The following is a 56,239-nucleotide window of genomic DNA, read 5'->3' on the forward strand; positions in this document are numbered from 1 at the left end:
TCCGCTGCTGCGCAAGTCGCTGGTCCAGCACGACTCCGACGGCGAGGTCTTCGAGAACCACCCGGGCGCGGCCCGGGGCGGCAAGCCCGTGGTCAAGAGCTTCGGCAGGACGGCCACCTCGCCCGGCGGCTACCTCGACCCCACCGGCCTCGTCGGCCTGCCCGGCGTCACGACGCTCGGCAACAACGCCAACACCGCGATCGCCTGGACCGTGCCGCTCGTCGCGGCCGACCAGTACAACCGGCCCGTCAGCCCGACCGGCTCGTTCCGCTACCGCTTCACCAACAGCTGGGAGCGCTCGAAGGCGTCACCGACCGGCTACCAGGCCGACGCCAACGCCGCGGCGACCAACCTCTTCTACCACCACAACCGGATCCACGACGAGTTCTACGCCTTCGGCTTCACCGAGTCCGGCGGCAACTTCCAGCTCGTCAACAAGCCCGGCTCCGGCGGTGTCGGCGGTGACCCGATCTTCGGCGGTGCGCAGTCCGGTGCGCTCAACGCCACCGAGGCCGTGCTGGCGCTGGGCCGCAACAACGCCAACATGCTGACCCTGCCCGACGGCATCCCCGGCTTCACCAACATGTACCTGTGGGAGTTCGTCGACGACGTCTTCGAGGGCCCCAACCGCGACGGCGACTTCGACACCTCGATCATCGAGCACGAGTACGCCCACGGCCTGAGCAACCGGTACGTCGGCGGCGGCGGCCTCGGGTCGCTGTCCACCGGCCAGTCCGGCGCGATGGGCGAGGGCTGGGGCGACTGGTTCGCCATGAACGACCTCTTCCGGCGCGGCCTGTCGCGCTCGGCCGTCACCGCGGCGTACGTCGGCGACCCGCACCGCGGCATCCGCAACTGGAACTACGCCGAGAGCCCCGCGACGTACGGCGACTACGGCTACGACATGAGCGGGCCCGAGGTGCACTCCGACGGCGAGATCTGGACCGCCACCCTCTGGACGCTGCGGACCAAGCTGCTCGCCGCGCTCGGCGGCGACCAGCGCAAGGCCTCCGACGTCGCCCAGCACATGGTCATGGACGCGATGCCGATCTCGCCGCCGGCGCCCTCGATGCTCGACATGCGCGACGCGATCATCAAGGCCGCGCAGCTGCGCTTCGGCAGCAGGTACACCGACCTGGTCTGGGACGCCTTCGCCGAGCGCGGCTTCGGGGCCTCGGCCAGGACCACCGGCGAGGCCGACACCGACCCGCGCCCGGCGTTCGACGTCAAGCGGTCCGCCCTCAACGGCACCCTCCGCCTCAAGGTCCGCAACGCCTCGGCCGGCGGCCCCGCCAAGGGTGTCCGCGTCCTCGGCGGTCGGTTCGAGGGTCGGGCGACCCCGGTCGTCACGACCGGCCGGAACGGCGTGGGCGTGGCCCGGTTCGCCGCCGGCCGCTACACGCTGACCCTGCAGGCGCCCGGGTACGGCGTGCAGCGGGTCACCGTCTCGGTGCCGCGCGGCAGGACCGTCACCAAGACGGTCCGCCTGCGCCCCAACCTGCTGTCGACGGCGTCCGGCGCCCGGGTCGTGCGGACCACCAGCCAGGCCGCGGCCTTCCCGGCCGCGAACCTGGTCGACGACACCGAGACCACGGCCTGGCGCACCGGCCCGTCGTCGCGGGCCTACAACGCCGGTCGCGACCAGTCGGTGACCGTGAAGCTGAAGAAGCGCTCGACCCTGCGCAGCGTCGCGGTCAGCGTGATGAAGCCGATCGGCGTCGCGCGCTTCGCCGCGGCCAAGAAGGTCGTTGTGCAGACCTCGACCGACGGTCGCCGCTGGCGGACCGTCAAGGTCGCCCGGTTCTCCTTCCGGGCCCCGCGCCCGGCCGCCCCCGACCTCAACCTGCGGACGCTGGAGCTCCGCAAGCCCGTCCAGGCCCGGTTCGTGCGGGCCGTGGCCGCGGACGTCTTCGGCACCGCGGCCACCAACGCCTCGACCGCCGTCGTGGCCGAGGTGCAGGCCTTCGGAGACGCCCGCGGCATCAAGCCCCGGCTGCCCAAGCCCGACAAGCCCGTGAGCTACGCGGGCTCGGTCGCCGTGGGCAACCCGGCCCAGGGCTCGCTGCTCGGCCTCGACCCCTACAAGCCGGGCGCCACCGAGCTCACCTGGACCTGCCCCGGCCTGCCGAGCGCCAACGGCGGCGACGCCCACTTCGCCCGGCTGCCGAAGGGGGCCGGCGACGGCCGCCACGCCGCCGAGGTCAGCGCCGACGTGCCGCTGGGCGAGTTCCAGCTGTACTTCTACGACGAGGCCTGCCAGCCCATCGCCGGCGGCGGCTTCGTCCTCGACGGCGAGACCGTCGCCATCCCGCCGGGCGCCGTCTACAGCGGCTTCCTGCTCATCTACGGCACCGCGGCGTCGTACACGATCCGGGTCACCGAGCCCCGCTGAGCTGGATGGGGCGCTCCGGTGCGGCGCGTGCCGCGGGCCCGCGTCGCACCGGGCCGCTGCCGCGACCTGGCACGGCGGACCCGACCGGCACCCTCGCCTCCCCTGCGCTCCGTGCGCCGTGTGGCCCGGACTCGTCGGGTCGGGGCGCCCGCCTGTGGTGGGCCCACGGTGGTCGAGGAAGGCGCGCCAGCGCCTGTCTCGAGACCAGGGACCTCAGCGGGTGACGTCGAGCACCGCAGACGTCACCGCACCGCGGACGACCTGCTCGAAGACCTCGTCGAGCTGCGGGACGCCGTCGAAGTAGCCGCTCGCCTCGAGCGAGACGAACCCGTGCAGGGCGGAGAAGATGGCCATGCCGAGCGGGAGGATGCGCTCCTCGTCGTGACCGGTGGAGCGGACCATGACGCCCATCGCCTCGATCACCTCGCCGGCCGCGGCGAGGAAGCGGTCGCGGTCGATGGGGGCACGCGTGAGCGCGGCGTAGCGCTGCGGGTAGGCGCGAGCGAAGGTACGCAGGGCGTGGCTGAGCACGCGCAGGCCGTCGGCGCCGGCATGGCCCATCGCTGCCCGCTGCACCTGCCGGCCGAGCAGCTCCATGGCCCGCACCTGGACGTCGCTGCGGAGGTCCTCGAGGTTGGCGACGTGGTTGTAGAGCGAGGAGACCCGGGTCTCGAGCTCGCCGGCGAGCAGCGTCATCGAGAGCGCGTCGTACCCCTCGCGGTCGACGAGGGCCTCGGCCGTCAGCACGACCGTCTCGCGGTCGAGGCGGGCGCGCCGCTCGGTGGCCGGGCTGCTCGCCATGCCGTCATCCCCCCATGGGCGCCGAAGGTCTTTCGTGCCGTCGTGAAGCAGTGTAGGGACCGAGCCCACTAGAGCCCGCGGAAGTCGGGTTCCCGGCCCTCGGCGAAGGCCGCCAGGGCCTCGAGGTTGGCCGGGCCGCCCATCAGCTCGGCGAAGGCGGCGTTCTCGCGGTCCCGGGCCCCGGCGATGCCCGCGCGCAGGGGCGCGGTCATCGCGCGCTTGACCGCGACCAGCGACGACACCGGCCGCGAGGCGAGCACGGCGGCGTGGCGGTGGGCCTCGGCCAGCAGGTCGTCGGGCTCGCAGACCCGCCACACCAGGCCCGTCGCGAGCGCCTCCTCGGCGCCGACCCACTCGGCCGAGAGCAGCATCCAGGCGGCCTGCTGGTGGCCGACCAGCCGCGGGAGCAGGTACGACGACGCGGCCTCCGGTGCGACCCCGAGGCTGGTGAACGGGCACCTCAGCCGGGCGGTCGAGGCCATGAGCGCGAGGTCGGCGAAGCCGAGCACGGTCGCGCCGATGCCGAGCCCGACGCCGTTGACGGCCACCACGAGGGGCTTGGACAACGACTCCAGCGCGTCGACCAAGCCCGGGAAGCCGTGCCGGCCGCGCTCGAACGCCGGGTCGGTGGCGATGCGGTGCATCTCGAGCAGGTCCGTGCCCGCCGAGAACGCGCGCCCGGCACCGGTCAGCAGCACCACCGCGACGTCGGGGTCGGCGTCGGCGGCGAGCAGGGCGTCGGCCGTGGCGTCGTACAGGGCCTCGTTGAAGGCGTTGAGCGCCTCGGGCCGGTCGAGGGTGAGCGTGCGGACGCGGCCGTCGTCGGCGATCTGGAGCACCATGCGCGCACCTTCTCACCGCGCGCCGGCCGGTGTCGGTGGTCCGACCTACCCTGGTCGGCGTGGACGGCACCGGATCGACGGGGGAGCAGCGGGTCTGGCGACCCGACTGGCCCTGCCCGGTCGGCTCGGTGATGCGGCTGCACAAGCGCGGCGGCGGAGACCCGACCTACCGCGTCGACGAGGCCGGCCGCACCTGGCGCGGCATCCGCACGCCCGAGGGCCCGGCCACCCTGCTCGTCGAGGCCCGCCCGGCCCTGGGCGAGGTGCACGCGCGGGCCTGGGGGCCCGGGGCCACGTGGGTGCTCGACGGCCTGCCGGCCCTGCTCGGCGCCGAGGACAGCTGGGAGGGCTTCGAGCCCCGCCACCCGGTCCTCGCAGAAGCCCGCAAGCACCACCCGCACGCCCGCCTGGGTCGCACGGGCCTGCTCATGGAGGCCCTGGTGCCGGCGATCCTGGAGCAGAAGGTCACCGGGCAGGAGGCGTTCGCCGGGTTCCGCATGCTCGTCCACCGGTACGGCGAGCGCGCGCCCGGGCCCGGCGCCGAGCGTCGGCTCTGGGTGCAGCCGGCGCCGACCGTCCTGCGCAGGATCCCGTCGTGGGAGTGGCTGCGCATGCACGTCGACCACGCCCGGTCGCGGGCCGTGGTCACCGTGGCCCGGGTCGCCGACAGCCTGGAGCGTGCGATCGAGGTCGGCCCGGTCGAGGCCGAGAGGCGGCTGCGCACCATCCCCGGCATCGGCCGGTGGACCTGCGCCGAGGTGCGCCAGCGCACCTTCGGTGACCCCGACGCGGTCTCGTTCGGCGACTACCACGTCGCCAAGGACGTCGGCTGGGCGCTGACCGGCACCCCGTTCGACGACGCCGAGCTCGAGGCCTACCTCGAGCCGTGGCGACCCCAGCGCGGGCGGGTGCCGGCCCTGGTGGCGATGGCCGGGTTGCACCGGCCGCGGCACGGGGCGCGCATGGCGCCGCGCACTCACCTGCCGGCCTCGGTGACCCGACGGGTCTGACCGCGGCCCCGGTCGACGTCCTCGCCGGCCCGCGAGCGGCCGCGCGCGGGTCACTCCAGGTCACTCCAGGTCGCGCTCCGCGGCGACAGGGACGAGGCCGACGGCGAGGAGCGGCAGCGCCGCGACGATCGCGAACGACGCGGCGTACCCCGCGTGGGTGACGAGCAGCCCGCCGAGCGGCGGGACGAGGGCGGCGGTGAGGAACTGGGCGGTGTTCTGGACGCCGAGGGCCCGGCCGGACCAGAACGGCCCGGCCCGCTCGGCCACGGCGGTGAAGGCCAGGCCGTTGTCGGCGACGGTGAGCACGGTCGCGACCACCAGCAGCGGGACGGCGAGCGCCGAGCCGAGCCCGGCGGCCAGCCCGAGGAGGGCCATGGTGGCCGAGGCGGCCACCGCGACCCAGCGCAGCGGGCGCATCCGGGAGCGCACCAGGTCGGAGAGCTGCCCGGCCCCGATCCGCCCGAGGGCGGCGGCCACCTGCGCACCTGCGACGAGCGCGCCGGCGGCCGCGGGTGACCAGCCGCGCTCCTCGACCAGCCAGACCAGGCTGAACGTCCACACGACGAACTGCGGCACGACCAGGAGCACCGAGACCCCGTGCACCCGCGCCAGGAAGCCGTCGGCGCGGTAGGGGTTGCGCGCCTCCCTCGCCTCGGCCGCCGGCGGGCGCGGCGGGTCGAGGACGACGAGGGCGACCACCACGAGCGCGACCAGGGCGGCCAGCGTCGGCACCAGCAGGGCGGCGCGCACGCCGTGGGCGTCGGCGACGGCGGCGATGGTCACGGCCGCGACGCCCACGCCGACCGGCTGGGCCATCTGCCGGATGCCCATGGCCAGGCCCCGGCGCTGCGGTGGGAACCAGCCGACGACCACGCGGCCCGACGCGGCGTTGGTGCTCGCCGCAGCCGCCCCGCCGAGGAGCAGCGCGGCGGCGAGCAGCAGGTCGCCGTCCGCCAGCAGCGACAGCCCACCGGCCGCGGCGGTCAGGGCGAGCCCGGCCACGAGCGCGAGCCGCTCGCCGCGGCGGTCGGACAGCAGGCCCCAGGCGACCAGGGTCAGCATCACGCCGACCATCGGCGCCGCCGCCACGGCGCCCGCCTCGGCCAGGCTGAGCCCGCGCTGCTCGCACAGCGCCGGGATGAGGAACGCCGGCCCGTGCATCATCACCGCGGCCGAGGCCTGGGCCAGCGTGCTCGCCCCGAGCATCGACCAGCGTCGCCCGGCGCCCACGGTCGCGGGACCCGTCGGCTCGGTCCGGGCGTCGGTCGTCACCTCTCGAGCACACCACGCGGCCGACGTCCGCGGACGCCGCGTCTCACCGACGCGTGGCCCGCCCGCTAGGTTGAGCGCGTGCGGGGCATCGACGTCGACCGGGCGCTGGGAGCGCTGCGGCGCACGCTGCTGACCGTGCTCGGCCTCCAGGTCGCCCTCGCGGTCGCGATGTCGCTCGTCGACTCCTACCGCCGCCGCGGCAAGAAGCCCAAGCCCTTCCCGGTCACCGCACCGAGCACGGTCGCGATCGGCGAGAGCACCGTGACGACGTACACCTACGGCGCCGACCTGTACGACGACATGATCGCCGCCATCGACGCGGCCCAGAAGCAGGTGCTGTTCGAGACCTACATCTGGAAGGGCGACGAGACCGGCGAGCGGTTCAAGCAGGCCCTGGCCCGCGCCGGCGAGCGCGGGGTGGAGGTCTACTGCATCTACGACGGGTTCGCCAACCTCGTCGTCTCGCCGGTCTTCAAGCACTTCCCGCCGACCATGAAGGTCCTGCGCTTCCCCGTGTACGCCGCCGGGTGGCGCTTCTTCGACCTGCGCCGCTACGGCCGCGACCACCGCAAGATCCTGGTCGTCGACGACGAGACCGGGTTCGTCGGCGGGTTCAACGTCGGCGACGCCTACGCCACCGAGTGGCGCGACACCCACGTGCGGGTCACCGGCCCCGGCGTGTGGGACCTCAAGCGCGCCTTCGCCGACTTCTGGAACCTGCACCGGCGCCGCCGCCTGCGCCACAGCGAGCGCCCGCTGCTGCTCGAGACGGCCTCGACGTGGGAGCCGCGGATCCGGGTGCAGCGCAACGTGCCGCGGCTGTGGATGTTCCCGATCCGGGCGATGTACCTCGAGGCCATCAACCGGGCCAGCAACAACGTCTGGCTCACCACCGCCTACTTCATCCCCGACCAGGACTTCGTCGACGCGCTCAAGGCGGCCGCGCGCCGCGGCGTCGACGTACGCCTGCTCATCCCGCTGAAGTCCAACCACATCGTGGCCGACTGGATCTCGCGCGGGTACTTCTCCCAGCTGCTCGAGGCGGGGGTGCACGTCCTGCGGTTCAAGGGGGCGATGGTGCACGCCAAGACCGCGACCGTCGACGGCACGTGGAGCACGGTCGGCACTGCCAACATCGACCGTCTCAGCCTGCGCGGCAACTACGAGATCAACGTCGAGGTCATCGACGCCGACCTCGCCGCCGAGCTCGAGCGGGTCTTCCGCACCGACGAGTCCAACGCGGTGCCGCTGACGCTGGGGGAGTGGGAGACCCGCGACCTCCACCGGCGCTTCACCGAGTCGTTCCTCAGCCCGCTGCGACCGTTGCTCTAGACGCCGCCCCGTGACACGCGTGCGCCGCTTCCGCGACCTGGCGGGCGCGCGCGTCTTCGTCACCGGGGCGGCCAGCGGCATCGGCCGCGCCGTGGCCGAGCAGGCGGCCGCGCAGGGGGCGGTGCTGCACCTGACCGACGTGCAGGCCGAGCCGCTGGCCGAGGTCGCCGAGCGACTGCACGCCCGGTGGGCCGAGCCGGTCGACCTGGCCGACCACGACGCGGTGGTCGCGACCACCGACCCGCTCACGGCCGAGCACGGGTCGATGGACATCGTCCTCAACGTCGCCGGCATCTCGCGCTGGGGCACGGTGACCGGTCTCGAGCACGACGACTGGCGGCGGCTGGTCGACGTCAACCTCATGGGTCCCATCCGCGTGATCGAGCGCCTGGTGCCGCCGATGGTCGACGCCGGTCGCGGCGGGCACCTGGTCAACGTGTCCTCCGCCGCCGGGATCATCGGCATGCCGTGGCACGCCGCCTACAGCGCGTCGAAGTTCGGCCTGCGCGGCGTGTCGGAGGTGCTGCGCTTCGACCTGCGCCGCCACGGCATCGGGGTCAGCCTGGTCGTCCCCGGCGGCGTCGCCACGCCGCTGACCGAGACCGTGCAGATCGCCGGCGTCGACCGCCAGGGCGAGGCGTTCCGCCGGGCGCACGCGGGCTTCCGCCGCCGCGCCGTGACGCCCGAGCAGGCCGCGACGGCCATCTGGGACGGCGTACGGCACGGTCGGTACTGGGTCTACACCTCGCCCGACGTCCGGGCGATCCACGCCCTCCAGTGCTGGGCCCCGCCCGTCTACGTGCTGGCCATGCGTGCGATGAGCGCGGGTGCCCACCGGGTGCTGCCCGAGGTCGAGCGGGCCCGCCGGAGCGACCTGTGAGCCGGGCGCAGCGGGTGGCGCCCGGGCGCGGACTGCTGGTCCGGGGGTTCGCGGCGGTCGCCGGGCGCCGGCTCGGCACCGAGCCGCCGGGCGTCTTCCGCACCCTGGGCCGCCACCAGCGCGTGTTCTGGCCGTGGCTGGCCTTCGCCGGGGCGCTGCTCGGCGGCGGCCGGCTGACCCGCCGCGAGACCGAGCTCGTCATCCTCCGCGTCGGCACCCTCGCCGGGTCAGACTACGAGCTCGCCCAGCACCGCCACATCGCCCGCGCGGCCGGCCTCTCCGCGGCCGAGGTCGACCGGGTCGCCGACGGACCCGACGCCGCCGGCTGGTCGGCCACCGAGGCGCTGCTGCTGCGCGTCACCGACGAGCTGCACGCCACCGAGGACCTCGGCGACGACAGCTGGGCCGCGCTCGTCGACGCCTACGACGAGCCCCGCGCCCTCGAGGTCGTGCTGCTCGCCGGCCACTACCGGATGCTCGCCACCGCCCTCCGCGTCGCCCGCGTGCCCCCCGACCGTCCCCGCTGACGCTGGTCGAGGCCCGTGGCCTGGCCCGGGCGGGCCCGCGTGTGGCCGACGCCACGGCGGGTCGTCGTGGACCGCGCCCAGGGGGATGCCACCGTGGACCCGTGCCCCCGACCACCTTCGACGTCGTCGACCGCACCGACGGGTCCGTGCTCGGGTCGTTCCCGGTCGTGGGCGAGGCCGGGGTGCGCGCGGCCGTCGCGCGGGCCCGGGAGGCGGCCGCCCCGTGGGCCGCGGCGTCGCCAGGCGCCAGGGCACGGGCGCTGCGCACCTGGCGAGGCGAGCTGTGGCGCTCGGCCGTCGACCTCGCCGGCCTGCTCCAGCGCGAGGCCGGCCTCGACCTCGACGAGGCCATGGTCGAGGTGCTGCGGTCGGTCGAGCACCTGCGGTGGGCCGAGCGCGCCGCCCCGTCGGTCCTGGCCAGCCGCGGCGTCGGTGCCGGACGGCTCAGCCCCGAGCTCGGGCGCACCGAGTCCTGGGTGCCCGAGGGCGTGGTCGCCGTCGTGACCGCCGGCCGCCCGTCCCTGTACGCCGCCGCGTCGGCCACCACCTGCGCCCTGCTCGCCGGCAACCCCGTCGTGCTCCAGCCCGGCGGACGCCTCACCGCCGTGCTCTCGGCCTGGGTCGACGCCCTGGGCCGGGCACAGCCCGACGCACCGGGCGGCCTGCTGCAGGCCGTCACCGGCGACGACACGACCGCCGTGGCGCTCGCCGGCAGCGCGGTCGACCGCCTCTGCTACCTCGGCTCCCCGGTCGCGGGCGTCCGCGTCAGCACCGCCGCTGCCCGGGCCATGGTGCCCGCCACGGTCGTGCCCGTCGTCGCCCCCGTGACCCTGGTCGCCCCCGACGCCGACCTCGCGGCCGCCGCGGCCGCGGTCGCCGGGCTCGGCCGCGGCGACGACGGTCCCCCGCCCGAGGTGTACGTCGCGCCGTCGGTCCTCGACGCGTTCCGCAGCGAGCTCGACCGGGCCGGGGCACCCGCGCCCCGCCGGGGCCTGCCCCGGGCCCTCGGACGCCGCCGCGGCGGGTCCGACCCGCTCGCCCTGCCCGGGCCGCGCGTCGACGTACGGGTCGAGACGGCGCCGACCTTCGAGGTGCTCGTCGAGCGGCTGCGCGCCCACCCGGGCGCCGAGGTCGCGGTGCACTCGGCCCGGCACGGCGCCCACCTGGCCGGTCTGCTCGGGGCGTCCGAGGTGAGCGTCAACCTCCCCGCCGCCGCACAGGCCGCGGCCGAGGGCGGGCTGCCGCGTGCGGCGCTCGGGGCCCGCGGGTGGGGCCCGTTCGCCGGCGAGCAGGGCCTGCGCACCTTCGCCCGGGCCCGCACGACCACCGCCCGGCGGCGCCTGCCGCTGCCGCTGCTGCCCGTCGAGGTCGCCCTGGCGTCCCCGCCGGGCCGGGTCGCGACCCGCCTCGCGCTGCACGTGCGCCACTCGCTCGACTGAGCGGGCCCGGCCCCTCTCCTCGGGCGACGAGGACTGTCCGTGGTCCCGTCTACGCTCGCAGCATGCGTCCCGTCACCGACCTCGAGCGCCGCGTCGCCCCCTTCAAGGTCGTCTCCGACTACCAGCCGTCCGGTGACCAGCCGGCCGCCATCAAGGAGATCTCCCGCCGCATCGAGGGCGGCGAGCAGGACGTCGTGCTGCTCGGCGCCACCGGCACCGGCAAGACCGCGACCGTGGCCTGGGTGGCCGAGCAGGTGCAGCGCCCCCTGCTCGTCATGCAGCCCAACAAGACGCTGGCCGCGCAGTTCGCCAACGAGCTGCGCCAGCTGTTCCCCGACAACGCGGTGGAGTACTTCGTCTCCTACTACGACTACTACCAGCCCGAGGCCTACGTCCCCCAGACCGACACCTACATCGAGAAGGACTCCTCGATCAACGAGGAGGTCGAGCGGCTGCGCCACAGCGCCACCAACAGCCTGCTCACCCGCCGCGACGTCATCGTGGTCTCGACCGTGTCCTGCATCTACGGCCTCGGCACCCCGCAGGAGTACGTCGACCGGATGATCCGGCTCAAGGTCGGCGAGGAGCACGACCGCGACTCGATCCTGCGCCGCCTGGTCGAGATCCAGTACACGCGCAACGACATGGCCTTCACCCGCGGCACCTTCCGGGTGCGCGGTGACACCCTCGAGGTGTTCCCGGTCTACGAGGAGCACGCCGTGCGCATCGAGTTCTTCGGCGACGAGATCGAGCGGCTGATGAGCCTGCACGCGGTGACGGGCGAGGTCCTCACCGACGACGAGGAGCTCTACATCTTCCCCGCGACCCACTACGTCGCCGGGCACGAGCGCATGGAGCGCGCGATCGCCGGCATCGAGGCCGAGCTGGAGGAGCAGCTGGCGCTGTTCGAGCGCCAGGGCAAGATGCTGGAGGCCCAGCGCCTGCGCATGCGCACGACCTACGACATCGAGATGATGCGACAGGTCGGGTCGTGCGCGGGCATCGAGAACTACTCGATGCACATCGACGGCCGCACCCGCGGGTCTGCGGCCAACACCCTGCTCGACTACTTCCCCGAGGACTTCCTGCTCGTCGTCGACGAGTCCCACGTGGCAGTGCCGCAGATCGGCGGCATGTACGAGGGCGACATGTCCCGCAAGCGCAACCTGGTCGAGCACGGCTTCCGGCTCCCCAGCGCGATGGACAACCGGCCCCTGCGCTGGGAGGAGTTCCTCGACCGCATCGGCCAGACCATCTACCTCTCCGCCACCCCCGGCGACTACGAGCTCGACAAGGTCCAGGGCGACGTCGTCGAGCAGATCATCCGGCCCACCGGGCTCGTCGACCCCGAGGTCGTCGTCAAGCCCACCAAGGGCCAGATCGACGACCTCATCCACGAGATCCGCACCCGCGCCGACAAGAACGAGCGCGTCCTGGTCACCACGCTGACCAAGAAGATGTCCGAGGACCTCACCGACTACCTCCTCGACGCCGGCATCCGCACCCGCTACCTCCACTCCGAGGTCGACACCCTGCGCCGCATCGAGCTGCTGCGCGAGCTGCGGATGGGCGAGTACGACGTCCTGGTCGGCATCAACCTGCTCCGCGAGGGCCTCGACCTGCCCGAGGTCTCGCTGGTCTCGATCCTCGACGCCGACAAGGAGGGCTTCCTGCGCTCCGACAAGTCGCTCATCCAGACCATCGGCCGCGCCGCCCGCAACGTCTCGGGCCAGGTCCACATGTACGCCGACAAGGTCACGCCCTCGATGGAGTCGGCCATCGACGAGACCAACCGCCGCCGCGAGAAGCAGATCGCCTACAACAAGGCCCACGGGGTCGACCCCCAGCCGCTGCGCAAGAAGATCGCCGACATCACCGAGATGCTCGCCCGCGACAGCGAGGACACCCAGGCCCTCCTCGAGACCTGGGCCGGCACCGAGGCCAAGGGCCGTGCTGGCGGCGCCAAGACCCGCCAGCCCGTCCCCGTCCTCGGCGACAAGGCCAGCGGCCACCACGCCAAGGACCTCGCCGGCCTGCCCAGCAGCGAGCTCGCCCAGCTCATCCAGGACCTCACCGACCAGATGAAGCAGGCCGCCACCGAGCTGCAGTTCGAGCTCGCCGCCCGCCTTCGCGACGAGATCAACGACCTCAAGAAGGAGCTGCGGCAGATGATGGAGGCGACGAAGTGAGGAGCGACGCCGACCGAGGAACGAGGTCGAGCGATCGCGACGAGCGAGGAGCCCGGCGAGCGGAGCGAGCACCGGCGACGAAGTAGCTGGATGGGTCGCTCCGCTGCGGTCCGTGGCGCGGCCCTGCGCCGCTCGTGGAGGGCTGCCGCGGTCTGGGCACGCAGGGCCGACCGCCACCCTGGCCTCCGCTGCGCTCCCGTGCGCCTTGTGGCCCGGCGCTGCTGTGGTCGGGGCGCCTGACGGTGGTCGATCCGCGGTGATCGATCCACGGTGGTCGAGGAAGGACGGAGTCCTGTCTCGAGACCACCCGACCGCAGCCGGTCCACCGTCACGACCACCGTGCGGGCCGACCCGGGCACGGTCGTAACCTCGGGGGAGTGACCCGGACTGCCCAGCCCCGCCTGGCGTGGGCGGTGTGGGGGGTCGGACTGGCGACGTACCTGGTGGCGGTCTTCCACCGCAGCTCGCTGGCCGTGGCGGGGCTGCTGGCCACCGAGCGGTTCGACATCTCGGCCTCGCAGCTGGCGACCTTCACCATGCTGCAGCTGCTCGTCTACGCGCTGATGCAGGTGCCGGTGGGACTGATGGTCGACCGCTACGGCCCGCTGGCGGTGATGCTCGCCGGGACCGTGGTGCTGACGCTCGCCCAGGCCGGGTTCGCGCTGGCCGAGTCCTACCCGGCGGCGCTGGCTGCGCGGACGTTCGTGGGCATGGGGGACGCGATGACGTTCATCTGCGTGCTCCGGCTGGTGTCGCGGTGGTTCGCGCCGCGGCGGGTGCCGCTGGTCACCCAGCTCACCGGGACGCTCGGCCAGCTCGGCGCCGTGCTGGCCGCGGTGCCGATGACGATCGCGCTGCGCGAGCTGGGCTGGACCGGCGCCTACCTGCTCACCGCCTCGCTCGGCGTCGTGCTCACGATTTCGCTGGTCGCCGTCGTGCGCGACGCCCCCGACCAGCGGCGGGTGCTCGGCCCGCGGCTCTCGCTGGCGGTCGTCCGCCGCAGCCTGGCCGCGTCGTGGGCGCACCCGGGCACCCGGCTCGGGTTCTGGATGCACTTCACGACCCAGTTCAGCGCCACGACGCTGTCGCTGCTGTGGGGCTACCCGTTCCTGGTCCAGGGCGAGGGCCTCTCGGAGGCCACGGCAGGCCTGCTCCTGACGCTCGTCGTCGTCGCGATCATGTACGCCGGCCCGCTGCTCGGCTACCTCGTCTCCCGGCACCCGTGGCACCGCTCGACCATGGTGCTGGTCGTCGTCGCGGCGATCGTGGTCGTATGGACGGCCGTGCTCGCCTGGCCGGGGCAGGCGCCGCTGTGGCTGCTGGTCCTGCTGACCCAGGTCATCGGCCTCGGCGGCCCGGCGTCGGTGATCGGGTTCGACCTGGCCCGCACCTCCAACCCGGCCGACCGCCTGGCCAGCGCCACCGGGATCATCAACCAGGCCGGGTTCGCCGCCAGCCTGGTCCTGGTCGTGGCGGTCGGGCTGGTGCTCGACTGGCGCACGCCGGGGGCGTCGACCGACTACACGCCCGAGGCGTTCCGGTGGGCGATGAGCGTCCAGTACGTCCTGTGGGCCCTCGGCACCGTGCAGATCGTCCGCTACCGCCGCCGCGCCCGGAGGGTCATCGACCGGGCCGCGCTCGAGGCCGGGATCAACGCCTGATGGTCGAGCACACCGACGACGGGCGCTACATCGTGGTCGACGGCCGCCGCTGGCGGGCGACCGACCCGGCCATCCCCGACGAGCGCCGGCACGAGCTGCAGCGGGTGCTGATGGCCTGGCGCCGCGACGTGCGCCGGACCAAGGGCACCGAGGAGGAGCGGCGCTCGCGCGACGGGGTGCAGGCGGCCAAGGTCGCGCTGGGCGAGCGGGGCACGCCGTGGTGGGAGCAGAGCGACGCCGAGCGGCGGGCGCGGTGGGAGACCGAGGTCCCCGAGCCCGGGTGACCCAGGCGGGCGTTCAGGCGGCGTCGGCCGCCACCCGGAACCCGATGTTGCCGGTGTGGTCGTCGAGCCGGTTGTGGTCGCGCGCGGAGACCCGGTAGCGGTTGCAGTAGGAGTCGTGGCACAAGTAGGACCCCCCACGACGCACCCGCAGGTCGTCGTCGACCACCCGGCCGTCGAGCGACCACGGGTCGGCCGTCCACTCCCACACGTTGCCGGAGGCCTGGTGCAGGCCGAGGCCGTTGGGCCGGTGGGACTTCACCGGCACCGTGCCGATCGCACCCCGCCCGTCGTCGTGGCGCACCGGGAACTCACCGCGCCAGATCGTCGCGGGCGGCGTGCGCAGCGACTCGGGGTGCTCGTCGCCCCACGGGTAGAGCGCTCCCTCGAGGCCGCCGCGGGCCGCCCGCTCCCACTCCGCCTCGGTGGGCAGCCGGACGCCCGCCCATGCGCAGTAGGCCTCGGCGTCCTGGGCCGAGACGTGCACGACCGGGTGCTGGGCCATCCGGCCCGCGTCGCTGCCCGGGCCGTGCGGGTGGCGCCAGTCGGCGCCGTCGACGCCGAGCCACCACTCCGAGCCCGCTGCCCGCCCACGCACCGCCGCGGGGTCGGCGACGAGCAGGTGGAAGACGAACGACCACCCCGTCCGCTCCGCCTCGGTGACGTGCCCGGTCGCCTTGACGAAGGTCGCAAACTGCTGGTTGGTCACCGTCGTCGACCCGATCCGGTACGCCGGCAGGGTGACATCGCGCACCGGGCCCTCGCCCTCGCCCGGGTTGGCCAGCGGGCCGTCGTACCCCATGGCGAACGTGCCGGCGGGCACGTCGACGAGGCCCGCGGTGCGTGGCCGGCCCGCCGGCGCCCCCGGCGCCGGCGCAGCCGCGGGCGTCGCCCGCGGCCGCGGAGCAGCAGCCGCGCTCCCGGTGCTCGGGGCGCAGCAGGACACGGGGGAGTCGGCCACCCGCAAAGACTACCGATCCAGTCGACTCAGCCCCGGCCGTGGGCGCCGTACGCTCCCGGCGTGGACGTCGGGACGCTGCAGGAGCACTGCCTGGCCAAGCCCGGCGCCTGGCTCGACGACCCGTGGGGCCACCTGTGGCCCGTGGTCAAGGTGGGCGAGGGGGAGCGGGGCCGCATCTTCGCGTTCCTGGGGGCGACCAGCGTCGGGGTCAAGGCCGCCCGGTCCCGCGAGGTGGCCGACGCGTGGCTGGCGCGGTACCCCGGCGCGGCCCGCGTGATGGCCTACATCGGCCGCAGCGGGTGGAACGACCTCGCCCTCGACGGCATCCCCGACGACGACCTGCTCGAGGCCGTCGACACCTCCTACGACCTGGTGGTGGTCGGGCTGCCCCTCAGGCACCGTCCCCCGGGCTGGGACGACGGGCGCTGAGCCCGACCAGGCGGGCGACCACGAGCGCGACGTAGAAGACGCCGGCGACCTGCTCGATCATGACCAGCGAGCGCGCGTGGTCGCGCACCGGCACGACGTCGGAGAGCCCGACGGAGGTGAGCGTGGTGAAGGACAGGTAGAGCAGCTCGAACCACTCGCGCTGGCCCTCGCCGGCGTTGGAGATGAAGGAGCCCGGCCAGACGACCTGGGCGGCGGCGTAGACGTAGGTGAAGGCCCAGGCGACCACCGTGAAGGCGGCGCCGGTGGCGAACAGCTCGTCGCGGGTGACCCGGTCGTCGTGGAAGAGGTAGCGGATCATCGCGTAGGAGACGAACAGGTAGAACGGCACGTGGAAGGCCGCGGAGCCGAGCACGGCCCAGTCGGCCTCGTCGGTCACGGCCTCCAGCACGCTGAAGACCGCACCCGGCGCCCCGAACACCAGCGCGACCCACGACAGGGTCGGGGTGTTGCGCACGGCCGCCACGGCGGCGACGACGACCCCGACCTGCAGCAGCCCGAGCACGGACTGGCCGGCGACGTTGTCGTCGAGGAACGGGTAGGCCAGGACCGCGAAGAGCTGCAGGGCCAGCACCGCCGCGGAGGGGTGGCCGCGCACGGCGACGAGGGCCCGGCGGGGGCTCACGGGCTCCAGGGTCCGGGCGGCAGGCCCTTCGGCCAGGGCCACTGCGCCTGGCGCTGCTGGCGGGCCTGCTTCTTCTCCAGGCGGCGCACCTGCGTGGCCACGATGTCGCGGTGGCCGACCTGCAGGTGCGACACCCGCAGCACGGCCAGCAGGCTCACCAGGGCCAGCCAGGGGGTCTCCCACTCCACGCCGCGGGCCACGAACAGCGCCGAGCTGACGACGACCGCGCTGACGAGGAACGTCAGTGCGCTCCGGCGCCGGGCCGCCCACTCGTCCTCGGCCCGGCGCCGCAGCTCGTCGTGCGGCACACCGACCAGCGATCCCGCCGGGCGGGGCGCGGGCGTGCGCAGCGGCACCAGGTCGGCCACCAGCGGCGGCAGCTCGCCCAGCGTCCGGGCCCGGGCCGTGGCGGCCATCCGGTCGTCGAGCTCGTCGCGCTCGAGCCGCCCGTCGGCGTACGCCTCGGAGAGCACGGTGTGGATGCGCTCGCGGTCGTCGACCGAGCAGCGCAGGCCGGCGTGGGCGCGCTGGCGCGGGTCGTGGGCGAACTGGGCCCAGAGGTCGGCGGCCACGGCGGTCGTCCTCCTCCTGGTCGCGATTCGACGGGTTCTCATCCTAGAGAGGGGCTCCACACCTACCCTGGCTCGTCAGGGTGACGACGGTCACGTCACTCCCTCCCGTTGTCCAAAACGAGAACACGTTCTATCGTCGGGGCTCCGCGCCGCCCAGCCCGACCCGACCGCAGCCGAGCCGAGAAGAGGTGACCGTCCGATGGCCTTCAGTGCTGCCGGGGTCATCCGAGGACCCGGCGAGATCGCGGTCATGGTCGTCGACGTGCTCAAGCGGCTCTTCACGACGCGGTTCCAGCTGCGTGAGTTCATCGAGCAGGCGTGGTTCATCACCAGCGTCACCCTGGTGCCGACCATCCTGGTCTCGATCCCGTTCGGCGCGGTCATCTCGCTGCAGGTCGGCAACCTGACCGGCCAGCTCGGCGCCCAGTCCTTCGCCGGCGCGACCGCGGTCCTCGCGGTGGTGCGCGAGGCCGCCCCGATCGCGGCCGCGCTCATCATCGCCGGCGCCGCGGGCTCGGCGATCTGCTCCGACATGGGCGCGCGCAAGATCCGCGAGGAGATCGACGCCATGGAGGTCCTCGGCGTCGACCCGCTCGAGCGACTCGTCGCCCCGCGGGTGGCGGCGACCATGTTCGTGGCGCTGATGATCATCGGCATCGTCATCGGCGCGGGCATCGGCGGCGGCTACTTCTTCACCGTCGTGGTCCAAGGCGGCTCCGCCGGTGCGTTCCTGTCCAACTTCACCGCGCTGGCCTCCATCACCGACCTCTGGATCGCCATCATCAAGGCGGTCGTCTTCGGCGCGATGGCCGCGATCGTCGGCGCCTACAAGGGCCTCAACGCCGGCGGCGGCCCCAGCGGCGTCGGCCGGGCGGTCAACGAGTCGGTGATCATCGCCTTCATGCTGCTGTTCTTCCTGAACGCGGTCATCACGGCGATCTACTTCCAGGTCGTCCCGCCGGTGGGGATCTGACCCGTGGCGATCTCCATCGGCTCCGTCGCCAGCGCCGCCGTGCGCGCGCCCCGCCGCTCCCTCGAGGGGTACGGCGACCAGCTGCTCTTCTACGCCCGCGCGCTGTTCTGGGTCCCGCGGGCCATCCGGCGCTACCCGCGCGAGATCACCGCCACCCTGGCCGAGGTCACGTTCGGGTCGGGCGCGCTGGCCCTGATCGCCGGCAGCGTGGGAGTCATCGCCTTCCTGGCCTTCTTCGCCGGGACCGAGGTCGGCATCCAGGGCTACGCCTCGCTGAGCCAGATCGGCGTGGCCAAGTTCAGCGCGTTCATCTCGGCGTACTTCAACACCCGCGAGGTCGCGCCGCTGATCTCCTCGATAGCGCTGGCCGCGACGGTGGGCTGCGGCTACACCGCGCGGCTGGGCGCGATGCGGATCTCGGAGGAGATCGACGCGCTCGAGGTCATGGGAATCCCGTCGCTGCCGTTCCTGGTGACGACCCGGATGATCGCGGCCTTCGTGGCGGTCATCCCGCTCTACATCGTGGCGCTGAGCGCGTCCTACCTCTCGCCGCGCCTGATCGTCGTCTACGTCTACGGCCAGTCCAGCGGCACCTACGACCACTACTTCCTGCAGTTCCTGCCGCCGATCGACATCCTGTGGTCGTTCGCCAAGCTGCTCTTCCTGGCCGCCGCGATCATCCTCATCCACTGCTACTACGGCTACACCGCCTCCGGCGGCCCGGCCGGCGTCGGGCAGGCGGTGGGCCGGGCGATCCGCACCAGCATCGTGTTCACCGTCGTCGCCGACTTCTTCCTCAGCTTCGCCATCTGGGGCTCCACCACCACCGTCCGGATCACCGGGTAGCGGGGCGGGGGAGAGCCATGCCGCTGCTGGTCAACATCCACCACGACACACCGGGCGAGCACCGCCGTCTGCTCGTGGCCGGGGTGGCGTTCCTGACCGCGATGGCCCTGCTCGTGGCGCTGTCCATCGCCATCTACGACAAGCAGCTCGTCTCGGTCACCACCGTCACCGTCCGGGCCGACCGTGCCGGACTGCAGCTGGCCAAGCTCGGCGACGTGCGCCGCAACGGCGTGCTCGTGGGCCAGGTGCGCTCGGTGGGGGAGTCCGACGGCGAGGCCGAGATCGTGCTGGCCCTCGACCCGGCCGAGGCCGCCCGCATCCCCGACAACGTCGAGGTGCAGATCCTCCCGACGACGCTGTTCGGCCAGAAGTTCGTCTCCCTCGTCGAGCCCGACGTGCCCTCGGCCACCCCGCTGCGCGACGGCGAGGTCATCCCGTCCGACCGGGTCGAGACCAACGTCGAGCTCAACCGCATCCTGGCCGAGCTCTTCCCGCTGCTGCGCGCCGTGCGACCGGCCGACCTCAACGCCACGCTGAGCGCCCTGGCCGACGCCCTCGAGGGCCGCGGCGACCAGCTCGGCGCGACGCTGGCGGACCTCGACTCCTACCTCACCGCGATCCAGCCCTCGCTGCCCACGCTGCGCGAGGACCTGGCCGCGCTGGCGGACGTCGCCGACACCTACGACGACGCCGCGCCCGACCTGCTGCGGGTGCTCGACAACCTCACCGTCACCGCCAAGACCGTGCTGCAGAAACGCCGGTCGCTCGACGTCTTCTTCTCCGACCTCACCGGCCTCGCCGACCGTGGGCGGACCCTGCTCGCCGACAACGAGGCCGACCTGATCGAGGTCGGTCGGGTCGGCGCACCGGTGCTGAAGCTGCTGGCGACGTACTCGCCCGAGCTGCCCTGCCTGCTCAAGGGCGCGGCCCGCTACGCCCCGATCCTGGCCCGCACCTTCGAGGGCAACCAGGTCAAGCAGTACATCGAGCTCGGCTCCGCGCAGTACGAGGCTTACGGCCCCGACGACCGCCCGGAATACGGCGAGGTCGGCCACGGGCCCTGGTGCTCGGGCCTGCCCGACCCGCCGGTGCCGATCGGGCCCGTCTCGTTCGACGACGGCACCGACATCGACGAGGACCCGCCGACCAGCCCGCTGCCCACCCTCCCGGGTCTGCGCGAGCGCGCGGCCCCCGGCTGGGCCCGCGAGGCACGCCGGCGCGGCTTCGGCACCGGCATGTCCAGCGGGTACGCCGGCACGCGGGGCGAGCAGGAGGTCCTCAACGCCCTGCTGGCCGGCCGCACGGGCGCCGCGGCGTCGGCGTACGGCGCGCTGGGCTCGTTGCTCTACGGCCCGGTCGTGCGGGGGCCCGGTGGCTCGCGGGCAACGGGGGGCGAGCGATGACCGGCGCCTCCCAGCAGAACCGCACCACCCTGGCCGCGGGCGTCAAGCTGGGGATCTTCACCGTCGTCTCGGTCCTCGTGACGGGCCTGCTCGCGGTCATCATGGGCAACATCGGGTTCGGCGAGGGCCGCACCTACCGCGCCGAGTTCGTCAACGCCTCGTCGCTGGAGAAGGGCGACGACGTGCGCGTCGCCGGCGTCAGCGTCGGCGAGGTCCGGGAGGTCGAGCACTCGGGCCCGGAGAACGCCAACGCCACGGTGACCTTCCGCATCGACGCCGACGTGCCGCTGACCTCGGCCTCGACGGCGCAGATCCGCTTCCTCAACCTGGTCGGCGACCGCTACCTGGCGCTGCAGGAGGGAGCCGGCCGCGGGGCCGATCGGCTCGGCGAGGACGACCTGATCCCGATGGACCGCACCGAGCCCGCGCTCGACCTGACGGTGCTGTTCAACGGCTTCAAGCCGCTGTTCACCGCGCTGCGGCCCGAGGACGTCAACGAGCTGACGATGAACATCGTCCAGGTGCTCCAGGGAGAGGGCGGCACCGTGCGCTCGCTGCTCGACAACGCCGCGTCCCTCACCAATGCCCTGGCCGACCGCGACGCGCTCATCGGCGAGGTCATCGACAACCTCGGCACCACGCTCGAGACCGTCGACGCCCGCAGCGTGCAGCTCGAGCGGCTGGTCGTCGAGCTGCGCGACTGGATGCGCGACCTCGCGGCCGACCGCGAGACCATCGGCGGCTCGCTCGACAGCATCTCCCGGCTCACCCAGGTCGTCGCCGACCTGCTCACCGACGCCCGCCCGCTGGTCAAGCGCGACATCGCCGAGCTGCGCTCGCTCTCGGCCCTGCTCAACGAGCCCGGCAACAAGAAGCTGGTCGTGGAGATCTTCGACCGGCTGCCCGAGTCGATGACCGACCAGACCCGCACCGGCACCTACGGGTCTTGGTACAACTACTACATCTGCGGCTTCTCCGGCCGCATCCAGCTGCCCGTCATCAGCGGCCTCCCGATCATCAAGCAGCTCAACGAGCAGCTGAACAAGATCGAGTTCCGCTCCACCGCGCCGAGGTGCAACCGGTGAGCGGCGGGACCGGCGCGACGGGCCGGCAGCGGTCGGCCGAGGCCCGCGCGATGCGCTACGGCGCGGTGACCCTCGTGCTCGTGCTGCTCGTCACGGCCGCCTCCTTCAACCTCTCCAAGTTCCCCGGCTTCCGCGGCGAGAGCTACCAGGCGTGGTTCTCCGACGCCTCCGGCATCCGTCGCGGCAGCAGCGTCCAGGTCGGAGGCATCCGCAGCGGCCGGGTCTCCGACGTGCAGCTGCGTGGCTCCCGGGTGCTGGTCACCTTCACCGTCGACCAGGGCATCGACATGGGCGAGGACACCACGGCCGCCGTCGAGGTGCTCAACCTGCTCGGCGAGAAGTACCTGCGCATCACCCCCGACGGCACCGGTGAGCTCTCCCGCAGCGAGCGGATCCCGCTCGAGCGGACGCGGGCGGCGTACGACATCGTGGGGGTGTTCGGCGACCTGACCACGACGACCGAGCAGATCGACAAGGACGCGCTGGTCCAGGCGTTCGACGTGCTCAGCGACACCGTCGACTCCGCGGCGCCCGAGATCGCCGAGAGCTTCCGCGGCATCAGCCGGCTCTCCCGGACCGTGGCCAGCCGCGACCAGCAGCTGCGAGACCTCTTCGAGAGCTCCAAGAACGTCTCGGAGGTGCTGGCCGCCCGCAGCGACGACCTGGTCGAGCTCATGGGCAGCTCGCGGCTGGTCTTCGAGGAGCTGCAGAAGCGCAAGGACGCGGTCCACCGGCTGCTGGTCAACGCCCGGCTGCTGGCCACCGAGCTGCGCGGCCTCGTCCGCGACAACCAACGGCAGATCGCACCAGCGCTGCGCGAGGTCGACGACCTGCTCGACACCCTCATCAGCCGCGAGAAGGAGCTCAAGGCGACGCTGGCCGCGCTCGGGCCCTACGTCAACATCCTCGGCAACATCATCGGCACCGGCCCCTGGTTCGACGCCTACGCCGTCAACCTGCTCGGCATCCCCACCGGCGAGTTCGTGCCCGGCACCTCGGAGGTGCTGCAGTGACGCGGTTCGTGACCGTGCGGACGGTCCTGGTCGTCGTGGTGGCGCTGCTCGTCGGCGGCATCGTGCTCGGCGGCCGCGGCGACGCCGCCCCGCCCAAGCGCGTCACGGCCCACTTCGACCGGGCCGTCAGCGTCTACGAGGGCACCGACGTGCGGGTGCTCGGCGTCACCGTCGGCCGGGTCACCGAGGTGACGCCCGAGGGCGGGTCGGTCCGCGTGGAGATGGAGTACGACGGCAAGGTCGACGTGCCCGCCGACGCGACAGCCGCGATCGTCACGCCCACCCTGGTCGCCGACCGGTTCGTGCAGCTGACCCCGGTCTGGGCCGAGGGCGACCCGGTGATGGCCGACGGCGCCCAGATCGACGTGCAGACCACGATGGTGCCGGTCGAGCTCGACCGCATCTACGCCTCGCTGCGCGACCTGACCGCGACCCTCGGGCCCAACGGCGTCAACCGCAACGGCACGTTGGACAACCTGGTGAGCGCGGGCGCGGACGCGCTGGAGGGCCAGGGCAGGGCCGGCAACGCGATGCTGCGCAACCTGGCTGACGCCGCCACGGCGTTCGGCAACAGCAGCGGTGACCTCTTCGCCACCGTCGAGCAGCTGGCGCAGTTCACCACCACGCTCGCGGAGAACGACGAGCTGGTGCGGGCCTTCATGGCCGACCTCGCCGTGGTCTCCGAGCAGCTGGCCGGCGAGCGGGTCGAGCTGCGCCGCACGGTCGCCACCCTCGCCTCGACCGTCGGCACCGTGCGCGGCTTCGTGCAGCGCAACCGCAAGGCCCTCGCCACCGACGTGCGCAAGCTGTCGCGGGTCATGCGGGTCATCGCCTCGGAGAAGCAGAGCCTCGACGACGCCCTGGAGGTCGCCCCCGTGGCCATGGGCAACCTCGTGCTCGCCTTCAACACCGACACCGGCTCGATCGGCTCGCGCATCGGCGTCAGCGGCAACGTCTTCGACGCCGACGGCTTCCTGTGCGCCGTCGTGCAGGCCAACCCCGCCATGCCGACGGTGGCCAAGGACCTCACCTGCGAGATCCTCTCCGCCCTCGTCGAGCCCGTGACCGACCAGCTGCCCACCATCCCGCCCGCCTCCGGCCGCACGGGCGCCGCGCCGCGCACCGGCACGACGGGGACCGCCCCCACCACGTCCGGCCCCGCGGTCCCGGTCGGCCAGCCGTCCGCCCAGGCCCCGGCGCCCAGCCTGGCCGACCTGCTGGCCGGAGGTGCGTCGTGACCGCGCGCTCCGTCGTACGGCGGGGGAGGGCCGGCCTGCTGGCCGCGCTCGCCGGCAGCCTGCTGGCCGGTGGCCTGTCCGGGTGCGACTTCGACGGCGCCTACGACCTGCCGCTGCCCGGCTCGCCCGTCGACGCCGACGAGGCCTACGAGGTGCGGGCCGAGTTCGCCGACATCCTCAACGTCGTGCCGCGCTCGCCCGTGATGGTCGACGACGTCACCGTCGGCGAGGTGACCGAGGTCGAGCGCGTCGGCTGGCACGCCGAGGTCGTGCTGCGGGTGCGCGACGACGTGGTGCTGCCCGACAACGCGGTGGCCGAGATCCGCCAGGTCAGCCTGCTCGGCGAGAAGTACGTCGCCCTCGAGGCGCCCGCCGGCGCCACGGCGACCGGTCGGCTCGGCGACAGCCCCGACGACGTCATCCCGCTCGCCCGCACCGGCCGCAACCCCGAGGTCGAGGAGGTGCTGGGCGCGCTGTCGTTCCTCCTCAGCGGCGGTGGGGTGGCCCAGCTCGGCACGATCACCCGCGAGCTGAACGCGGCCATGGACGGCCGCCAGGACGACCTGCGCAGCCTGCTCGGCAACCTCGACCGCTTCGTCGGCACCCTCGACGGCCAGAAGCGCGACATCATCCGCGCCCTCGACTCCCTCAACGGGCTCACCGCCACCCTCAACCGGTCCCGCCGGACCATCGAGGAGGCCCTCGACGTCACGGGCCCGGCCATCGACGTGCTCGGCCGGCAGACCGACGAGCTCGTCGGCATGCTCAGCGCCCTCGACCGGCTCGGCGTCGTCGGTACCCGGGTCATCAACGCCAGCCGCGACGACCTGCTCGCCCAGCTGCGTGACCTCGCGCCCATCGTCCGCAACCTCGCCGCCGCCGGCGACCAGCTCGCCCCGGGCCTCAACCTGCTCGTGAGCTTCCCGTTCCCGAAGGAGGCCTCGGAGATCGTGCTCGGCGACTACGCCAACACCGCCATCCGGGCCGACATCAGCCTGGAGAACTTCCTGCCGAAGGGCGGGCTGCTGCCCGACCTCCCGGGCCTGCCGGACCTGCCCGACCTGCCCGTCGTCGGCCCCGCCCTCGACAAGGTGCTCTCGTGCCTGCGCAGCGGCACCCTGGGGTCGGCCGCCTGCACGGCCGTGCTCCGTTCAGCCACGCTGCTGCCCGAGCTGGTGCTCCGCTGCGCCGGTGTGAAGTGGGGCCGGTCGGGCGTGTGCCGGGCCCTCGGCCCCGTCGAGGGCCTGCTCGACGGCCTGGGCGTGACCGGTGGAGGGGGCAGTGGCGGGGGCGGTGGGGGCCTGCTCGACCTGCCCGGCCTCGGTCGGCTCACCACCGCCCTGTCCAGCGGCGACCCCGCCCCCCGCGCCGACACGTCCTCCCTGCTGGGGGGTGGGGCCCGGTGAGCGCCGCCGTCCGCATCCGCCTGATCGTCTTCGTCGTCCTCTCGGCCGTCGGCGTCACCTACGTCGCCGCGACCTACCTCGGGCTGGTCGACCGCGTCCTGGGCCGCGGCTACACCGTGCACGTCACGCTGCCGACGTCCGGCGGCCTGTTCGAGGGCAGCGAGGTCACCTACCGCGGGGTCAAGATCGGCAAGGTCTCCCAGATGGCGGCCACCCGCCAGGGCGTCGAGGTCGACCTGGCCATCGAGGACGGCGTCCGCATCCCGACCGACTCGCCGGTCTTCGTGCACAACCTATCCGCGGTGGGGGAGCAGTACCTCGACTTCGTCCCGCCCGACGAGGACGGCCCGTACGCCGAGGACGGCACGACCTTCGCCGGCTCCGAGGCCTCCCTGCCGGTCGACGAGGCCGACCTGCTCGTCGAGCTCGACTCCTTCGTCCGCTCGGTCGACGAGCGCAGCCTGCAGGTGCTGGTCGAGGAGCTCGGCGACATGTTCACCGACACCGCCGGCCCGCTCCAGCAGCTCATCGACGACGGCGGCCGGTTCGTCGACGAGGCCGCCGAGCACACCGACGACACCGTGCGGCTGCTCGAGACCGCGTTGACGGTGCTGCGCACCCAGCGCGACAACGGCGACAACATCCGGTCCTTCTCGCGCGACCTCGCCGCCCTCACCGACACCCTGCGCGACGCCGACGGCGACCTGCGGACGGTGCTCGACGAGACCCCCCCCGCCGCGCGCGAGCTGGAGGAGCTGCTCGACGACCTCGGCCCCACGCTGCCGGTGCTGCTCAGCGACCTGGTCACCGTCAACCAGACCGTGGTCTCCCACCTGCCCGGCGTCGAGCAGCTGCTGGTCACCTTCCCGCGCGTCATCGCGGGCGGCTTCACCGGATCACCGCCGGACGGGTTCGGCCACGTCAACCTGCAGCTCGACTACTCGGTGCCGCCCTGCACCGAGGGCTACAAGCCGCGCGCGGAGTGGCTGCGCGGCGACCAGCTCGACGACGGCCCGATCTTCCCGGCGAGGTGCACCAGCGGGCCGCCGTACGTCCAGCGCGGTGTCGACTACGTCCCCGGCGGCGCGCGCAACCCGACCCCGTCGCCCGGGCGCACCTACGATCGGCCGGTGCCCGGCCACTACGACCCCCGCACCGGCCTCGCCGACGACGTCGTGGACGCCCGCGGCCGGCCCGTCCGCTTCGGGCAGGCCGGCGACCTCGGCATCCTCGGCGACGACTCCTGGAAGTGGCTCGTGGTCGGGCCGGTGGCCTCACCGTGACGGCCTCCCGCCGGGCCGTGACCGCGCTCGCCGTGGTCGTGGTGCTGCTGGCCGGTGCCGTGGTCGTCGGCGGTGTGGCCACGTGGCGGGAGCGCTCCGACCGCTCCTCGGCCGCCGGGGAGGACCGGCCGCCGTCGGTCGCGGTGCAGGAGCGGTACGGCGCGGTGCTGGCCGCAGCCCGGGCGACCGCGACCGCGCTGGTCAACATCGACTACCGCTCGCCCCAGGACAGCCAGGACGCCGTCGCGGCCACCGCGACCGGCACGTTCCTCGACCAGTACGAGGCCTCCTCGCAGAGCCTCGTGCAGCTCGTGACCTCCTTCAAGTCCGTGCTGGAGGGCGAGGTCGTCGAGGCCGCGGTCGACGACCTGGACGCCGACAGCGCCACCGTGCTCGTGGCCACGGAGGGCACGGTGAGCAACGCCCAGACCGGGGAGGACCGGCAGGCCCGCAACTTCCGGCTCTACATCACCCTGGTCAACACCGACGGCCGCTGGCTGACCAACGACCTGGAGTTCGCCGGATGAGCCAGCCGCCCCGCCGGCCGACCCGGCCGGCCCGGCCCACCCGCACGCCCACCTCCCGCCCCCGCCGGGTCGCGGGCCAGGGGCGCGTCGAGCCCGAGACGGACGCCCCACCCACGGCGGCCGAGGAAGCGCCATCCACGGTGGTCGAGGAAGGCGCGCCAGCGCCTGTCTCGAGACCACGTGACTCGAGCGACGAGACCCCACCCGACCCGCCCGACCGCCGTACGCCGAGCCGACGGCCGCTCGTCGTGCTGGCCGTGGTGGCCGTGCTGCTGCTCGCGCTGGGCGTGGCGGAGGTCGCCTACCTCGCCTCGGGCCCCGACGTACCGGAAGCCGTGGCGCCGACGGCGGAGCGGCCGGTGCAGGCCTCCGAGCTCACCGTGCGCTCGGTCGTCGACCAGGCGGCCAAGGCCGCCGACTCGATCATCTCGGCCACCGCCGACGGCTACGACGCCGAGGTCGACGCGGCCGCGGCACTGATGACCGAGCCGTTCGCCGCGACGTTCCGCGAGACCAAGGAGCAGGTGCAGGCGGAGTTCGTGGCGCAGGGGACCACCGTGGTGGCCGAGGTGTCCTACCAGGGCGTGGTGCGTGCGACGCCGACCGAGGTCACCGCGCTGCTCTTCCTCACCCAGACCACCCAGAAGGGCAACCCGCCCCAGGTCACGCCGGTGCAGTACCGGGTCACGGTGACCATGGTCGACACCCCGGACGGATGGCTGGTCAGCGACCTGCAGGCGCTGTAGGCTCCCGCCGAACTAGAACACGTTCCAGTTTGCTGGTGCTGGGGCGGGACCGACGGGAGGATCACCGCGTGACCACCGTCGACGTCGACCTCCTCGTCATCGGCGCAGGGCCCACGGGCCTCTACGCCACCTACTACGCGGGCTTCCGCGGCCACCGGATCGCGGTGGTGGACTCGCTGCCCGAGCTGGGCGGCCAGGTCACCGCGATGTACCCCGAGAAGCAGATCTTCGACGTGGCGGGGTTCCCGTCGGTCAAGGGCCGCGAGCTCGTGGAGGGCCTGGTCGAGCAGGCCGGCACCGCCAAGCCGGAGTACCTCCTCGACCGCACCGCCACCACCCTCGAGCACCACGACGACGGCGTCGTGGTCGGGCTCGACGACGGCACCGAGGTCCGCGCCGGCGCGGTCCTCATCACCGCCGGCATCGGCAAGTTCAGCCCGCGGCCCCTGCCGGCCGGCGAGGGCTGGCTCGGGCGCGGCCTGGAGTTCTTCGTGCCCAGCTTCGCGCCGTACGCCGGCAAGGACGTCGTCATCGTCGGCGGCGGCGACAGCGCGTTCGACTGGGCGCTGCACCTCGAGCCCGTCGCCCGGTCGGTCACCCTCGTGCACCGCCGCGACGCGTTCCGGGCCCACGAGCGCACGATCGAGCAGGTGCGGGCGACCCCGACCGAGATCATCACCCGCGCCCAGGTCACCGCGCTGCGCGGAGAGCCGACGGTCGCCGAGGTCGACATCGAGGTCGACGGCGAGACCGTCACCCGGCCCTGCCAGGCCGTGGTCGCCGCCTTGGGGTTCGTCGCCGACCTCGGCCCGATGCAGCAGTGGGGCCTGGAGGTCCACAAGCGGCACATCTGCGTCAGCCCCGCGATGCAGACCAACCTGCCGCGCGTCTTCGCCGCCGGCGACATCACCGAGTACGACGGCAAGGTCCGGCTGATCGCCGTGGGCTTCGGCGAGGCCGCGACCGCGGTCAACAACGCCACCGTCGTCATCAACCCCGACGCCAAGGTCTTCCCGGGCCACTCCTCCGAGGGCTCCTAGCCCGCACCACCCGCCGTCACCAGGTCAGAAGGGACCGACGTACATGAGGATCAAGGTCGACTTCGACCTCTGCGAGTCCAACGCCTTGTGCGAGGCGATGGCGCCCGACGTCTTCGAGCTCGACGACGACGACTACCTCCAGCTCAAGCAGGAGGAGACGACGCCCGAGGACGTCGCGGACGTCGAGCGCGCCGTGGCCGCCTGCCCGCGGGCCGCGATCACCCTCGAGGGGGCCTGAGGTGGCCGGCGCCTCGTCCGAGACCTCGCTGGACGGCCGGGTCGCGATCGTCACCGGTGCGGGCGCCGGGCTCGGCCGGGCCGAGGCCGTCGCGCTCGCGAGGGCCGGGGCCCGGGTCGTGCTCAACGACCTGCCCGGCGCGGCTGACGACGCTGCGGCCGAGGTCCGCGACCTGGGCGCGGAGGTCGCGGTCGTCGAGGGCGACGTGTCCGACTCCTCGGTCGCCGAGGCGATGGTGAAGGCCGCCGTCGACGGGTTCGGGTCGCTCGAGGTCGTCGTCAACAACGCCGGCATGACCCGCGACCGGATGCTGTTCAACATGAGCGACGAGGAGTGGGACGACGTCGTCCGGGTCCACCTGCGCGGCCACTTCCTGCTCTCGCGCAACGCGGCGTCCTACTGGCGTGGCCGGTCGAAGGAGACCGGTGCCCCGGTCTACGCCCGGGTGGTCAACACCGCCTCCGAGGCCTTCCTCGGCGGCTCGCCCGGCCAGGCCAACTACGCCGCGGCCAAGGCCGGCATCACCGCGCTGACCCTCTCGACCGCCCGCGGCCTCGAGCGGGTCGGGGTGCGCGCCAACGCCATCTGCCCGCGCGCCCGCACCGCGATGACCGCCCAGGTCTTCGGCGAGGACACCTCCGGCGAGGCCGTCGACCCCTACTCGCCCGAGCACGTCGCGCCCCTCGTCGCCTGGCTGGCCTCCCCGGCCGCCGAGTCCGTCACGGGCCAGGTGCTCGTGGTGTACGGCGGCATGGTCGCGGTCGTCGCCGCCCCGGTGGTCGAGCAGCGCTTCGACATGACCGGCGACCGCTGGACCGCCGACGACCTGACCGCCCAGCTGGGCGGGTTCTTCGCCGACCGCGACCCGTCCGTGGGCTTCGCGGCCGACTCGATCATGAAGCTGGAGGTGTGACGATGACCGGTCGTCTGGACGGCAAGGTGGCCGTGGTCACCGGCGGTGCGATGGGCCAGGGCGCCGGCATCAGCCGCGCGTTCGTGGCCGAGGGCGCCCGGGTCGTGGTGGCCGACGTGGCCGTCGACGAGGGGGCGACGCTGGCGGCCGAGCTCGGCGACGCCGCGATCTTCTGCCGCCACGACGTGGGGGACCCCGCCTCGTGGGAGGCGCTCCTCGCCGCCACCCACGACGCCTTCGGCCCGGTCTCCACGCTGGCCAACAACGCCGGCATCCTGCGCTTCGGCTCGGTGGAGAAGATGCCGGTCGACGAGGTCGAGCTGCTCTTCCGGGTCAACCAGCTCGGCTGCTTCCTCGGCATGCAGGCCGTCGTGCCCGACATGCGCTCCATCGGCGGCGGCTCGATCATCAACGCCTCCTCCACCGAGGGCCTCGGCGGCATGGCCGGCACGGTCGCCTACGGGGCCACCAAGTTCGCGGTGCGCGGCATGACCAAGGGCGCCTCCCACGAGCTCGGCCGCCACAACATCCGGGTCAACTCCGTGCACCCCGGCATGATCGACACCCCGATGACCCGGGTCCACGGCGGCGACGCGGCCATGGAGTACGGCGCCTCCAAGGTCCCGCTGCGCCGCGTCGGCCACCCCGAGGACGTCGCCCCGCTCTACGTCTTCCTGGCCGCCGACGAGTCGTCGTACATCACGGGCGCGGAGATCGCGATCGACGGCGGCGTGACGGCCACCCACGGCTTCGGCGGCTGAGGGCCCGGTCTAGGTTCGCCCCCATGGCCAACCAGCGCGCCCAGGTCGTCATGAGCGACGACGAGGTCGAGGAGTTCCTGCACCAGCAGCGGTCGGCGACCATCGCCACCCTCGGACCGCAGGGCCGTCCCCACCTCGTCGCCATGTGGTACGCCGTCCACGACGGCGCGGTGTGGATCGAGACCAAGGCCAAGTCGCAGAAGGTCGTCAACCTCCGCCGCGACCCCACCATGTCCTTCCTCGTCGAGACGGGCCACACGTACGACCAGTTGCGCGGCGTCTCCCTCGAGGGCACCGCCACGATCATCGAGGACGAGTCGGTCGTCTGGGACGTGTGCGTCAACGTCTTCGAGCGCTACAACGCGCCGTACACCGAGGAGCTGCGGCCCTTCGTCGAGGTGATGGCCAAGAACCGCGTCGTCGTCCGCCTCGACCCCGTCCGCACCCGCTCCTGGGACCACCGCAAGCTCGGCCTGCCCGTCATGGAGCTCGGTGGCTCGACCGCGGAGTTCCTCGACTGACCGTCATCCTTGGTTGGTGCGGGTGGCCGCGCGCGTGGCAGGTCGCGTCTCGGCGTCAAGGACGCTCGCTGCGCTCGCGCCGGCTCCGCCGGCCGCCTGCGGCGGTCCTTGACCCCGAGCCTCGCGCGACCCGCCGACCTGCGCGCTGTCGGCGCGGCCTCGTGTCCCGTGCCCGGCGCGCCGCCGCTGGCGCGGCCACCCGCCCCACAGGTCACACGTGGCGCACCGTCACCACTCCTGGTGCGGAACTCCCACTTGTGGTCAGTAGTTCCCCGTCAGGAGTGGGAGATCGGCGTCAGGAGTCATCGGGGGCGGCCGCGCCAGCGGCGGCGCGGGCGGAGCCCGTGCCGTTGAGCGCGCCGTCAGTCGATCGGGCGAGGCTCCGGGTCAAGGACCGCGAAGCGGCCGGCGGAGCCGGCGCCGCAGGCGTCCTTGACGCGGAGACCCGATCGACTATGCGCGCGGCCGTCCACACCAACCCCGCGGGACAGTCCTAGTCGCGCAGCAGCAGCCGGACGGCGGTCTCGAGGTGAGCGCCGGTCTGGGCGGCGGTGCTGCGGCCGGTGACCCAGGCGACGAGGGCCGAGAGCCACACGTCGCCGATGACGCGGGCGATGGCGACGTCCTCGTCGGTGAGGTCGGTCAGGTCGGCGGGGTCGGCGTCGCCGGGGGAGCCCTCGGGGCGCATGGCCCGGGTGAGCATCGAGGTGAGCAGCATCCCGACCGTGTGGATCTCCTGGGCGACCGAGGCGTCGGCGAACATGAACGCGCGGGTCAGCGCCTCGGTGAGCTTGGGGTCGCCCTGGAGGCCGCGGGTGGTGCCCTTCATGACCCAGATGACCCGCTCGGCGGCGGTCTCCCCGGGGATCTCGACCTCGCGGAACGCCGCCTCGCTGCGCTCGAACTCCCGCGCGAGCGCGGAGACCAGCAGGTGGATCTTGGAGGGGAAGTAGCGGTAGAGGGTGCCGAGGGCGACCTCGGCCTCCTCGGCCACGGCGCGCATCTGGACGGCCTCGAACCCGCCCTCGCGGGCCAGGGCGTACGTCGCGTCGAGGATGCGCTGGCGGCGCTCGCGCTGCGCGGCGGAGCCGAGCTCGTCGGCGGTGAGGGAGTTGGCGGTGCTCACGGGGACCCCCAAGGTCGGGTCGTGGCCCTGCACCATCCCGCGCACCTCGGCGTACGGGGGAGTGCGCCGGGGACGGCTGCTGCTCGATGTCTGGTACTGCGTCACTAGGCTAGGGCCCAGTGGGCCAGTATAGGAACACGTTCTAGTCGCGCGACCGCGGGTCGCCCAGCACCGGAGGGTCGAGCCGCCCCATGCGCATCGCCATGCTGTCCTACCGCAGCAAGCCCCACTGTGGGGGCCAGGGTGTCTACCTGCGCCACCTCAGCCGTGAGCTGACCGCCCTCGGTCACGAGGTCGAGGTCTTCTCCGGCCAGCCCTACCCGGAGCTCGACGAGGGGGTGGCGCTGAGCAAGGTGCCGAGCCTCGACCTCTACCGCGAGCCCGACCCGTTCCGCGTGCCCAGGCTGCGGGAGTTCCGCGACCTGGTCGACGTGCAGGAGTTCCTCATCATGTGCCTGGCCGGGTTCCCCGAGCCGCGCACCTTCGCCCGGCGCATCAGCCGGATCATGGCGGACCGGGCCGGCGAGTTCGACATCGCCCACGACAACCAGGTGCTCGGGCACGGCATGCTCGACCTCGAGGGCCATGGCCTGCCGCTCATCACGACCGTGCACCACCCGATCACCTACGACCGCCGCATCGACCTGGCCCAGACCCGCCACCCGTGGCGCAAGGTCACGCTGCGCCGCTGGTACGGCTTCCTGCGCATGCAGGGCCACGTCGCGCGCCGCGCCCGCTGGATCCTCACGCCGTCGGAGACCTCCAAGCGCGACATCGCCCGCGACTTCGGCGTCGACCCGGCCAAGATGCAGGTCATCCTGCTCGGGGTCGACGACATGTTCGTGCCGCCGCCGGTCGACAAGCCGCGCGTGCCCGGCCGCATCATGGCCATGGCCAGTGCCGACGCCCCGATGAAGGGCATCGCGACCCTGCTCGAGGCCTTCGCCAAGCTGCGCACCGAGCGGGACGTCGAGCTCGTGCTCGTCAGCAAGCCCCAGCCCGGCGGCCGGACCGAGAAGCTCATCGAGAAGCTCGGCATCGGCGCCCACGTGCGCTTCGTCTCCGGCCTCACCGACCCCGAGCTGGTCGAGCTGATGGGCTCGGCCGAGGTCGCCTGCGTGCCGTCGCTGTACGAGGGCTTCTCGCTGCCCACGGCCGAGATGATGGCCTGCGCGACCCCGCTCGTGGTCTCGCGCGCCGGCGCCATCCCCGAGGTCGTCGGCACCGACGGCGAGTGCGCCGACCTGGTGACCCCCGGCGACGTCGAGGAGCTCAAGACCGCCGTCGCCGCGCTGCTCGACGACCCCGAGCGCCGGGCCCGCATGGGCGCCGCCGGCCGCCGCCGCGTCGAGGAGTCCTTCAGCTGGCGCGCCGTCGCCGCCACCGTGGCCGAGGCCTACCAGCACGTCATCGACGAGCACCACCGCGAGCACGGCACGACCCCGCGCCGTACGACGACCCCCACGACCCCCACGACCCCGAGCCAGGAGGGCTGACCGCCATGCTGACCGTCGACTTCGACCGGCTGGGCCTGCGGCCCGGCGACCGCGTGCTCGACATGGGCTGCGGCGCCGGACGCCACGCGTTCGAGATGTACCGCCGCGGCGCCGACGTCGTCGCCTTCGACATGGATGCCGACGAGCTGGCCGGCGTGCTCGAGCTGTTCGGTGCGATGAAGGAGGCCGGCGAGGTGCCGGCCGGCGCCGAGGCCGACATCAAGCAGGGCGACGCGCTGTCGCTGCCGTTCGCCGACGGCGAGTTCGACCGCGTCGTGGCCGCCGAGGTGCTCGAGCACATCCACGCCGACGTCGACGCCATCAAGGAGCTCGTCCGGGTGCTGCGCCCCGGCGGCACCCTCGCCGTCTCCGTGCCCCGCTGGCTGCCCGAGGTCGTCAACTGGAAGCTCTCCGACGACTACCACCACGCCGAGGGCGGCCACATCCGCATCTACACCGACCACGAGCTGGTCGACAAGGTGACCAAGGCCGGCCGCCCCAACGACGGCACGCCGGGCGACGCCATGGTGTTCGAGGGCAAGAGCTACGCGCACGGGCTGCACACGCCGTACTGGTGGATCAAGTGCGCGGTGGGCGTGACCAACGACGACCACCCCGCCGCGAAGGCCTACCACCGGCTCCTGGTCTGGGAGATCATGAAGCAGCCGCGGGCGCTGCGGCTGGCCGGCCGCGTGCTCGACCCGCTCATCGGCAAGTCGATGGTGCTCTACTTCCGCAAGCCCGAGACCGGTGCCGATGCCTGAGGCCGCCGGGGCGCTGCCCTACGTCACGGGCGTCGTCAGCCCCAGCCAGGTCGCCGAGACGGCGGCGTCGATCGCCTCCATGCAGGAGCCGAGCGGCGCGGTGCCGTGGACGGTCGGCGAGCACGTCGACATCTGGAACCACACCGAGGCCGCCATGGCCCTGCTCGTCGGCGGCCAGGTCGAGGCCGCCGAGCGCGCCCTGGACTGGGTGCCCACGATGCAGCGCGCCGACGGCTCGTGGCCGATGAAGATCGTGGCCGGCGAGGTCGAGGACGACCGCGGCGAGGTCAACATGAGCGCCTACTTCGCGGTCGGCCTGTGGCACCACTGGCTGGTGCGCCACGACATCGCCTACGTCGTGCGGCACTGGCCCGCCGTGCGCGCGGGCCTGGACTGGGTGGTCTCCCTGCAGGCGCCGTTCGGCGGCATCCGGTGGACGCCGGTCGACGACTTCTGCCTGCTCACCGGCAGCTCCTCGATCTACCACTCGCTGCGCGCGGGTGTCGCCCTGGCCGAGCTGCTCGGCGAGCCGCAGCCGGAGTGGGAGCTGGCCGGCGGCCGCCTCGGCCACGCGGTGCGCCACCACCGCGACCGGTTCGCCGACAAGTCGACGTACTCGATGGACTGGTACTACCCGGTCCTCGGCGGCGCCGTGCGCGGCGAGGCGGCCCGCGAGCTGCTGGCCACGCGGTGGGACGACTTCGTGGTCCCCGGGCTGGGGATCCGCTGCGTCGACACCAACCCCTGGGTGACCGGCGCCGAGACCTGCGAGCTGGCGATGGCCGTCGATGCGATCGGTGACCAGCGGCGCGGCCTGGAGCTGCTGCGCGACATGCAGCACCTGCGCGGCGAGGCCGGCGCCTACTGGACCGGGTGGGTCTACGAGGCCGCCGCACCGGGCGAGGCCAGCGACGTCTACTGGCCCGTCGAGCACACGACCTACACCGCGGCCGCGATGATCCTGGCCGTCGACGCCCTCGGGGAGACCTACGGCCACGGCACGGCCGGGTCGGGCATCATGCGCGGCACCTCGCTCGCCCCGCACTTCGCCGAGATCGGCCTCGAGTGCGGCTGCGAGTCGGCCCGGGTCTGAGCCCCCGGCTGCTGCTGGCGGCCCCCGGCTCCCGGCTCAGGTGGAGGTGGCGCCGCCGTCCCAGGCCACCGGGGTCAGGTGGACCAGCCGCCCGTCGACCCGGGCGAGCCGCGACACGTGGCTGCCCGCGGTGACGGCGTCCTCGCCGGCGACCTCGGAGCCGCTCACCGCGTGGTCGTACGGCGCGGCCGCGTCGACGGCCCGGCCGAGGCCGGCGAGCCAGGCGTCGAGCGGCTCCCGCCAGGCGCGGGACGACAGCCCTCCCTCGGCCCGAACGGGAACCCGCCGACCCGTCGGTCGGCCTCCGACAGCGCGCCCAGCGGCACGCCGAGGTCCAGCCAGTCGCCGTCGTCGCACCGGTCGGCCTGCAGGCGGGCCGCCACCCACAGCGCCCGGGCCGCCCGTTCGAGCCGATCGTCGTCGGGGGCGCCGAGGTGGATCGACAGCTCGTCGCAGCCGCCGGACCAGCTCGGGCGGTGGCCGAGGTCGTCCGGCGCGGCGTTCACCCGACCGGGTCGCCCGCCTCGCCCGCCGTACGACGCAGGGCGCGCATCGAGCCCACGGTGCCGACCTCGGTCCAGCTGCCGCTGGCGACCGCGCGCTGCCAGACGTGGAAGGGCGGCTGGCCGCCGTCGGCCGGGTCGGGGAAGACGTCGTGGATGAGGAGCAGGCCGCCGGGAGCGACCCAGGGTGCCCAGCCGGTGTAGTCGGCCTGCGCGTGCTCCTCGGCGTGGCCGCCGTCGATGAACAGCAGGCTCAGCGGGGTGCGCCAGTGGCGGCTGACGGTGGTGCTGCGACCGACGACGGCGACGATGAGGTCCTCCAGGCCGGCGTCGTGGATCGTGCGGCGGAAGACCGGGAGGGTGTCCATGACGCCCAGGTCGCGGTCGACGAGGGTGGCGTCGTGGTGCTCCCAGCCGGCCTGGTTCTCCTCCGACCCGCGGTGGTGGTCGACGGTGAGGACGACCGCGTCCTCGCCGCCCGCCTCGCGCGCGGCGGCGCCGAGGTAGACCGCCGACTTGCCGCAGTAGGTGCCGACCTCGAGCAGTGGCCCGTGGGGGGCCCGCTCCACCGCGCAGCGGAACAGGAACGCGCCCTCGTCCTCGGGCATGAACCCCTTCGCGGCCAGGGCGTGGGCGAGGAGGCCCGCAGGCATGTCGGTCACGGCGCCAGGCTAGTAGGGTGGAACACGTTCTAGTTCCGGTGGCGTGGTGGAGGAGCGGCATGGGCATCGGCATCACCGAGGAGCACGGCGAGCTGGCCTCGAGCCTGCGCGGCTGGGCCGCGGCGCTCGAGGGACGCGAGGCCGCCCGCCGGGCCGAGGGCGAGCCGGCGGCGACGTTCGACGAGGTCGTCAAGGCCGCGGCCGAGATGGGCGTCACCACCATCGCGCTGCCCGAGTCCGCCGGTGGCGGGGGCGGCAGCACCCTCGACCTCGCGGTCGCGCTGGAGGCCTGCGCCCATGAGCTGCTGCCCGGGCCGCTGCTCACCTCGGCCGTCACCGCCACGCTGGTCGGGCGCGACGAGCGGTGCGCGCTCGCCCTCGACCCCGGGCTGCGGGTCGTGCTCGACCTGCCGGGTGCGACCCAGGTGTTGCTCCCCGTCGGCCACACCGGTGCGGACGGCTGGTGGGTCGTGCCCGCCGCTGCCGTCGACGGCGTGCCGTCGGTGGGCCTCGACCTGACCCGACGTACGGCGTCCGGGCGGCTCGGCCCCGACGCGCTCGACCCGCTCACGGGGGCGGTGCGCCTGCCCGGCGTCACCACGGAGGTCGTGCGGCGGACCGTGGTCGTGCTCGCGGCCGCCGAGGCCGCGGGGGTCGCCCGCTGGTGCCTCGACACCGCGACGGCGTACGCGAAGGTCCGCGAGCAGTTCGGCCAGCCGATCGGCGCCTTCCAGGCGGTCAAGCACCTGTGCGCCGAGATGCTCGAGACCGTCGAGGCGGTCGCCGCCGCGGCCTGGGACGCCGCCTCGGCCGCCGACGAGGTCGGGCAGGGCGCGGCCGAGCAGGCGGCGTACGCCGCCGACGTGGCCCACGTGACCTGCGTCGACGGGGCGGTGGAGGTGGCCAAGACCTGCATCCAGGTGCTCGGGGGCATCGGGTTCACGTTCGAGCACGACGCCCACCTCTACCTGCGCCGGGCCCTGGCCCTGCGCGCCCTCGTCGGCGACCCCGACGAGGCGGCCGAGCGGCTGGCCGACCGGGCCGCCGGTGGCACCCGGCGGCGGGTGCAGGTCGACCTCGACGGCCGCGACGAGGAGGTCCGCGACGACGTGCGGGCGACGGTCGAGCGGATCGCCGCGGCCGGGCCCGAGGAGCGGCGGACCCTGCTCGTCGAGACCGGCTACCTCACGCCGCACTGGCCCGCTCCGGCCGGCCTCGCCGCCGACGCGGTCACCCAGCTCGTCATCGACCAAGAGCTGGCCGAGGCGGGGGTCGAGCGCCCCGACATCGTCATCGCCGCCTGGGCGCTGCCGACGATCCTCGAGCACGGCAGCGACGCGCAGCGCGAGCGGTTCGTGCGGCCCTCGCTGCTGGGCGAGCTGGTGTGGTGCCAGCTCTTCTCCGAGCCGGGCTCCGGCTCCGACCTGGCTTCGCTGCGCACCCGGGCGACCAAGGTCGACGGCGGCTGGCGGCTCGACGGCCAGAAGGTCTGGACCTCGCTCGCCGACGAGGCCGACTGGGGCATCTGCCTGGCCCGCACCGACCCCGACGCGCCGCCGCACCGGGGCATCGGCTACTTCCTCGTCGACATGCGCAGCCCCGGCCTCGACGTCCGCCCGCTGCGCGAGATCACCGGCGAGGCGTTGTTCAACGAGGTGTTCCTCGACGGCGTCGTCGTCCCCGACGACTGCCTGGTCGCCGGCCCGACCGACGGCTGGCGGCTCGCCCGCACCACGCTGGCCAACGAGCGCGTCGCCATGGCGGGCTCGCGTCTCGACACCTCGGTCGAGCGCGCCGTCGCCCTCCTCGCCGACCCCGGCCGTACGACGACCGGTCGTGAGCGCGCCGCCGTGGGCCGCGCGGTGGCGCTGGCGACGGTGTGCGGGCTGCTGGCGACCCGCACCGCCCTGCGCTCGCTCGACGGCCGTGGCCCCGGCCCGGAGTCGTCGGTGGCCAAGCTGCTCGGTGTGCGCAACCGCCAGGACGCCGCCGAGCTGGTCGTCCGCCTGCACGGGGCCGACGTGCTCGCGGCGGGGGTGCCCGCGCGCGACGCGGGTGGCGCCGAGAGCGCGGTCTGGGAGCTGCTCAACACCCGCTGCCTGTCCATCGCCGGCGGCACCACGCAGGTCCTGCGCAACGTCGCCGGCGAGCGGATCCTGGGGCTGCCCCGCGGCTGAGGTCAGGTGGCCTCGAGACGGGACTCCGTCCCTCCTCGACCACCGTGGGTCGGGCCACTCGGTGGTCCGGGCGGGCTCAGCCGTCGCCGCGGGCGGCGAAGTCCTCGAAGGGGGCGGTGGGGTGGTCGTGCGGGCCCTGGACGGCCGGCAGCGACCGGTCGGCGGGGTCCTTGGCGTACTCGTCGTAGAACGTCGCCAGCGTCATCCACCGGCCGCCGTCCTCGTAGTGCTCGCCCTCCTGCTCGCGCGTCGCGGCGTACACGACCCGCTCGGGCTCGGCGTAGTAGAGCGCGCCCAGGCACATCGGGCACGGGTAGGCGGTGACGTAGACCTCGCAGCCGCGCAGGTCGGTGCGGCCCTGGACGGCGAGGCCGCGGATGGCGGTGACCTCGGCGTGCGCGGTCTTGTCGCCGGTCTGCACGACCTGGTTGGTGGCCTCGATGACCACCTCGCCGCTGGCGACGTCGACCACGATGCAGGCGAAGGGCTTGCCGCCCTCGGCGACGTTGCGGCGGGCGAGGTCGACCGAGCGGGCGACGAGGTCGGGGTCGACGGGGGAGGTCTGCTCGCTCATGGCGGCCACGCTAGGCAGCACCGACCGGCGGCCGGGCCACCCGCGCGGCCTCACCCCTGGTCCGGGACCGGTCAGGCGGTGGGGTCGGGCTGGTCGACCTGGGCGTCGTGGTCGAGGCCGGCCCGCCAGGTGTGCCAGTGCCAGTGCAGGTAGCGGTCGATGGCGCGCACGACGTGGGCCGAGCGGATCGAGGGGAAGACGTCGAAGGCGTGCTGGGCGCCGGGCAGCTCGGCGTACACCACCGACTGCTCGGAGACCTCCTTCAGCCGCGAGACGAACAGCCGGGCCTGCTCGACGTCGACGAGGGTGTCGCGGGCGCCGTGCAGGACGAAGAAGTCGGGGGCGTCGGGCGTGATGCGCAGCAGCGGGGAGGCCTGCTCGAAGGCCTCGGGGTCCTCGCTCCACCGCTTCTGCAGGACCCGCGGCGCGAGGAAGCGGTCGCGCATCTGCTCGGCGGTGCGCAGGCCGGTGGCGCCGGCGAAGTCGTAGACGCCGTAGTGGGGGACCGCGCAGGCCACCGAGGTGTCGGCGTCCTCGAACCCCGGCTGCCAGGTCGGGTCGCCGGCGGTCAGCGCGGCCAGGGCGACGAGGTGGCCGCCGGCGGAGCCGCCGGTGATGGCGACGTAGTCGGGGTCGCCGCCGTAGGAGGCGATGTGCTCCTTGACCCAGGCCAGGGCCTGCTTGACGTCGACCACGTGGGCGGGCCAGGCGTTGCGGGGGGAGAGGCGGTAGTTGATGGCCACGCACACCCAGCCCTTGGCGGCCAGGTGGTGCATCAGCGGGACGCCCTGCTGCTCCTTCTCGCCGATCGACCACGCACCGCCGTGCACCTGCAAGAGCACCGGGGCCCCGGCGCCGGGCTGCAGCCCGGAGGCCGGCGTGTAGACGTCGAGGCGCCCGCGCTTGCCGTGGTCGTTGTAGGCGATGTCGCGCTCGACGTGGACCCGCGGGTCCTTCATCCGGAACGGCCACACCAGCCGCCGCCACGGGGTGGCGAGGTCGGCCGCGGTCGGCCGGGGGTCGAGGACGTCCTGGTAGTCGGTGCCCAGGGCCTCGGTCAGCGCCCGTTCGGCGACCTCGCCGGTACGCCGGCTCTGGGCCAGGATCGCGGCGAGCCCGACGGCGCTGACCGCGGCCAGCGCCAGCCCGGCCCGGTCGGCCCTGCCCCGGCGCACCGCGAGCACGGTGTCGGCGGCGGTGCCGGCGAGCACGTGGGGAGCGAGCTCGGTGGTCAGCCAGCCGGCGAAGAACGACGGCACGGCGGCCTCGTAGCCCGGGAGCGGGCGCAGCGCGTTGGCGGTGAGCGCGGCGGTGAGCAGGCGGCGACGCAGGAACCCCATGGCCATCGACTGTAGGCCCGGCTCTGACCGGGCCGGATGAGAGGTCCGTCACCCGTAGCCCGGTCGGGCGGAGGGCCGTTGTACAACAAGAACTTGTTCTCGTTTCGACCGCGCACCAGCACTCGGAGACCCCGTGGACCGCCTGTCCGGCCTCGACGCCAGCTTCCTCTACCTCGAGACGCCCGCCCAGCTCATGCACGTGTGCGGCGTCATCGTCATCGACCCGAGCACCATGCCGACGCCGTACACCTTCGACGCGCTGCAGGCCGGGATCGAGCGGCAGGTGCGCGACGTGCCGGAGTTCACCCGCAAGCTGCGGCGGGTGCCGCTCGGCCTCGACCACCCCATCTGGGTGCGCGACCGGACCTTCGACGTCGAGCGGCACGTGCACCGGCTCGCGGTGCCGAGCCCGGGCGGGTACGACGAGATGGCGCGGCTGGTCGCCCACCTCGCCTCCCTGCCGCTCGACCGGTCGCGGCCGCTGTGGGAGATGTGGGTCATCGAGGGCTACCGCGACGACCAGCTCGTGGTGTTCTTCAAGATGCACCACTCGACCGTCGACGGCGTGTCCGGCGCGAGCCTGGTCTCCCACCTGTGCTCGCTCTCGCCCGACGAGGCCCCGCTCGCCCTCGGCGGCTCGCAGGAGCACGGCCGCGCGGTCTCCCGCGGCGAGCTGCTGGTGCGCGGCCTGGCCAGCCGGACCGCGCTGCCGGTCCACGCGGCCCGGGTGGTCGCGCCGACGGTCAAGGGCGTGGTCAGCAGCGCGCGCCGCGCCGCCCAGGGCACCGCGATGGCCGCGCCCCTGACCGCCCCGCGCACGTCGTTCAACGGCACGATCACCGGCCACCGCTCCATCGCGCTGGCCGACATGGACCTCGCGGAGGTGCGGGCGGTCAAGAAGGCCACCGGCACCACCGTCAACGACGTCGTGCTCGCGGTCACCGGCGGGGCGCTGCGCGCCTACCTCGACGAGCGCGGCGAGCTGCCCGACTCGACACTCATCGCCTCGGTCCCGGTCAGCGTCCGCGACGTCTCCAAGCGCTCGGGCGGCTCCAACAAGGTCTCCACCCTCTTCGCCCGGCTCGGCACCGACATCGAGGACCCGCTCGAGCGGCTGGAGGCCATGGCCGGCTGGAACCGCAACGCCAAGGACCACCACCAGGCCATCAGCGCCGACTCCCTGCAGGACTGGGCCGAGTTCGCCGCGCCGCGGACCTTCGGCCTCGCCGTCCGCGCGTACGCCGGGCTGCGGCTGGCCGAGAAGCACCCGCCGGCCATCAACCTCGTCGTCTCCAACGTGCCCGGCCCGCCCGTGCCGATCTACTTCCTCGGTGGCCACGTGCTGGCCCTCTACCCGCTCGGCCCGATCTTCCACAGCGCCGGCCTCAACATCACGGTGATGAGCAACGACGGCAAGGTGCACGTCGGCGCCATCGCCTGCCGCGAGTCGGTGCCCGACGCCGACGCGCTCGTCCGGCACTTCCCGACCGAGCTGGCCCGGGTGCGCGACGCCGTGGCCGCTGCCGCACCGACGGTCGGCGAGCGCGTGCCCGACTGACCCCACGGTGGTCGAGGAGGGACGACGTCCCGTCTCGAGACCACTCACCGCAGGGGTCTCGAGACCGGCGCCAGGGCGCCGTCCTCGACCACCGTGCGGCCCGGTCCGCTGCCGGTTCAGCGTGTCCAGTCGACGGACTCCCAGGCGGCGAGCAGCCGCTCGCCCCGGGCCGGGTCGTGCTGGGCGACCCAGGCGATCCGGCCGCGCAGGTGCGCGGCGAAGGCAGGGTGGCCGTCGCGGTCCTGGCTCGCCGGGCCGTGCAGGCGGCAGTTGTGCAGGATCGCGCGGAGCCGGTCGACCTCGGCCCGCGGCACCCGCGGCCGGTCGTTGACGACCAGCCCGCCGAGCACCTGCCGCCCGGCGCGGGGCATGACGGCGGTCTTGCGCGGGTGCACCCGGAACCCCTCGTCGACCACGACCTCCTCGATCGCGTCGAGCAACCGCGACGTGCCGCGGCCCCAGCCGCGGTCGCCGCTGAAGGCCAGGTCGTCGGCGTAGCGCGTGTAGCGCCCGCCCCAGGCGCGGGCCAGGGCGGACAGCCGCACGTCGAGGCGGTACGCCGCCAGGTTGGCCAGCGCGGGGGAGGTCGGCGCGCCCTGGGGCAGGTGCGGGGCGGCCAGCCGGCGCCCGAGCCGCCAGTGCGCGTCGAGCAGGTGCTCCGGCGCCGGGCGGGGGACCGCCCGCCACGCCGCGTGCGGCAGGACGGTCGTGGTCAGCCCGGCCAGGGCGTGGGCGACGGGCTCGGGGTAGCCGACCGTGCGCCAGGTGCCGAAGACGCGACCGACGGTCACGCTGGCGAAGAACGACTCGAGGTCGAGGCGCACCACCACCGACCGGTCGGCGTGGGGCGCGGCGTGGCGGCGGACCGACCCGCCGGGACGGAAGCCGCGGGCCGCGTCGTGGGGCGGCACGACGGCGAGCACCTCGTCGAGCAGCCGGCGCTGGAGGACCTTGAGCCGGTGCTTGGGTGCCTCCAGCACCCGCACCGCGCCCGTCGCCACGACGCGGTGACTGACCCGGTAGTGCTGCAGGCGCGGCTCGCTCGTGCGCCGCGCCCACCGCTTGGGGTCGGCGAACCAGTCCAGCTCGCCCGTGTCGAGGTCCAGCAGGTCGGCCAGGTCGGCGAGGTCGTGCAGCGCGGGGACGCCCCACCGGTTGGCCAGCATCCGGGTCGGCGCGAGCGGCCGGTGCGCCGGCGCGTCGGCGTACGAGCGGTCGGCGGCGAGGAACGCCCCGATGACGGTGGCCAGCTCGCGCGGCCGGTCGTGCGGTGGACGCGGGTAGTGCAGCAGGACGTCGCGCACGAGCGGCCGCAACCACGCCGGGCGGCGGCCCAGCACCCCGCGGCCGCTGGCCAGCAGGCCGTCGCGGTCCCACGCGCCGGCGAGGAACCCGGCGGCCAGGGCGCGCGCGAGGTCCTCCCTCACCGGGACCCCGGCCCGGAGGGGGTGTGCGGCAGCACCGCTCGACCTGTCCCGTCGTGCGCGCGGCTTCCTGCCGCGGAGCGCAGCGTGTCGCGCGCGGTGCCGTGCCCGGACGTGCCGGTGGCCCCCGGGGTAGCCCCGGGGAGGTGGACCGACGACGCGCGTCGGCCAACCGTCTCGAGGAGGTGCTGCCGCACGCGCGCACCCTAGCCGCCGCAGCGGTCGCGACCCACCCACCCGGGTGTCGACCCGGAGCGTCCTCGTGGTGTGGTGGCCCCGTGCACCAGCTCGACGTGGACTACCTCGTCGTCGGCGCCGGGGCGGCCGGCCTCGCCTTCACCGACGCGCTCATCGACCACACCGACCCCTCGGTGCGGGTGGCGGTCGTCGACCGCCGCGACGGCGTCGGCGGGCACTGGCGCGCTGCGTACCCCTTCGTCCGGCTCCACCAGGCCTCGCAGTTCTACGGCGTCGCCTCGACCGTGCTCGGCGGTGAGCGCCAGACCGAGGGCCCCGAGGCGGGCCTGTTCGAGCGGGCCGACCGCGACACGGTGCTGGCCCACTACGAGCGCGTCGTGGCCCACCGCATGGTCGGCCCCGGCCGGGTCGACCTGCTCCTCGGCGCCGAGCACGTCGGCGACGGCGTGGTGCGGGCCGCGGACGGCACGTCGTACGCCGTCCGGCCCGGCGCCCGGGTCGTCGACGCGACCTACCTCTCGCCGCGCGTGCCCTCGGAGTCGCCGGCCGGGTTCGCGGTCGACGACGACGCCCGCGCCGTCGCGGTCAACCTGCTCCCCGAGGCCGGCCACGCCCCGGAGGTGGTCGTCGTCGGGTCGGGCAAGACCGCCACCGACGCCGTCGTCTGGCTGCTGCAGCAGGGCACCGACCCCGACGCGATCGTGTGGGTCCGCCCGCGCGAGCCCTGGATGCTCGACCGCGCCGTCGTGCAGCCCGACCCCACGGTCTTCCTCGGCATGGCCGCGAGCGTGATGCGCTCGGCGGCCGCGGCGTCCTCCCTCGACGACCTGTTCCTGCGCCTCGAGGACGCGGGGACCATGATCCGCATCGACCGCTCCCTCACCCCCACCATGGCCAAGGCGCCGACCCTCGGCGCGTGGGAGCTCGACCTGCTCCGCACCGTGCACCGCGTGGTCCGGCTCGGCCACCTGCGGCGCGTCTCCCGGGGCCGCCTGCACCTCGACGAGGGCACGGTCGACGTCGCGCCCGACGCCCTGGTGGTCGACTGTGCGGCTGACGGCCTGCGCCGACGCCCCCGCACCCCCATCTGGTCCGCCGACGCGATCACGCTGCAGCCGGTGCGGTCGGGGTTCCCGTGCTTCGGCGCCGCGCTCGTGGGGTACGTCGAGGCGACCCGCCCCGGCGGGCCTGCGGGCGACCCGGTGAGCGACGCCGAGAAGAACCGGCTCGCCCCGCCGTCGTCCTTCGGCAATTCCCTGGCCGACTGGGCCGCGATGAACGCCCTCGGCTCCCGCGCCGCCACCGCCTTCGGCGCCGAGCCCGACATCGCTGCCTGGGCGGCGACCGTCGCGCTCAACCCCTCCCGCGTCCCGCCCGGCCACCCCTCCTCGCCGGCCCTCGACGCCGCGCGGGCCGACCTGGCCGAGCACACCGGCCCCGGTGTGGCCCGGCTGGAGGAGCTCGCCGGCCTGCCGCCCGGCGCCAGCTAGCCCGGTGCCGCCCCGCTCGCCCCTCCCGCCGCGCCACGGCCTCCAGCCCGCCTGGGTCAAGTCGCCCGACCGGCACACGGCCGACCCGGCGTCGTACGCCTCGATGGCGGGGTGGCTGCGCACCGCCGTCGACGACCGCGTCGACGTCGACGCGCTGCTGGCCCAGGGCCGCTTCGTGTACGCCGACGGAGCGGCGGTGACCGAGTCCGACGCCTACCGCCCGCACACGTTCGTCTGGTTCCACCGCGACCTGCGGGCCGAACCGGTGGTGCCGGGCGAGATCACGGTCGTGCACCGCGACGAGCGGGTGGTCGTGGTCGACAAGCCCGCGTTCCTCTCGACGGTGCCGCGCGGCAACCATGTCGTGCAGAGCCTGGTGGTGCGGCTGCGCGACGGGCTCGGCCTGCCCGACCTGACCCCGATGCACCGGCTCGACCGGATCACCTCCGGCCTCGTGCTCTGCGTCGTGCGCCGCGAGGACCGCGGGGCCTACCAGTCGATGTTCGCCGCCGGCACCGTCCGCAAGACCTACCGGGCCCTGGCCCCCCACGTCGATGCGCTGGAGATGCCCACCACCGTCCGCACCCACATCCGGCCGGTCCCGCGCACCGGCCGTGCCGAGACCGTGCCCGGCGCGCCGGTCAACGCCGAGACGCTGCTGCAGGTCGAGTCGCGGGTCGCGGGCGGGGGTGACCTGGCGACGTACCGGCTCCACCCGCGCACCGGCCGCACCCACCAGCTCCGCCTGCACCTCCTCGGTCTCGGCGCGCCCATCGTCGGTGACCCGCTCTACCCCGTCGACCGGCACGTCGACATCGACGACTTCTCCGACCCGCTCCAGCTGCTCGCCGCCGAGCTCGCCTACGTCGACCCGGTCGACGGCCGGCCGCGGCACCACGTGAGCGCGAGGCGGCTGCCGCTCCTGCCGGCGTGAACCGTCTGCTCCGCGTGGCTGGTGTGGGCGGCCGCGCGCGTAGTCGATCGGGTCACCAGCCCCGCAGACCAGGACTCACCGCCGCGCGTTGACGACCGCGACCGCCTCCAGGAACGCCGGCACGAACCTCTCCGCCTCCAGCACGCACGCCGCGTGGCCGGAGTCGACCTCGTGCGTCGTCGCGCCGCCGATCGCCCGCGCCAGTCCGCGCTGGCGCTCGGCGGGGATCACCCGGTCGCGCGCGGTGACGACGACGGCCGTCGGGACGTCGACGCGGGGGAGCCAGGGGCGGGAGTGGTGGCGACCGAGGGCGGCGAGGGCCTGGCCGACCGCCCACGGGCTCGTGGACCGGAACTCGCCGATCGCCCACTCCTGCACGTCGGTGGGCGCGAGGTCCACGGACGCAGCGGCGCGGCGGGCAGTGGCCACCGCGGTCCGCGACCGCGACACGCCCCGCAGGCCGAGCATCGAGACGCCCATGCCGGTGAAGAACGCCCGCTCGGCCGGGTTGAGCTGGAAGCGGTCGGTGGTCGAGCAGAGCACCAGCCCGGCGACGTACGACGGGTGCTGGCGCCAGACCCGCTGCGCGACGACGCCGCCCATCGAGTAGCCCGCGACGACCGCCCGCTCGACGCCGAGCACGTCGCACAGCGCGGCCACGTCGTCGGCGCAGTCGCGCAGGGAGAACGCCTCGCCCTGGATGCCCTGCCCGTGCCAGCGCTGGTCGAGGGTGACGACGCGGTGGCGGTGGGCGAGCCGCTCGACGACCGGGTACCACGTCAGCAGCCCGGTGCACCCGAGCGCGTGCAGCAGCACGACGACGGGGGCCCCGGGCGTGGGACCCGGGGTGTCGGTGACGTACGTCGTCCCGCGGCCCGGCAGCTCCACGAGACGGCCCTCGGGGATGCGCGCCCAGGGCAGGTAGACCCGGCGGGCCAGCCGCACGGCGGTGCTTCGAGCGGGCACCCGGACCTCCTCGGACGGCGTGGCAGCGAGAACTAGAACAGGTTACAGTTTCGGCCGTGACGACCATCGACGGGTTCTCGCCCGCGGACCCCGAGTCGCTCGACGCCGTGCGCTCGGTCGTCCGCTCCGTGCTCGACCAGGCCGCGGCCCACGACCGCGTGCCCACCTGGGCCGCGGTCGCCGAGGCCGGGCTCACCGCGCTCCCAGTGCCCGAGGCCCACGGCGGCGAGGGCCTCGGCCTGGCCGAGGTCGCGGTGCTGCTGCGCGAGACCGGCGCCCGCGCGGTGCACCTGCCGGTGTGGGAGACGCTGTGCTGCGGAGCGCTCGTGCTCGCCGCCGTCGGCACGCCCGCCCAGCAGGAGGCCCTGCTGCCCGGCGTCGCGGCCGGCGAGGTCGAGCTGGCCCCGGCGCTGCGCGAGGTCGGCCGTCGGCTGACCGACCGCCCCGCCGCGACGTACGACGCCGGCGCGGTCTCCGGCCGCAAGGTCGGCGTCACCCGGGCTGCCGAGGCCACCCGGCTGCTCGTGACCGCCCGGGACGCCGCGACCGACCGCGACGTCGTCGTCCTCGTCGACCCGCACGGGCCGGGCGTGACCCTGGAGGAGTCCGGCTCGTCGGCCCGGCTGACCACCCACACCGTCGTCCTCGACGGCGCGCCCGCCGGGGTGCTGGGCGACGGCACCGACCTGGCCGGCGCCGCGGCCCGCACCCTCGTCGAGCACGCCGTCGCCGGTCTCACCCTCACCGCCGCGGGCGTCGTGCGCGGGGCGGTCGACCTGACGGCCGACTACATCAAGGGCCGTCGCCAGTTCGGGCGGGCCCTGGCGGAGTTCCAGGCCGTCGCCATGCAGGCCGCCGACCTCTACATCGCCTCCCGCACGCTCGACCTCGCCGCCGACAACGCCGCCTGGCGGGTCGGCGCCGGGCTGGAGGCCACCGACGACCTCGCCGTCGCGGCGTGGTGGACGGTCGCCGAGGCGCCGAAGGCCCTGCGCACCTGCCACCACCTCCACGGCGGCATGGGCGTCGACGAGACCTACCCGTTGCACCACTACTACTCCTGGGTCGTCGACGTCGCACACGCCCTCGGCACGCTGCCGGGCGACGTCGCGGTCGAGGACCCCGCGGCCAAGAACCTCGAGCTCACCGCCGCCCAGCGCGCCCTCAAGGCCGAGCTGCGCACCTACTTCCACGGGCTCGCCTCCGACGACGAGCACCTCGACATGGGCAAGGACCGGCACGGCCCGACCTACCAGCGCGTGATCCGGCAGATGGGCCAGGACGGCTGGATGGGCGTCGGCTGGCCCACCGAGCACGGCGGCCACGGGCTCGGCGAGGTCGAGCAGACGATCTTCGCCAACGAGGCCCAGCACGCCGACGTCCACCTGCCGGCGGTCACCCTCCAGACCGTCGGGCCCACCCTGATCCGCTACGGCACCCAGAAGCAGAAGGACCTGTTCCTGGGCCGGATCCTGGCCGGCGACGTCCACTTCGCCATCGGCTACAGCGAGCCTGACGCCGGCACCGACCTGGCCTCGCTGCGCACCACCGCCCGCCGCGACGGCGAGCACTACGTCGTCAACGGCCAGAAGATGTGGACCACCGGCGGCCACCAGGCCGACTACGTGTGGCTCGCCGTGCGCACCGACCCCGACGCGCCGAAGCACCGGGGCATCTCGATCCTCATCGTCGACACCTCCGACCCGGGCTACTCCTTCACCCCGATCATCACCGCCGACGGGTCCCACCACGTCAACGCGACCTACTACAACGACGTCCGCGTCCCCGTCGACATGCTCGTCGGTGAGGAGAACCAGGGCTGGCGCCTCATCACCACCCAGCTCAACCACGAGCGCGTGATGCTCGGCCCCGCCGGCCGCATCGAGGGCCTGCGCGACCGGATCGTGGAGTGGGCCGGCAAGGCCGGCGTCCTCGAGCGGCCCGACGTCCGCGACGTGCTCGGCCGGGTGACCGCGGCCTTCCGGGTCAACGAGCTGCTCAACTGGCAGGTCGCCCGCGCCGCCGCCGACGGCGAGGTCTCGGTCGGCGACGCGTCGTCGTCGAAGGTCTTCGCCGCCGACCAGGTGCAGCACCTCGCCGCCGACCTCGTCGCCGTCGTCCACCGGTACGGCGACCCGGCCGAGGCCGAGACCAGGCACCTGCTCCGCTACCTCGACGACCAGGCCAAGCGCAACCTCGTCCTCACCTTCGGCGGGGGCGTGCAGGAGGTCCAGCGCGAGCTCATCGGCATGTTCGGGCTCGGCCTGCCGCGGGTGCCCCGGTGAGCACCCGGCAGGCCGACGAGCGCCACGACCGGATCATGGCCGAGGCCGCCCGCGTGCAGGCGCTCGGCGAGGCGTCGGAGTCGTGGGCGCCGTACGCGGTCAACCAGCCCACCATCGGCACCTGGCTCGATGCCCTGGGCTACGACAACGACCGGTTCCGCCAGGGCGAGGCGCCGCCGTCGATGGCGCAGGTCTGGACGATGCCCGGGCTCGGCCGCCGGCGGCCCGACGACGACCCGCTGCACGCGATGATGGAGGTGCTGACCGCCGAGGGGTACACCGCTGTGCTGGGCACCAACTGCGAGCAGACCTACGAGCGCTACCTGCGGGTCGGCGAGGAGCTGCGGGTCACCACCGCCCTCGACTCCGTGGTCGGCCCCAAGACCACCGGCATGGGGATCGGCTACTTCGTCACCTCCCGCAACCGCTGGTACGTCGACGACGAGCACGTCGCCACCATGCTGTTCCGCGTGCTCAAGTTCGTCCCGGGGGAGCGTCCCTGATGGCCGTGCGCCCGATGGTCAACCGCGACTCGCAGTTCTTCTGGGACGGCACGCAGGTGGGCGAGCTGCGCATCCAGGTCTGCAACGCCTGCGGGGCCACGCGGTTCCCGCCCGGGCCGGCGTGCCAGCAGTGCGAGGCCTACGACCGCGGCCACGAGGTCGCGGCGGGGGAGGGCACGGTCTACTCCTACGTCGTCCACCGCCACCCGCCCGTGCCCGGCAAGGAGCTGCCGATCGTCATCGCGCTCATCGACCTCGACGAGGGCGTCCGGATGGTGGGGGAGGTCGAGGGCGTCGACGACCTCGAGATCGGCCAGCGCCTGCGGGTCGACTTCCGCCGCGTCGACGACGACCTCACCCTGCCGGTCTGGAGGACCGTCTGATGCGCACCGTGACCGCCGGCGAGGTGCTGCCCGAGTGGAGCCTGCCGATGACGCCCACGACCATCGTGAGCACCGCCATCGCCACCCGCGACTGGCAGGACGTCCACCACGACCGCGACGTCGCCCAGGCGGCCGGGTCGAAGGACATCTTCATGAACATCCTGACCACCAACGGCCTCGTCGAGCGGTACGTCGTCGACTGGCTCGGCCACGACGCCGACCTGCGCGGCATCGCCATCCGGCTCGGCGCCCCGGCCCACCCCTACGACACGCTGACCTTCAGCGGCGAGGTCACCGAGGTCGCGGACGGCCTCGCGACCGTGCGCGTCACCGGGCGCGTCTCCCTCGGCGACCACGTGACCGGCACCGTGCGGGTGGTCGTGCCGTGACCGGGCCGCACGGTGGTCGAGGAGGTCGCCCTGGCAACCGTCTCGAGACCACGCGAGCCGAGCGCCCATGACCACCCGGACCCTCAGCGGCAAGGCGGCGATCGTCGGCATCGGCGCGACGGAGTTCTCCAAGGCCTCGGGGCGCTCGGAGCTGCAGCTCTCGGTCGAGGCCGTGCGCGCGGCGGTGGCCGACGCCGGTCTCGAGGTCGGCGAGGTCGACGGCCTGACGACGTTCACGATGGACACCTCAAGCGAGATCGCGGTGGCCCGTGAGCTCGGCCTGCCCGAGCTGCGGTTCTTCAGCCGCATCAACTTCGGCGGGGGCGCGGCGTGCGCGACCGTGCAGCAGGCGGCGATGGCCGTGGCCACCGGCGTCGCCGACGTCGTGGTCGCCTACCGCGGGTTCAACGAGCGCTCGGAGAGCCGGTTCGGCCAGTTCTCGGTGGCCGCGGCGACCCAGGTCAACACCAACGGCCTCGACAACGCCTGGACCTACCCCCTCGGCCTCGGCACCCCGGCCGCGACGGTGGCGATGCAGGCCCGCCGCTACATGCACGAGTACGGCGCCACCTCGACCGACTTCGGCGCGGTGGCGGTGGCCGACCGGCGGCACGCGGCGACCAACCCGCACGCGTTCTTCCACGAGCGGCCGATCACGATCGAGGACCACCAGGCCTCGCGGATGATCGTCGACCCGCTCCACCTGCTCGACTGCTGCCAGGAGACCGACGGCGCCCAGGCCATCGTGGTCGTCTCGGCCGAGCGCGCCCGCGACCTCCCGCAGCGCCCGGCCCACGTGGTGGCCGCGGCGCAGGGCAGCGGGCGCGACCAGTTCGTGATGACCTCCTACTACCGCGACGACATCGGCATCCCCGAGATGGGTGTCGTGGGCCGCGAGCTGTGGCGGCAGTCGGGCCTCACGCCGGCCGACGTGCCGACGGCCGTGCTCTACGACCACTTCACGCCGTACGTGCTGATGCAGCTGGAGGAGCTCGGCTTCTGCGGGCGGGGCGAGGCACCCGGCTTCGTCGCCGACGGAGCGATCGAGCTCGGGGGCCGGCTGCCGCTCAACACCCATGGCGGGCAGCTGGGGGAGGCCTACCTGCACGGGATGAACGGCATCGCCGAGGCGGTCCGCCAGGTGCGCGGCACCTCGGTCAACCAGGTGCCCGCGGCGGTCGACGGTCACGTGCTGGTGACCGCCGGCACCGGCGTCCCGACGAGCGGGCTGGTGCTCGGCGCGGCCCTAGTGTGAAGCCTTTTGCTTCATCCGCAGCAGATGAAGGTGATAACTTCATCTCATGACGGTGAAGCAGGAGGCTGTCGTCCTCATCGGTGACCTGGTGGGGTCGCGCGGGGCGTCCGACCGCCGCGCCCTGCACCGCCGCCTCGAGCGGGCGCTCTCCGAGGTCAACGGGCGGTGGGACCTCGCCCTGCGCGTCACCGCCGGCGACGAGTACCAGGGCGTCGTGCCCAGCCTCGGCACCGCGTGCGCGGTCACCCTGGCCGTCCGCCTCGCCCTGCTGCCCGACCACGACGTGCGCCACGGCATCGGCCGCGGCGCACGCCGGGTGCTCGACGACGAGACCGGCATCGAGGACGGCTCGGCGTGGTGGGCGGCCCGCCGCGCCATCGACGACACCCACCAGGCGGCGGCCCGGGCGGCCACGCGCGGGGCACGCACGGCCTACCGGCTCGCCGACGGCGTGGCGGGGGAGACCGGGGCCGTCGACGCGGCGCTGCTGGCGCGCGACGAGCTCGTCGGGCGGCTCGACGACCGCTCACTGTCGGTGCTGCGTGGTCTGCTGTCCGGGCGCACCCAGGCCGAGGTCGCCGTCGAGCTGGGCATCAGCCCGTCGGCGGTCTCGCAGCGGGTGCGCTCCGACGCCCTCGGCGTCGTGGTGACGACCGACGACCTGCTGGGAGGACTCGCATGAGCTGGCTCGGGCTGCTGCTGGTCGGCGTGGCGCTGGCCGACGTCGGTTTCTCGCTGACCCGCGCCTCGGGGTGGTCGGCGCTGCGCCGTGCCCGCACGGCCGAGGCGGGCGCCGCGGTCGCGGTGCTCCTGCTGGGCGTCCTCGCCGGCCTCGACGAGCCGCGGCACCTGCTCGGGCTGGTCGTCATCGGCCTGGGCGTCGTGGCGTGGGGCGAGAGCGTCACCTACGGCTTCGGGGCCCGCCGGTACGCCGTGCCGCTCGGCGTCCTCGGCCTGCTCGTGGTGGCGGGGCTGGTCGCCTCCGGCCCGGCTCCGGCGGCCCACGGCCTGCTCGAGAAGTGGCTCGAGGCCACCGACCTGGCGCCGCTGGACGGCCTCGACCCCGACCGCGCGCTGCTCGTCACCGGTGTCCTGCTCGTGCAGCTGTCCACCGGCAACGTGCTGGTCCGCCTCGTCCTGGGGGTCACCGGCACCACCAACCCGCTGCGCGACACCGTCGCCGCCTCGCCCGCCCCCTCGCTCAAGGGCGGACGCATCCTCGGCCCGCTGGAGCGGGTCTTCATCGTGGTCCTGTGGCTGGCCGGGGAGGCCACCGCGGCCAGCATCGTCGTCGCGGCCAAGGCGCTGCTGCGCTTCCCCGAGCTGCAGGCGGCGCGGGCCGACGGCTCCCGCCCGGGCCTGCACGAGGTCACCGAGTACTTCCTCGTGGGCAGCTTCGTCAGCTGGACGGTCTCGCTGGGCAGCCTCGCCCTGCTGGGCGCGTGAGCGTCAGCCGACGGTCGTCACCGCGGCGGCGCTGCCCCCGTCGCCACCCCCGGCGGGCGTGTCGCCGCCCGGGGTGCCCAGGTCGGGCTGGGTGAAGGAGAGCACCACGCCGACGAGCAGGCCGAGGCCGATCGAGGCGGCGGCGATGACCTTCGTCGTGCCGTCAGGCCCCGGAGCCGGCGGCCGGGGCATCCCCGGGGCAGCCGCGGGCCGCGGCGCCCACCGCGCGCCGAGCACGACGCCCGCCCCGAGCACGGCGAGCCCGAGCATCCCGATCCAGCCGCCGAGGGAGAACTGCACCTCCCCGACGTTGGCCTGCTGCAGCAGCCATCCCTGGACGGCCGCACCGGCGCCGGCGGCCATGCCGCCGAGGATGACGACCCACGTCAGCACGCCCGAGGAGTGCACCAGCGGCACGGCGGCCACGGCCACCGCGACCGCGACGACCAGGACGGCGGCGTACGCGCCACCGATCGCCCAGAGCCAGACGACGTCGTTGCCGACCGCGATCTGCCCGGCGTCGCGGTAGGCCGTCGAGATGTCGGTGAACCGGCTGTCGTCGCCGTCGTACCAGGGGAGCACCAGCAGGCTGAGCAGCATCATGGCCAGCCCGCCACCGCCGGCCAGCAGGCCCCACCCGGGTCGACCGCGCTCGCCCGCGCCGTACGACCGTCCGGGCGACCCGGCCACGGGGTGGCCGGCGGTCGGGGGCGGCGGGTAGGCCGCCTGCGGCACCGGCGAGGTCGCGTCGTACGCCGGCGGGCCGGGCTGCTGCGGGGGCGGGGGGCTCCACCCGGGGGTCGGGGTGCCAGAGGAGCCGGAGGAGCCGGGGGTGCCCGGGCCACCGGACGTGCCGCGCGGTGGCGCCAGCGGCGCGCCGCCGGCCGGCAGCGGGTCGGTCACGGTCTCGCCGTTGGTGGCGACGACGTGCTCGGTCCAGCGGTGCCCGTCCCAGTGGCGGCGGCCGAACCGGCCGGTCGGGTCGTCGAACCAGCCGGCGTCGGGTGGCGGAGTCGCGTTCATGGTGGGCCCCTTCCGAGCGGGCGTCGTTGGACGGCACTGGGATCCTAGGGGCGTGGTCCCCGAGGAATCCTGCACCGTCGCCGCCCTGCACGTCGCCAAGGCCACCCGCCTGCCGATGCGGGCGGTCGAGGCCGTCGAGGTCGAGGCGGGCCGGGGCATCGTGGGGGACCGCTACCACGGCACCCGGCACCGGCACGTGAGCGTGCAGAGCCTCGACGCGCTGGCCGAGGCCACCGAGCTGTACGGCGCCGACGTGCCCGCCCACCTGACCCGGCGCAACCTCACGGTGAGCGCCGGGACGGTGCCTCGCGAGCCCGGGGCGCTCATCCGGGTCGGCGACGTGCTGCTGCAGGTCGTCCGCGTCGCCGCTCCGTGCAAGCTGCTCGACGACACCATCGGCCGCGGGGCGCAGCACGCCCTGCGGCACCGCGGCGGGTCGATCTGCCGGGTCCTCGAGGGCGGCACGGTGCGGCTGGGCGACCCGGTCGACCTGGCGGCTCGGGGTACCGGGCCCGATGGAGCACCCCAGCAGTCGGTTGACCTTCGGGGGCACGGTGACCGCGCTGCTGCACCTCGGCCCGTTCACGCTGCTGACTGACCCCAACTTCCTGCACCGCGGCCAGCGCGCCTACCTCGGCAAGGGGCTGTGGTCGCGCCGGCTCACCGAGCCGGCCATCACCCCGGAGACGCTCGCCGGGCTGCCCGCCCTCGACGCGGTGCTGCTCTCCCACCTGCACGGCGACCACTTCGACCGGGTGGCCCGCCGCTCGCTCGACCGGTCGCTCCCCGTGCTGACCACGCCCGCGGCGGCCCGGCGCCTGGACCGGTGGGGCTTCGGCGAGGCCCAGGCGCTCCGGACGTGGGACACCGTCGAGCTGGCCCGCGACGGCTGGACCCTCACGGTGACCAGCGCGCCCGGCGTGCACGGGCCCGGGCCGGTGCGGCACCTGCTGCCGGAGGTGATGGGGAGCGTGCTCGAGCTGCGGGAGGGCGCGCGGCTCGTCCGTCGGGTCTACGTCAGCGGGGACACGCTGCTCCGCCCGTGGCTGCGCGAGGTGGTGGAGCGCTGCGGTCCGGTCGACACCGCGGTGCTGCACCTCGGCGGCACCCGGGTCGCCGGGGTCCTGGTGACCATGGACGGTCGCCAGGGTGCCGACCTGGTCGACCTGCTCGAGCCGGGTGCCGTCGTACCGGTGCACCACGACGACTACCGGGTCTTCCGCTCCCCGCTCTCGGACTTCGTCGCCGAGTGCACCCGTCGCGGGCTCGCCGACCGCCTCCGCCCCGTCGCCCGCGGCGAGTCCGTGCCTCTCTGACGCCGACCCGTCGTGGATTCACGACGGGTCAGTGTGGAGCTTGCCGTGGAAGAAGTCGAGGATGCGGGTGACGGCCTCGTCCTGGCGGTGCCGGGTGACCACGGCGTGCT

57 protein-coding genes (2 of these 57 cut by a window edge) are annotated in these 56,239 nt (G+C 74.1%); 41 read left to right on the forward strand and 16 right to left on the reverse strand.

Translation table 11 applies throughout. The features are described from left to right. Positions 1-2,392: the 3' portion of a M36 family metallopeptidase gene (locus FJQ57_RS07035; RefSeq protein ID WP_170219309.1), read on the forward strand. 851 nt of this gene lie to the left of the window's left edge; only the last 2,392 of its 3,243 coding nucleotides appear in the window; the start codon falls outside the window, past its left edge; its stop codon occupies positions 2,390-2,392. A 213-nt stretch (positions 2,393-2,605) separates the two neighbouring features. Here FJQ57_RS07035 and FJQ57_RS07040 read toward each other — a convergent pair whose 3' ends face one another. Further along, positions 2,606-3,193, reverse strand: coding sequence for a TetR/AcrR family transcriptional regulator (locus FJQ57_RS07040; RefSeq protein WP_139978461.1), 588 nt, complete (start codon positions 3,191-3,193; stop codon positions 2,606-2,608). A gap of 68 nt (positions 3,194-3,261) precedes the next feature. Further along, positions 3,262-4,035, reverse strand: coding sequence for an enoyl-CoA hydratase/isomerase family protein (locus FJQ57_RS07045; RefSeq protein ID WP_139978463.1), 774 nt, complete (start codon positions 4,033-4,035; stop codon positions 3,262-3,264). A 59-nt stretch (positions 4,036-4,094) separates the two neighbouring features. Between FJQ57_RS07045 and FJQ57_RS07050 the strand changes: the two genes are divergently transcribed. After that, positions 4,095-5,045: a DNA-3-methyladenine glycosylase family protein gene (locus FJQ57_RS07050; protein ID WP_246081627.1), complete on the forward strand. Its 951-nt coding sequence runs from the start codon at positions 4,095-4,097 to the stop codon at positions 5,043-5,045. A 60-nt stretch (positions 5,046-5,105) separates the two neighbouring features. Here FJQ57_RS07050 and FJQ57_RS07055 read toward each other — a convergent pair whose 3' ends face one another. Then, on the reverse strand, positions 5,106-6,317 hold the full coding sequence (locus FJQ57_RS07055; protein ID WP_246081628.1) for an MFS transporter: 1,212 nt from the start codon (positions 6,315-6,317) through the stop codon (positions 5,106-5,108). A 78-nt stretch (positions 6,318-6,395) separates the two neighbouring features. Here FJQ57_RS07055 and FJQ57_RS07065 point away from each other — a divergent pair, with 78 nt between their 5' ends. The 7 genes from FJQ57_RS07065 (at position 6,396) to FJQ57_RS07095 (ending at position 14,629) form a co-directional block, all read left to right on the forward strand. Continuing rightward, positions 6,396-7,649: a phospholipase D-like domain-containing protein gene (locus FJQ57_RS07065; RefSeq protein ID WP_246081629.1), complete on the forward strand. Its 1,254-nt coding sequence runs from the start codon at positions 6,396-6,398 to the stop codon at positions 7,647-7,649. A 10-nt stretch (positions 7,650-7,659) separates the two neighbouring features. Next, positions 7,660-8,529 (forward strand): SDR family oxidoreductase, encoded by an 870-nt coding sequence (locus tag FJQ57_RS07070; RefSeq protein ID WP_139978465.1) that lies wholly within the window; start codon positions 7,660-7,662, stop codon positions 8,527-8,529. Then, a complete protein-coding gene (locus FJQ57_RS07075; protein ID WP_139978467.1) occupies positions 8,526-9,056 on the forward strand; it encodes a carboxymuconolactone decarboxylase family protein in 531 nt (176 codons plus the stop codon). Before FJQ57_RS07070 ends, FJQ57_RS07075 begins: the two co-directional genes overlap by 4 nt. A gap of 101 nt (positions 9,057-9,157) precedes the next feature. Further along, positions 9,158-10,495 (forward strand): aldehyde dehydrogenase family protein, encoded by a 1,338-nt coding sequence (locus tag FJQ57_RS07080; RefSeq protein ID WP_170219310.1) that lies wholly within the window; start codon positions 9,158-9,160, stop codon positions 10,493-10,495. A gap of 62 nt (positions 10,496-10,557) precedes the next feature. Next, positions 10,558-12,684, forward strand: coding sequence for an excinuclease ABC subunit UvrB (uvrB, locus tag FJQ57_RS07085; RefSeq protein ID WP_139978471.1), 2,127 nt, complete (start codon positions 10,558-10,560; stop codon positions 12,682-12,684). A 377-nt stretch (positions 12,685-13,061) separates the two neighbouring features. Further along, a complete protein-coding gene (locus FJQ57_RS07090; protein ID WP_246081630.1) occupies positions 13,062-14,345 on the forward strand; it encodes an MFS transporter in 1,284 nt (427 codons plus the stop codon). After that, complete coding sequence (locus FJQ57_RS07095; RefSeq protein ID WP_139978473.1) at positions 14,345-14,629, forward strand: hypothetical protein; 285 nt, start codon at positions 14,345-14,347, stop codon at positions 14,627-14,629. The genes FJQ57_RS07090 and FJQ57_RS07095 overlap by 1 nt, the downstream gene beginning before the upstream one ends. Before the next feature lie 13 nt (positions 14,630-14,642). On the opposite strand, the gene FJQ57_RS07100 is transcribed toward FJQ57_RS07095, so the two are convergent. After that, positions 14,643-15,587: a formylglycine-generating enzyme family protein gene (locus FJQ57_RS07100; protein WP_139978475.1), complete on the reverse strand. Its 945-nt coding sequence runs from the start codon at positions 15,585-15,587 to the stop codon at positions 14,643-14,645. A 60-nt stretch (positions 15,588-15,647) separates the two neighbouring features. Between FJQ57_RS07100 and FJQ57_RS07105 the strand changes: the two genes are divergently transcribed. Continuing rightward, positions 15,648-16,016, forward strand: coding sequence for an MmcQ/YjbR family DNA-binding protein (locus FJQ57_RS07105; RefSeq protein ID WP_139978477.1), 369 nt, complete (start codon positions 15,648-15,650; stop codon positions 16,014-16,016). Here the strand turns inward: FJQ57_RS07105 and FJQ57_RS07110 are convergent. Further along, positions 15,979-16,659, reverse strand: coding sequence for a potassium channel family protein (locus tag FJQ57_RS07110; protein WP_139978479.1), 681 nt, complete (start codon positions 16,657-16,659; stop codon positions 15,979-15,981). The genes FJQ57_RS07105 and FJQ57_RS07110 overlap by 38 nt on opposite strands. Beyond that, the gene (locus FJQ57_RS07115; protein WP_170219311.1) at positions 16,656-17,231 is read right to left on the reverse strand and encodes a DUF1707 SHOCT-like domain-containing protein; all 576 of its coding nucleotides are present in this window, start codon (positions 17,229-17,231) and stop codon (positions 16,656-16,658) included. Before FJQ57_RS07115 ends, FJQ57_RS07110 begins: the two co-directional genes overlap by 4 nt. Before the next feature lie 199 nt (positions 17,232-17,430). On the opposite strand from FJQ57_RS07115, the gene FJQ57_RS07120 reads away from it, so the two are divergent. From FJQ57_RS07120 to FJQ57_RS07190, 15 genes are all read left to right on the forward strand, one after another. Further along, positions 17,431-18,204 (forward strand): MlaE family ABC transporter permease, encoded by a 774-nt coding sequence (locus FJQ57_RS07120; protein ID WP_139978483.1) that lies wholly within the window; start codon positions 17,431-17,433, stop codon positions 18,202-18,204. Between the two features lie 9 nt (positions 18,205-18,213). Further along, positions 18,214-19,050: an MlaE family ABC transporter permease gene (locus tag FJQ57_RS07125; RefSeq protein ID WP_211348818.1), complete on the forward strand. Its 837-nt coding sequence runs from the start codon at positions 18,214-18,216 to the stop codon at positions 19,048-19,050. 17 nt (positions 19,051-19,067) lie between these two features. Further along, a complete protein-coding gene (locus FJQ57_RS07130) occupies positions 19,068-20,453 on the forward strand; it encodes an MCE family protein (protein ID WP_246081632.1) in 1,386 nt (461 codons plus the stop codon). Then, positions 20,450-21,538 (forward strand): MCE family protein, encoded by a 1,089-nt coding sequence (locus tag FJQ57_RS07135; RefSeq protein WP_139978485.1) that lies wholly within the window; start codon positions 20,450-20,452, stop codon positions 21,536-21,538. Before FJQ57_RS07130 ends, FJQ57_RS07135 begins: the two co-directional genes overlap by 4 nt. Beyond that, positions 21,535-22,551: an MCE family protein gene (locus FJQ57_RS07140; RefSeq protein WP_246081633.1), complete on the forward strand. Its 1,017-nt coding sequence runs from the start codon at positions 21,535-21,537 to the stop codon at positions 22,549-22,551. Before FJQ57_RS07135 ends, FJQ57_RS07140 begins: the two co-directional genes overlap by 4 nt. Continuing rightward, complete coding sequence (locus FJQ57_RS07145; RefSeq protein ID WP_139978487.1) at positions 22,548-23,789, forward strand: MCE family protein; 1,242 nt, start codon at positions 22,548-22,550, stop codon at positions 23,787-23,789. Before FJQ57_RS07140 ends, FJQ57_RS07145 begins: the two co-directional genes overlap by 4 nt. Beyond that, complete coding sequence (locus tag FJQ57_RS07150) at positions 23,786-25,195, forward strand: MCE family protein (RefSeq protein WP_139978488.1); 1,410 nt, start codon at positions 23,786-23,788, stop codon at positions 25,193-25,195. Before FJQ57_RS07145 ends, FJQ57_RS07150 begins: the two co-directional genes overlap by 4 nt. Further along, positions 25,192-26,478 (forward strand): MCE family protein, encoded by a 1,287-nt coding sequence (locus tag FJQ57_RS07155; RefSeq protein ID WP_170219312.1) that lies wholly within the window; start codon positions 25,192-25,194, stop codon positions 26,476-26,478. Before FJQ57_RS07150 ends, FJQ57_RS07155 begins: the two co-directional genes overlap by 4 nt. Beyond that, on the forward strand, positions 26,475-27,005 hold the full coding sequence (locus FJQ57_RS07160) for a hypothetical protein (RefSeq protein ID WP_139978492.1): 531 nt from the start codon (positions 26,475-26,477) through the stop codon (positions 27,003-27,005). The genes FJQ57_RS07155 and FJQ57_RS07160 overlap by 4 nt, the downstream gene beginning before the upstream one ends. Continuing rightward, entirely contained in the window at positions 27,002-27,751 is a 750-nt protein-coding gene (locus FJQ57_RS07165; RefSeq protein WP_139978494.1) for a hypothetical protein, read from the forward strand. Before FJQ57_RS07160 ends, FJQ57_RS07165 begins: the two co-directional genes overlap by 4 nt. A gap of 68 nt (positions 27,752-27,819) precedes the next feature. After that, positions 27,820-28,791, forward strand: a complete 972-nt coding sequence (locus FJQ57_RS07170; RefSeq protein ID WP_246081634.1) for an NAD(P)/FAD-dependent oxidoreductase — start codon at positions 27,820-27,822, stop codon at positions 28,789-28,791. A 43-nt stretch (positions 28,792-28,834) separates the two neighbouring features. After that, positions 28,835-29,029, forward strand: a complete 195-nt coding sequence (locus FJQ57_RS07175) for a ferredoxin (RefSeq protein WP_139978498.1) — start codon at positions 28,835-28,837, stop codon at positions 29,027-29,029. Between the two features lies 1 nt (position 29,030). Further along, positions 29,031-29,942, forward strand: coding sequence for a 3-oxoacyl-ACP reductase (locus FJQ57_RS07180; protein ID WP_139978501.1), 912 nt, complete (start codon positions 29,031-29,033; stop codon positions 29,940-29,942). A gap of 2 nt (positions 29,943-29,944) precedes the next feature. Beyond that, entirely contained in the window at positions 29,945-30,703 is a 759-nt protein-coding gene (locus FJQ57_RS07185; RefSeq protein ID WP_139978503.1) for a glucose 1-dehydrogenase, read from the forward strand. A gap of 23 nt (positions 30,704-30,726) precedes the next feature. Then, complete coding sequence (locus FJQ57_RS07190; RefSeq protein ID WP_139978505.1) at positions 30,727-31,224, forward strand: pyridoxamine 5'-phosphate oxidase family protein; 498 nt, start codon at positions 30,727-30,729, stop codon at positions 31,222-31,224. Between the two features lie 493 nt (positions 31,225-31,717). Here the strand turns inward: FJQ57_RS07190 and FJQ57_RS07195 are convergent, their stop codons facing one another. Further along, the gene (locus FJQ57_RS07195; protein WP_246081635.1) at positions 31,718-32,350 is read right to left on the reverse strand and encodes a TetR family transcriptional regulator; all 633 of its coding nucleotides are present in this window, start codon (positions 32,348-32,350) and stop codon (positions 31,718-31,720) included. Between the two features lie 191 nt (positions 32,351-32,541). Here FJQ57_RS07195 and FJQ57_RS07200 point away from each other — a divergent pair, with 191 nt between their 5' ends. The 3 genes from FJQ57_RS07200 to FJQ57_RS07210 are packed head-to-tail and all read left to right on the forward strand — an operon-like array spanning position 32,542 to position 35,703. Continuing rightward, positions 32,542-33,846: a glycosyltransferase family 4 protein gene (locus FJQ57_RS07200; RefSeq protein WP_139978509.1), complete on the forward strand. Its 1,305-nt coding sequence runs from the start codon at positions 32,542-32,544 to the stop codon at positions 33,844-33,846. Between the two features lie 5 nt (positions 33,847-33,851). Then, positions 33,852-34,610, forward strand: a complete 759-nt coding sequence (locus tag FJQ57_RS07205) for a class I SAM-dependent methyltransferase (protein WP_139978511.1) — start codon at positions 33,852-33,854, stop codon at positions 34,608-34,610. After that, positions 34,603-35,703 (forward strand): prenyltransferase/squalene oxidase repeat-containing protein, encoded by a 1,101-nt coding sequence (locus FJQ57_RS07210; protein ID WP_139978513.1) that lies wholly within the window; start codon positions 34,603-34,605, stop codon positions 35,701-35,703. Before FJQ57_RS07205 ends, FJQ57_RS07210 begins: the two co-directional genes overlap by 8 nt. 36 nt (positions 35,704-35,739) lie before the next feature. Here the strand turns inward: FJQ57_RS07210 and FJQ57_RS23550 are convergent, their stop codons facing one another. From FJQ57_RS23550 to FJQ57_RS07220, 3 genes are read right to left on the reverse strand one after another with little or no spacing between them, the layout of a single operon-like run. Then, positions 35,740-35,871: a hypothetical protein gene (locus FJQ57_RS23550; protein ID WP_281284235.1), complete on the reverse strand. Its 132-nt coding sequence runs from the start codon at positions 35,869-35,871 to the stop codon at positions 35,740-35,742. Next, the gene (locus FJQ57_RS07215; RefSeq protein ID WP_139978516.1) at positions 35,868-36,209 is read right to left on the reverse strand and encodes a hypothetical protein; all 342 of its coding nucleotides are present in this window, start codon (positions 36,207-36,209) and stop codon (positions 35,868-35,870) included. The genes FJQ57_RS23550 and FJQ57_RS07215 overlap by 4 nt, the downstream gene beginning before the upstream one ends. After that, entirely contained in the window at positions 36,206-36,859 is a 654-nt protein-coding gene (locus FJQ57_RS07220; RefSeq protein WP_139979139.1) for a class I SAM-dependent methyltransferase, read from the reverse strand. The genes FJQ57_RS07215 and FJQ57_RS07220 overlap by 4 nt, the downstream gene beginning before the upstream one ends. 68 nt (positions 36,860-36,927) lie before the next feature. On the opposite strand from FJQ57_RS07220, the gene FJQ57_RS07225 reads away from it, so the two are divergent. Next, positions 36,928-39,045 carry an acyl-CoA dehydrogenase family protein gene (locus FJQ57_RS07225; protein ID WP_139978518.1) on the forward strand — a complete coding sequence of 706 codons (2,118 nt, stop codon included), beginning with the start codon at positions 36,928-36,930 and terminating at the stop codon, positions 39,043-39,045. Positions 39,046-39,121: 76 nt separating this feature from the next. Here the strand turns inward: FJQ57_RS07225 and FJQ57_RS07230 are convergent, their stop codons facing one another. Further along, positions 39,122-39,619 carry a nucleoside deaminase gene (locus tag FJQ57_RS07230; protein ID WP_139978520.1) on the reverse strand — a complete coding sequence of 166 codons (498 nt, stop codon included), beginning with the start codon at positions 39,617-39,619 and terminating at the stop codon, positions 39,122-39,124. 71 nt (positions 39,620-39,690) lie between these two features. Further along, on the reverse strand, positions 39,691-40,959 hold the full coding sequence (locus FJQ57_RS07235) for an alpha/beta hydrolase (protein WP_139978522.1): 1,269 nt from the start codon (positions 40,957-40,959) through the stop codon (positions 39,691-39,693). A 133-nt stretch (positions 40,960-41,092) separates the two neighbouring features. Between FJQ57_RS07235 and FJQ57_RS07240 the strand changes: the two genes are divergently transcribed. Next, a complete protein-coding gene (locus FJQ57_RS07240; protein ID WP_139978524.1) occupies positions 41,093-42,517 on the forward strand; it encodes a WS/DGAT/MGAT family O-acyltransferase in 1,425 nt (474 codons plus the stop codon). Between the two features lie 116 nt (positions 42,518-42,633). Here FJQ57_RS07240 and FJQ57_RS07245 read toward each other — a convergent pair whose 3' ends face one another. Continuing rightward, on the reverse strand, positions 42,634-43,944 hold the full coding sequence (locus tag FJQ57_RS07245) for a reverse transcriptase family protein (RefSeq protein WP_139978526.1): 1,311 nt from the start codon (positions 43,942-43,944) through the stop codon (positions 42,634-42,636). Between the two features lie 275 nt (positions 43,945-44,219). On the opposite strand from FJQ57_RS07245, the gene FJQ57_RS07250 reads away from it, so the two are divergent. Both FJQ57_RS07250 and FJQ57_RS07255 read left to right on the forward strand, forming a co-directional pair. Next, on the forward strand, positions 44,220-45,629 hold the full coding sequence (locus FJQ57_RS07250; protein ID WP_139978528.1) for an NAD(P)-binding protein: 1,410 nt from the start codon (positions 44,220-44,222) through the stop codon (positions 45,627-45,629). 4 nt (positions 45,630-45,633) lie between these two features. Next, positions 45,634-46,563 (forward strand): pseudouridine synthase, encoded by a 930-nt coding sequence (locus FJQ57_RS07255; RefSeq protein WP_139978530.1) that lies wholly within the window; start codon positions 45,634-45,636, stop codon positions 46,561-46,563. A 75-nt stretch (positions 46,564-46,638) separates the two neighbouring features. Here FJQ57_RS07255 and FJQ57_RS07260 read toward each other — a convergent pair whose 3' ends face one another. Further along, the gene (locus tag FJQ57_RS07260) at positions 46,639-47,529 is read right to left on the reverse strand and encodes an alpha/beta fold hydrolase (RefSeq protein ID WP_139978532.1); all 891 of its coding nucleotides are present in this window, start codon (positions 47,527-47,529) and stop codon (positions 46,639-46,641) included. 56 nt (positions 47,530-47,585) lie between these two features. Here FJQ57_RS07260 and FJQ57_RS07265 point away from each other — a divergent pair, with 56 nt between their 5' ends. The 7 genes from FJQ57_RS07265 to FJQ57_RS07290 all read left to right on the forward strand — a co-directional run bounded on the left by FJQ57_RS07265 (position 47,586) and on the right by FJQ57_RS07290 (position 53,790). Then, positions 47,586-49,814 (forward strand): acyl-CoA dehydrogenase family protein, encoded by a 2,229-nt coding sequence (locus tag FJQ57_RS07265; RefSeq protein ID WP_139978534.1) that lies wholly within the window; start codon positions 47,586-47,588, stop codon positions 49,812-49,814. Then, positions 49,811-50,317 (forward strand): FAS1-like dehydratase domain-containing protein, encoded by a 507-nt coding sequence (locus tag FJQ57_RS22335; protein WP_246081636.1) that lies wholly within the window; start codon positions 49,811-49,813, stop codon positions 50,315-50,317. The genes FJQ57_RS07265 and FJQ57_RS22335 overlap by 4 nt, the downstream gene beginning before the upstream one ends. After that, a complete protein-coding gene (locus FJQ57_RS22340) occupies positions 50,317-50,700 on the forward strand; it encodes a Zn-ribbon domain-containing OB-fold protein (RefSeq protein ID WP_170219314.1) in 384 nt (127 codons plus the stop codon). Before FJQ57_RS22335 ends, FJQ57_RS22340 begins: the two co-directional genes overlap by 1 nt. Continuing rightward, the gene (locus FJQ57_RS07275) at positions 50,700-51,089 is read left to right on the forward strand and encodes a MaoC family dehydratase (protein ID WP_139978536.1); all 390 of its coding nucleotides are present in this window, start codon (positions 50,700-50,702) and stop codon (positions 51,087-51,089) included. The genes FJQ57_RS22340 and FJQ57_RS07275 overlap by 1 nt, the downstream gene beginning before the upstream one ends. 67 nt (positions 51,090-51,156) lie before the next feature. Continuing rightward, positions 51,157-52,344 carry a lipid-transfer protein gene (locus tag FJQ57_RS07280; protein WP_139978537.1) on the forward strand — a complete coding sequence of 396 codons (1,188 nt, stop codon included), beginning with the start codon at positions 51,157-51,159 and terminating at the stop codon, positions 52,342-52,344. Positions 52,345-52,390: 46 nt separating this feature from the next. Next, complete coding sequence (locus FJQ57_RS07285; RefSeq protein WP_139978539.1) at positions 52,391-53,026, forward strand: SatD family protein; 636 nt, start codon at positions 52,391-52,393, stop codon at positions 53,024-53,026. After that, positions 53,023-53,790, forward strand: coding sequence for a hypothetical protein (locus FJQ57_RS07290; RefSeq protein WP_139978541.1), 768 nt, complete (start codon positions 53,023-53,025; stop codon positions 53,788-53,790). Before FJQ57_RS07285 ends, FJQ57_RS07290 begins: the two co-directional genes overlap by 4 nt. Positions 53,791-53,793: 3 nt before the next feature. Here the strand turns inward: FJQ57_RS07290 and FJQ57_RS07295 are convergent, their stop codons facing one another. Continuing rightward, positions 53,794-54,813 (reverse strand): DUF2510 domain-containing protein, encoded by a 1,020-nt coding sequence (locus FJQ57_RS07295; RefSeq protein WP_170219315.1) that lies wholly within the window; start codon positions 54,811-54,813, stop codon positions 53,794-53,796. Between the two features lie 52 nt (positions 54,814-54,865). On the opposite strand from FJQ57_RS07295, the gene FJQ57_RS07300 reads away from it, so the two are divergent. Together FJQ57_RS07300 and FJQ57_RS07305 are read left to right on the forward strand one after the other, a co-directional pair. After that, the gene (locus FJQ57_RS07300) at positions 54,866-55,411 is read left to right on the forward strand and encodes an MOSC domain-containing protein (RefSeq protein WP_246081637.1); all 546 of its coding nucleotides are present in this window, start codon (positions 54,866-54,868) and stop codon (positions 55,409-55,411) included. Continuing rightward, positions 55,368-56,129 (forward strand): MBL fold metallo-hydrolase, encoded by a 762-nt coding sequence (locus FJQ57_RS07305; protein WP_246081638.1) that lies wholly within the window; start codon positions 55,368-55,370, stop codon positions 56,127-56,129. Before FJQ57_RS07300 ends, FJQ57_RS07305 begins: the two co-directional genes overlap by 44 nt. An 18-nt stretch (positions 56,130-56,147) precedes the next feature. Here FJQ57_RS07305 and FJQ57_RS07310 read toward each other — a convergent pair whose 3' ends face one another. Then, positions 56,148-56,239, reverse strand: partial view of a dienelactone hydrolase family protein gene (locus tag FJQ57_RS07310; RefSeq protein WP_139978549.1) — the 3' portion only. It continues 652 nt past the right edge of the window; 92 of the gene's 744 nt are visible here — the last part of the coding sequence; the start codon falls outside the window, past its right edge; it ends in the stop codon at positions 56,148-56,150.

Origin of the sequence: Nocardioides litoris (assembly GCF_006346315.1) — a bacterium.
GTDB lineage: Bacteria > Actinomycetota > Actinomycetes > Propionibacteriales > Nocardioidaceae > Nocardioides > Nocardioides litoris.

Bases quoted from the DNA above. Each gene is read 5' to 3' on its own strand.
- FJQ57_RS07040 (WP_139978461.1), bottom strand. From the start codon at position 3,193: ATGGCGAGCAGCCCGGCCACCGAGCGGCGCGCCCGCCTCGACCGCGAG.
- FJQ57_RS07045 (WP_139978463.1), bottom strand. From the start codon at position 4,035: ATGGTGCTCCAGATCGCCGACGACGGCCGCGTCCGCACGCTCACCCTC.
- uvrB (WP_139978471.1), top strand. From the start codon at position 10,558: ATGCGTCCCGTCACCGACCTCGAGCGCCGCGTCGCCCCCTTCAAGGTC.
- FJQ57_RS07095 (WP_139978473.1), top strand. From the start codon at position 14,345: ATGGTCGAGCACACCGACGACGGGCGCTACATCGTGGTCGACGGCCGC.
- FJQ57_RS07120 (WP_139978483.1), top strand. From the start codon at position 17,431: ATGGCCTTCAGTGCTGCCGGGGTCATCCGAGGACCCGGCGAGATCGCG.
- FJQ57_RS07130 (WP_246081632.1), top strand. From the start codon at position 19,068: ATGCCGCTGCTGGTCAACATCCACCACGACACACCGGGCGAGCACCGC.
- FJQ57_RS07135 (WP_139978485.1), top strand. From the start codon at position 20,450: ATGACCGGCGCCTCCCAGCAGAACCGCACCACCCTGGCCGCGGGCGTC.
- FJQ57_RS07165 (WP_139978494.1), top strand. From the start codon at position 27,002: ATGAGCCAGCCGCCCCGCCGGCCGACCCGGCCGGCCCGGCCCACCCGC.
- FJQ57_RS07175 (WP_139978498.1), top strand. From the start codon at position 28,835: ATGAGGATCAAGGTCGACTTCGACCTCTGCGAGTCCAACGCCTTGTGC.
- FJQ57_RS07185 (WP_139978503.1), top strand. From the start codon at position 29,945: ATGACCGGTCGTCTGGACGGCAAGGTGGCCGTGGTCACCGGCGGTGCG.
- FJQ57_RS07190 (WP_139978505.1), top strand. From the start codon at position 30,727: ATGGCCAACCAGCGCGCCCAGGTCGTCATGAGCGACGACGAGGTCGAG.
- FJQ57_RS07200 (WP_139978509.1), top strand. From the start codon at position 32,542: ATGCGCATCGCCATGCTGTCCTACCGCAGCAAGCCCCACTGTGGGGGC.
- FJQ57_RS07205 (WP_139978511.1), top strand. From the start codon at position 33,852: ATGCTGACCGTCGACTTCGACCGGCTGGGCCTGCGGCCCGGCGACCGC.
- FJQ57_RS07210 (WP_139978513.1), top strand. From the start codon at position 34,603: ATGCCTGAGGCCGCCGGGGCGCTGCCCTACGTCACGGGCGTCGTCAGC.
- FJQ57_RS07220 (WP_139979139.1), bottom strand. From the start codon at position 36,859: ATGCCTGCGGGCCTCCTCGCCCACGCCCTGGCCGCGAAGGGGTTCATG.
- FJQ57_RS07225 (WP_139978518.1), top strand. From the start codon at position 36,928: ATGGGCATCGGCATCACCGAGGAGCACGGCGAGCTGGCCTCGAGCCTG.
- FJQ57_RS07230 (WP_139978520.1), bottom strand. From the start codon at position 39,619: ATGAGCGAGCAGACCTCCCCCGTCGACCCCGACCTCGTCGCCCGCTCG.
- FJQ57_RS07235 (WP_139978522.1), bottom strand. From the start codon at position 40,959: ATGGGGTTCCTGCGTCGCCGCCTGCTCACCGCCGCGCTCACCGCCAAC.
- FJQ57_RS22340 (WP_170219314.1), top strand. From the start codon at position 50,317: ATGGCCGTGCGCCCGATGGTCAACCGCGACTCGCAGTTCTTCTGGGAC.
- FJQ57_RS07275 (WP_139978536.1), top strand. From the start codon at position 50,700: ATGCGCACCGTGACCGCCGGCGAGGTGCTGCCCGAGTGGAGCCTGCCG.
- FJQ57_RS07280 (WP_139978537.1), top strand. From the start codon at position 51,157: ATGACCACCCGGACCCTCAGCGGCAAGGCGGCGATCGTCGGCATCGGC.
- FJQ57_RS07285 (WP_139978539.1), top strand. From the start codon at position 52,391: ATGACGGTGAAGCAGGAGGCTGTCGTCCTCATCGGTGACCTGGTGGGG.
- FJQ57_RS07290 (WP_139978541.1), top strand. From the start codon at position 53,023: ATGAGCTGGCTCGGGCTGCTGCTGGTCGGCGTGGCGCTGGCCGACGTC.
- FJQ57_RS07295 (WP_170219315.1), bottom strand. From the start codon at position 54,813: ATGAACGCGACTCCGCCACCCGACGCCGGCTGGTTCGACGACCCGACC.